The sequence below is a fragment of the Paenibacillus qinlingensis genome, from assembly GCF_013204845.1.
GTDB lineage: Bacteria > Bacillota > Bacilli > Paenibacillales > NBRC-103111 > Paenibacillus_E > Paenibacillus_E qinlingensis.
The window spans coordinates 1-57671 of record NZ_JABMKY010000033.1; the positions used below are offsets into that span (position 1 = coordinate 1).

The following is a 57671-nucleotide window of genomic DNA, read 5'->3' on the forward strand; positions in this document are numbered from 1 at the left end:
CTTTGTTCACAGGTTCATGATCAAACTCCCGATATTTCCCCAACCAGTTACGAAGGGTACCAGGATTGATATTCAACTCATCCGCGATATGCTCTAGGGATTTAGTCTGTTCTTGCACATATTTTACAGCTTCACGTTTAAAATTTTCATTATATCGTTGTCTTGATTCGCTCATGGATAGACACCTCTTAGTTCATAGTTAAGATTATTATTACTCCTACACTAAGAGACGTCCACTTTTAATTCTAAGTGCATTTTTCCATCTAATCATGATTTTTACCCGTGAAGTGTGATATTAGCTGTACTTTTTCCAGTTAATAAGGAGACCACTCGTCGCGCCAATCCCTTCAGCCACTACAACTCGCATAGATGCAGCACCTGTGGGAGATTGCTCATTGCTCCGCCCAATTCCCTTCCCAATAAAACGTACAAAAAAAGACCCAAACGAGCATGTTGAGCTCATCGGAGTCTTTCTTCAATCTTCTATGTGTGCCTCGACTAACTCGTCATGTTTAGTTTTTTATCCGTAGGAAGAAAGGCTGCAAGCAGTCCCAGCAATGGCAAGAAGGCACAAAGTCGAATCACGAAGCCGATGCTTGTCGCATCCGCCAACGTCCCGAGCACAGCTGAACCAATGCCGCCTAAGCCAAACGCTAGGCCGAAGAATAGCCCTGATACCGTACCCACTTTACCAGGCAGCAACTCTTGCGCATAGACTACGATCACAGAGAAGCCGGACAACAGAATGAATCCGATACATGCACATAGAACCGCTGACCAGAACAAACTTACAAATGGAAGCAGCAAAGAGAACGGCGCTGTTCCCAAGATAGAGAACCAGATCATATTTCGTCTGCCAAATCGGTCCGCCAAGGGGCCCCCCATAAATGTACCCACGGCCCCAGCCGCCAGCAAAGTGAAAATAATAAGCTGTGCTTTTCCTGTCGTGACACCGAAATGGTCCATCAAATAGAATGCGTAGAATCCGGTCATACTCGCCACATAAACGAACTTAGAAAAGAGGAGCATGATTAGAATTCCTAACGCGTAAGCGACAGTTTTTTTAGGCAAAGGCTTTTTCACCGAAGCCGTTTTACGAATGGCGGAACGTGCGACAAGCGCGCCTTGGTACCATTTTGCCACAAAGATCTGAACTACGATCCCCGCTGCCGCCGCAAACGTAAACCAAATAATTCCGAACTGACCTAACGGCACGAAAATAAGTGCGGTAAAAATAGGTGCCAACGCTTGACCAATGTTCCCGCCTGTTTGGAAAATCGACTGCGCCAGGCCTCTCCGAGGACCCGCAGCTAGGAAGGCGACCCTAGAAGACTCGGGATGAAGCACCGAAGACCCCAATCCAACGAGAATGACCGCCATGATCACATGCGAGAACGTTCCCGCGTAGGCCAGTACGACAATACCAAATAGCGAGAAAATCACGCCAATTGGCAGTAAATAGGGCTTCGGCCTCGCGTCTGTATACAATCCGATCAAGGGTTGGAATAAGGAAGCTGTCACATTAAGCGTGAAGGCGATCCAGCCGATCTGCGTAAAGCTTAATTGCAAGGAGTCATGCAGAATCGGGAAAATGGCGGGAATGACCGACTGAATCGCATCATTCAATAGATGGACCAAGCTGATCGAAAATAAAATGGCATAAACCGTGCGTGCTTGCGTCTGTGCTGAATTCGTAACAGTCGCTGTACCTGTTGCTGTTTGCATAAAAACCACTCCTAATCATCATATCATCTGACGTTTAAAATCATGGGAAAGGCAACAACGACTCCCGCTCCCATCTTCTTGCTACTCTTACTCCTGTTCTACTCTGATCCTACTCCTGCTGAAGAAACTTTTTGACTTGTTGAACGGTCCCCTCCAGATTCTGAAGTGTCCAATTTTCCGCAGCAGCAACATCCTTATCTCGAATCGCTTCAAACAAATTCACATGAAAAAGATGATGGTGATCATGAACCAGCTCATCCTTTACTAAATTCGTCAGCGCCTCCAATAACACCGCCGAAAATGAGCGATATAGATCGACAACGATGGTATTTTTGCTAGCGACCGCGACTGCCTGATGAAAAGCCATATCAGCAGCCAGATAAGCGTTCGTATCCCCTCGCTCCAGCGCCTGAAACCGTTCATCCAAGGCTTCACTCATTTGCGCCAAATCGGTTTCGTCACGGCGTGCTGCAGCGAGTCTAGATATTTCGAGCTCGAGCATTTTTCTGACTTCGTAGACTTCCAAAATTTCGGCACGACGCAGTCGGTGAACTAGCGGTTCCTGCATCGCTGCATCAGAATGCCCCGTTAGAAATGTGCCGAAGCCCTGCTTCTTCTCCAGCAGCCCCGCATGCACAAGAACCCTAACAGCCTCACGAATGGTGGAGCGGCCGACACCGAACTGCTCCATTAATTCCGGCTCTGTCGGAATCTTATCGCCTACTTTCAGCTCGCCATCGGAAATTTTCTTCTGCAACTGTGTCACAACATCATCCACAAGTTTGGGACGGCGGAGTGTTTGAAAAGAAACCTTCGCATTCATCTGATCATCTCCTGTTATGGCGAGTATATCATAGATGCGAACTATTTTTCTATCGAAATCTTCCATCCGCATAAAATTAGCACTCACTTATCGAGACTGCCAGAAATTTGACAATGACGTGGATGATCAGGCAAGCTATAGTTATAGCAACAAGACAAGCACGTGAAATACTAGATAACTAGAAATGCTAGTATCACGAATACCATACTCGTAACATGCCAAGGGGGCCATCCTATATGACATTGAACAAAAAACTTACATTAATCTCGACGACTGCCATGGCTTTTTCATTATTCGCTTCTCTAACACTTGTTCAACCTGCCTCCGCTGCCGTTAAAACTAGCGCTGATTTCACAGATTTGGCTGGAAGTAACGCCGCTTTGAAAACAAAAATCGATCGTATGATCGCTGATGGTATTTTCGAAGGAGTCTCAGGTACAACTTTCGGAATCTCACAAAATATGACGCGCGCTCAATTCGCTAAAGTAGCTACGAAAATTTACAATATCCCGGTTGATCTTTCGATTAACGTGTCCAGCTTCACGGATGTTCATGCAGACGACGCGGCTAACGGTTGGGCGATCCCTTATATAGAAGCAGCTAAAAAAGCTGGTCTGATTGACGGCGTGACAGCTACAACCTTCCAGCCTGGTGAATCAGTTACCGCAGCCCAGTTAGATACCGTGCTTCTTAAAGGATTAGGAAAGACCGTTGCGATGACGGGCTCACCTTGGTACACCGATGCGGTTAAGCAAGCAACTGCTCTTGGTATTCATCCAACTAGCAAAACTGGCGATCAAGCCGCGACTAGAGAAGATCTCGTACTTAGCTCGTACGGCGCTCAAGAGGCATTTAACGCTCAGAAACCACCGGTTGTAACACCGTCTAACCCAGGCAATGTTTCCGTAGTAGGGGATTACCACTTAGCTGGCGTCATTGATAGTGGTTTGACTAGCTCCGCTACAGGTACTATCACCAAAACGATTGCTGAAGATCCTACACTAAGTAAATTTGCAAAAGAAATCAAAATAAAAGTAACCTCTTCTTCTGGTGAAGAAATCGCAATTCCAGGAATTGTCCAGTCTGTTGTCGCCACAGATTCTAGCATTGCCAAAGTAGGCCTCACTTCCGACCATCGTGCCTATGTGCTAGGGAACAAACCAGGAACTACAGACGTAAGTCTTATTGTGCAAATTGGGAATGGAGAAGCCAAACAACTGCATGTCAGCGTAACTGTTGAAAGTACTTCTGTCAGTGTGAAGACATTAACAGCAGGGGAAACTTCGATTACTGAACCTATGGATGTTTCAGACATCGTGTACAAGGCAAATTTCAATGCATACACAGCCATGGATCTTACGGCTACAGATAATTATGGAAACAAATACGAGGATCTCGACATTCGCAATTATAACTTTGCTCTAGGTACTCTATTTATTACGAATGATATCCGCGGGGAAGCCGGCTCTACGGTTGGCACTGTATCGGTCGATCCAGATGGTACCGTGAAGGTAACAGGTAATGTAACATCTTTTGAACTTACTGCCGTTTCAGCATCGGGTGTCAAAGTGACAAGCTACGTTACACTAACAACATCAAGATAAGTTAAACGACGAGTGCATGAGCTCCCCGCCTGGGGAGCTTTTTTGTATGTGGAGGCACACTAGCCCATCTCTCACATATATTGCTAGTGCTCATCATTTTACAGAAAGGGGTCGGTCTCGATGTACAACGACCCAACCTTTTACACCTATCCCCCAGTTCACTATCATCAGTATCCCGTTCATCCCTACCACTACGCACCTTACTGGGCGTGGGACCGCAATTTTCCCCCTGTTAATACGAAAATGCTGTCTAACTCGGTCGTTACCTCAGAGCATCTGTTAAAGGAAGCCTCTATCGTCGTCAAAAAGCTCACAGACCCGGCAATCGCCCAGCAATTAATGACGAATGCTCAAAGCGGCAACCAAAAAGAAGTCGATCGTATTGTTAAAACATTCGGTAGTGATTCCACCATCGAAACGAGCTACTCGCCCAGTGCCATACAATTCGTTGTTGGTCCTCGTATTACCGGAAATCAATGCTGCCGAGTCACACTCATGCTCAAATGGGGCGAATAAGCCAAAGAGCAACCCATCCCGTATCAGGAGTTGGGTTGCTCTTTTTTTCAACGCACATCGACACTGCTTAGAAGCGGCCACGTCACCGCGAGCCAATAGGATACGGCAATGAGCACGCCCCAGTAGAGTGTGTAATAAACATCTAACACGGAGTAGGAAGATACATAGTAATACGTGCGTTTACGACTCAAGGAAAAACGCTTCGCTTCCATCGCCACCGCCGTCCGATGGGCACGGCGAATGCTTTGTGCCAGCAACGGAATAGCAATCATTCGCATCGTGGTATACCACGATGTCAGCGGATTCCGCTGTTTACGCTTGCCCCTAACCTTGAGCGCATAGCGAAGCGTCTGCAGCTCTTCCAGAATGACTGGCAGCATGCGCAACGCCGCCAGGAAGCTGTATGCGTACTTCGGCGCGACCTTCCATTGCTGCATCATTGCGTAGAACAACGCGACAGGCCGCGTGGTCAAGCTGAACAGCAAGCCAACGGAGGCAACTTGGACGCCGCGTAAGCCAAGATGAATCCCGCGGTAGAAGCTTTCCTCGGTAATTCGAATGATCCCGAGATGAAACCATTCGGTCTCTCCGATACCGAACATCATCATCCCTGCTGTGGAAGACACGAAAATCAACAGAAATGGCGACGCATATAGCAACAATCTCTTCGTCGGATGTCCAGATAATAGTGCTAGTGGCAACAAAGCGCCAATGCTCAGGAACAACATCATGTTGAGATTATGTGTGAAAACAACCACGATGAATAGTAATATCGATAAAACCAGCTTCACACCTGGATTAACCCGATGCAGCCACGTTTCGCGAAAGGTGAACGTTATTTGCATAGCAACGGCTCACCTCCCGGGATAGAAGAGGCCAAGGCGGGTGCGTGCGCGACTTCCGTCACCCGCCCGGCTTCGACCTGCCAGACGCGCGTCGCCCAGCGCTGGACGATCTCGTGATCGTGGGTCACCATCACGATCACAGTCCCGCTGGCGCGCAGCCGCTCCAGCTCCTCGAGCATGCGCAGCGTGCCGCGCGCATCGAGCCCGAAGGTGGGCTCATCCAGCAGCAGGATGCGTGGCCCGCGAACCATCGCGGACCCCACGCTGAGCCTGCGCTTCTGGCCCAGCGAGAGCTGGAACGGGTGCCGCTCGCGCAGCGCGAGCAGGTCGTACTCTCGAAGCAGCTGCTCAGCAGCTGCCCACTGCCCGTTCTTCGGCTGACCCTCTGGCAAGCCATAGGTCAGCTCTTCCTCCACGGAGTTCGTGACGAACTGGAACTCCGGGTTCTGGAACACAAAGCCGACCTGCTCCGCAAGGTGCTCGACTTTGTTGCCCTTCACGCCCGCGATCAGACAGCTTCCGCGGGTTGGAATGAGCCGCATGATCGCGAGGAGGAGCGAGCTTTTGCCTGCACCGTTGGCACCGACAACGGTGATCCAATCCCCTGGATAGACGCTAAAGTTATCCACAGAGGTCCTGATCTGCCCGCCGCGAACACCGACAAAATCCTGAAAGACCATAACGGGCGTCAGCGGCTCCACTTTGTTGGTCTGCTTATTCCCTTGGTCCTCTCTCCTCACATTCTCCTTGGCATAATCCTCCCACACCTCGGGATACCAAATGCCATATTCCCTCATTTGCTCTTTGTAGGCTTCAAACATGGCAAGCGGCGGCCCATCGGCCAACACCTTACCTTCCGGTGTCAGGATGATCAACCGATCAAGCAAATCCAGCATGCCGCTAATTTTGTGCTCGACGATGAGGAGCGTTTTGTCCCCGCTAATGGCTCGAATCGTGTCCCATATCTGCTTCGTGCCCTCATCATCCAACAGCGCCGTGGGCTCATCGAGAAAGATAACCTCTGGCTCAAGCGCCAGTACACTTGCAATCGCTAAGCGCTGCTTCATCCCTTGTGACAGCGTGCTAATCAACGTATGCGCATCGGGCACATACAAGCCGACCAAATCCAAATAATAACGAATGCGCGCAGGCATATCTTCCCGCGGCACTTCTTGATTTTCCAACACGAACGCGATCTCTTCGTCAATATAAGGCATACAGAACTGTGTATCCGGATCTTGAAATACATAGCCCCACCGGCTAGGCCTGCGAATCTCATCCGCCTTGAGCGGAAGCTCAATCATGTCCGGCACAATTCCGCTCAGCACCTGCAGCAGGGTCGATTTGCCACAGCCGCTAGGTCCTAGAAGCAGCACCTTCTCACCCCGCTCGATGGAAAAGGAAACCCCCTGAAAAATCAGGGGGGCGTCATCGCCGGGATATTTTAACCGTAGATTCGTAACGCTCATTCCTTCGCTCATCTCGTTACCCCAGTACGTCGTAATCTTTTTTGGAAACGGGACGAATCAGATTCAGTACGCCTGTGCGGGATAAAGCACCTGTCAAATAGTAGGCGAATACACCCGCGATCAAAGCGCTGCCCAGTAACCGTAAACCAATGAATAAGATATAATTCCAGAACGTCAGCTGATCGATATAGCCATAGTACGTATCCACAAAGATGGACATGATGGCGGAAGCGAAAGCTGCAAGAATCGTTACCCCCACATTGGTGCGACGATAGCGGAAGGCCGCGAATACTAACTCAGCCCCAAGCCCTTGCAATAATCCAAAGACGAGCGTCGACACGCCCCAATGTCCGCCATATAAGGCCTCGATCGTTGCAGCCGCTACTTCAGCCAACAGAGCAACACCTGGTTTGCGGATCACGAGGAACGCGAACGTTGCCGCCATGAACCACATGCCATAGCTCAGCTGCTCCGCATGTAAACCAAGCGGTTTCATGAGATCATAAATCGGTCCCCAAATCCGATAAATCACACCAAACACGGCTGAAATGACAATCGTGATCAAAATGTCCGTCAGCTTCAACCCTTTTTTGCTTACTTCCTTTTGCGCCATCTTCTTCTCGACTCCTTTTTCTTATTTCCTATTTGTCAATGAGATAGGCGAACACGCCAACCTTGGATACATGGTCTCTTTTGCCCTTTAAGAACAAAAAAAGCCTACCGGAATACCGGCAGGCTTGAACATTTGTGCATAAAAAAAGCACATCAGGTCTCTACGCTGGCATTATCCAGATCAGATTAACGGTCAGTGGCATAGGGCCACTATCTCAGCCTGACTTCATCAAGCACCCGTGTTGCTATTCATTTGGCTTAACTGTAGCGGATTAGCCGCTCTTTGGCAATCCTTTTTTTCCCAAAGGAGTCTTTCGAATCATTTATTTCTCGATCAAATGCTTCAAATCCTGCGTCAATCCGTTTAATTGACGGATGCTGTCTACGATATTCTGCACCCGATGCTGCTGCACTTCCGCGCTAGCCAACACTTCTTGAACGGACGCCGCAGATTCCTCGGTAATCGCTGCAACAGACGTCATCTCTTCCGCTACACGCTGCGATGAAATCTGCAATTGTTGATTCATGCGTTGCAGGTGCGTTGCCTGCTCCACCACTTCCGCTGTATTCGTGTTGATGACCTCGAACAATTGATTGACACTATCCGTCGATTTCTTCCCGGATTCTACGGCAGTAATGCCAACGGCAACCTTCTCAACCGCTGTCACAACTTTGTCCTGAATAGATCCCAGAATTTCCGAAATATCCGTTGATGCGATGTGTGCATTTTGCGCTAGCTTCCGAATTTCGTTAGCAACAACGGAGAAGCCTTTCCCGTGTTCACCTGCACGAGCAGCTTCGATTGAAGCGTTCAGCGACAATAGATTCGTCTGGTTCGCAATTTCTGCGATTGTGGAAACGATATTCCCAATCTTCACGTTCTCTTCATTCACTTCATTCATGATGTCGGAGGTCTCGGTGACGATAACGGTGATATCATTGATTTTGAGCGACAAATCTTCCATCTGGGCCTTGCCTTCATTCGTCATTCTCGCTGTATCCCGCGATCTGCTGCTCATCGTATTCGATGCCGCCGTGGTCTGTTCCACTGTCTCATTCACATTCTGAATAGCGGATGTAATATCGTTAATGCTGGAGGCTTGGGATTCAATACCGATCGTAATCTCTTGAAAAGCAGCCACAACTTCCTCCGTAATTCTACCTGTTACCGCAGCATTCTCTTGTAGGCTTCCACTTGATGTGCCCAGCACTTCTGTCGTGGAACGAACACCTAACAGTATTTCATCTGTTTTAACCCTTGCGATCTCTGATTCCTTCGCACTTCTGGCAACGTTCGTTAACATTCTTGTACCAATCTGACTTTGACCGATGAGTGTCATGATCGTGAGCAGATAAAAAGCATTAACGCCAATAGGATCCACATGTGGAGTCAGCGTCGCTATGTAAACATTCATATTAATCAGACCGAGAACACCATTCAGCACGAGCGGCTTGTAGTCCATGTATAAAGAAATGAGAGCTAAGCTTAAGTATAAAATAAATAGACCAAACAAAGATGCACTATTTGACATGAAAAAATAAGAAATAGCACTAAGTCCAATGGCAATCACATACTTCGTATACGGAATAGCAAGCTTCTTCCAGGTTAAAATCGTGCATACAATGGCAATCGGTACTCCTACCGACGAAAGGGTTACCATCATGGAGGCAGATGTATAGGCAGCCGCGACTCCAAGTGCAAGACACGCCCATAAAAGCTTAACCATTAAGCTGTTCCTTCTGTTTAATTCGTGCAGTTGATCCATCTTTCGTGACTCCCCCTAAATAGCTTTCAACAAAATCAGACTTTTCTCTACACCATTCAACAAGTCGCGCTCCAAACCCTCTATTTTACATACCAAAATCAGGATAACTTTAGAAGTTGACTTCCACCCCTAAGAAAAACTACAATTTGTAGTGTCCTTATTATTTTTTAATAATGAAACCTTGTTTAGGTGGACGATTCCACGATGCAGAAAGGGATTGAAATGATGACCATATTGCTCTATATCGGACTAGCTCTATTCATTGCAGCTATCATTGGTTATGTACTCGCAGCAAGAATTAACAAAGATAACACCTCGCGTTTGAAAAAGGCTGAAAAGCAAGCCCTGAAAAAGAAACATAAAACATGGCTCCTTCTTTCACACGCCCTGCTCATTATCGCTCTCGGCAGCGTCGGTACTTCACTTATTCAAAGCTCCGCAGGCAAGTACAGCCTAGATAAGCTTAATTTCCAAGCGAATATTCAAGTTACAACAGATAAAGACTACGGACGAGATCACAAGGATGGTACCTTGATGTACGAGATGAAAATCCCTACTTCAGGTACGCATAGCCCGCATGATTTGAAATTCGGTTTCTACAAAGAAAGACCTGGATACGAGATGCTTGTCCACAACTTGGAGCATGGAGATATCATCATTCATTATCATCCGGATGCACCCAAGGAACTGCGTGATCGACTTGACTACTTGACCCACTTCAGGACGGCTGGTGCTGGTGTTCTTGCAGTTCCGAATGTGGATGTTCCTGCTGATCAAGAGGTCGTGGTTACGGCTTGGACGAAAACAATGACTCTCGCCAAGTTCGATGAAGCTAGTGTCGGTACGTTCATTCACGACTATATTAACAAAGGTCCTGAACAAATCCCTGCTAACATACGACTCGGCGGCGGAACGATGTAATTACTTGCGAATGGTTTCACGATCTGAAACTAGTTCGGTTGGCACTAACCCCGTCATTCTTCGGAATACGCGATAAAAATAAGACGGATCATTATAGCCAATAAACTCGGCAATTTCGGTGACAGTCAGGGCGGAATGGCGCAGCATATAGACGGCTGTTTTGATTCTAGTGACGTGAACGAATTCGCTGATGGTTTGACCCGTGACTTGGCGGAAAAGAGACGCTGCATAATTCGGCGAGCGGGAGATACAGGTGCCTAGCTCGTCCTTGGTGACATGCTCGCGGTAATGATTCTGGATATAGCCTTTCATTTGCTCCACCAGAAGTGCGGTTGCCGAAGTTGTGGCTGCCTGATCCCACTCCCGCTGGAGATACACAAACAGCTCTTGCAGGTGCGCATCACATAGCGCCATGTAATAGGGCTGTTTGTCTTGCCAGCCGCGATGAATCAAACGCAGGCGATCTGCGATGATGTCGAATTTGCCCGTCTGACGGCAGGTGTAACTCGGTTGTTGCAGCAGAGGGAAGATATTTTGTGCTGCTTGTGCGTCAAATTGCAGCACAAATTTTTCATGAATTTTTGTTGGCACACTTCGCCCATAATAGGGTGTACCTCCCGGAATGAGCAGCCATTGCCCTTTGTCTAATACTTGTTTTTTCTCGTTGATCCAGTACATACAGCGGCCATAGATCACGAAAATAAGCGTCCAGTCCTGGCGGATATTCGGCTGTTCTTCGTTCCATGAGCTGCTTTTATGATAGTGGAAGCCTGATAGCTGCATAGATCCGTTACCACCTTTCAATCGTACTATATTGCATATATCATACTATAGTTCATAGAAACTCACATCAATAAGGCATATAATGAAGCCAACTAATCTCTTACATTCGAAAGGAAGTCCTTCACAATGCGTAAAACGAAAATCATTTGTACGATGGGGCCTGCATGCGATTCCGTCTCCACCCTGAAAGAATTAATTGGCGCCGGCATGAGCGTCGCGCGTTTAAATATGGCACATGGCGATTTGGATGAGCACCGCGGTCGTATCCAGCGTGTACGCCAAGCTGCGCAAGAAATGGGTGTTATTATCCCGATCCTTATGGATATCAAAGGCCCCGAGATCCGCATCGGCCAATTGAAAGATGCTTCCTATGATTTGCAAACGGGCGATCGTATCGTCTTGACGACTGAACAAATTATCGGCGACTCCAGCCGCGTATCCGTGAACTACCCAGGTTTGCCGCAGGATGTGAAGCCAGGCAATCTTGTATTGATCGACGATGGCTCCATCGAGCTGCGTGTTGAAATGATCGACGGCACAGAAGTGACTTGCAGCGTCTTGAACCCTGCCCAGCTGAAGCAGCGCAAAGGTGTTAACTTACCAGGCGTACGCACATCCTTGCCGGGTGTGACAGAGCGCGATGTCATGCACATCAAATTTGGCGTTGAGGAAAATATTTCGATCGTCGCGATGTCTTTCGTTCGTAACGGAAACGATGTTCGTGAGGTTCGCGCACTTTTGGAGCAGCATGGTGCTGGCTTAACACCGATCATCTCCAAAATTGAGAACGAAGAAGGCATGACGAACTTCGCTTCGATCTTGGAAGCTTCCGATGGCATCATGGTTGCCCGTGGTGATCTTGGGGTTGAAATCCCGACAGAAGAAGTTCCAATTGCACAAAAAGATATGATTCGCGCTTGTAACCTCGCTGGTAAGCCCGTTATCACAGCTACACAAATGCTAGATTCCATGCAGCGCAACCCGCGTCCGACTCGCGCTGAAGTGAGTGACGTGGCCAATGCCGTGCTTGACGGCAGTGACGTTGTGATGCTTTCCGGCGAGACAGCCGCTGGTAAATATCCGATTGAGTCCGTGACGATGATGGCGACGATCGCTGAGCGCGTCGAGAAAACGATGGTGCGCAGCTCCTTGGTTGATGCACAGTTAGAATCCAACAACGAGATCACTGAAGTGTTGTGCCAAGCGGTTGTATCTTCCGCGAACAAACTCCATGCTGCAGCGATTCTAACACCGACAGAAACAGGCTTCACGGCGCGGATGATCGCCAAATACCGCCCAGAAGCACCGATCATCGCGGTAACGAACAGCCAGCACGCGATCAGCCAATTGAGCATGGTGCAGGGTGTCATCCCTGTTCTTGGTGAGTTCTGCGAATCGACGGATGCGATGATTCGCTCCGCGATTAACCAAGCAGAGACGCTTGGATATGTGAAAAAAGGCGACCTCACCGTCGTATCCGCAGGTATTCCGGTTGGGAAGTCCGGTACGACCAACCTGTTGAAGGTTGAGCGAGTTTAGAGCATCGCAAAGCAGGGAGGATCGGTGGTTGGTCGCTGCCACCGCCTGCCCGTCGCCTCCATTGCACAATTAGATGGAAAACCTCCATCTAATTGTGCAATGGAGGCTGGTGTAGCGAAATAACTGGAAAAACTCCCGTTATTTTCGAGGAATACCTAGATAATCAGCGAAATTCCGAGAAATAGATGGAATTTTTCCATCTATTTGCGATTTTTAGCGGAATATCAGTGAATTAGATGTATTTTTTACAGTTAAACTTGCTGCGTATCGCAAACCATTAAGCCTCCCTTCCACCCTTGTCCTGTGGAGTGGGAGGCTTTGTTGTGTTGGGCTGGTAACAAGATGAAAATTTGTGAGAAAGCTACCTATAAAAAGGGGTACACTAGAGTAACCACTAACTACCCAGCAACGGAGGACGCACGCTCTTGATTATTCGACTTGGTTTCGTATCTACTGCAATGGCAATTTATAATAACACGCCTAGTTCAACATTCACGTACAAGCTATTCTCCGGGCGGCCGCGTGAAGAGGCCATGCAGCGCGCCATTGAAATCGGCCGCAAAAACCTCCAAGCAACACAGCGAATTCTCTATTACAATGCCGCCCACGGCATTCGATTGTTTCGACTATCGTCCGCACTGGTCCCCCTAGCGACACACCCCGATGTGCGGATTGATATTGCTGGAGAGTACGCAGACGAGTTGCGCAAGCTCGGTGACTTCGCGAAGTCACACGATATTCGGCTCAGCATGCATCCTAACCAATTCACGCTGCTTAATGGAAGCGATAAGGTGGTAGATGCAGCCATCGATGATTTGAATTATCATGCGGCCATTCTAGATGGCATGGGGCTGGACGAGGCCGCGATTATTAATATCCATGTCGGTGGAGTATACGGCGATAAGGAAGCTGCCACGCAGAAGCTTTTCGACAACGCGCCGAAGGTGCCCGAGACTGCGATGCGGCGGTTAACGTTCGAGAACGATGATAAAACATACACGTTGGAGGAAACACTTGCCGTTAGCCAGAAACTGCAGCGCCCGTGCATGCTGGATTTGCACCACGATTGGTGCAATCCCTCCGCTGTTTCACCCATCGAGCTGCTTCCCCAGATTGCCAAGACGTGGGGAGAACTGCCGATGAAGATCCACGTCTCTTCACCTAAGAGCGAGAAGGAATTTCGCTCCCACTCAGATTACATCGAGCCGGAGATGCTCACGGCTTTTCTCAAGAGCTGCAAAGAGATTGATCTTCCCCGTATCGACGTGATGATTGAAGCCAAGGTAAAGGATTTAGCTCTGTTTCAACTTGCAGAGCAGCTTGGCAAAATCCGCGGCGTAAAGCGGTTAGAGGGCGGGGTTTTGAGCTGGTGAGTTCACAAAAAAAGAACCGTTTCTGATGAACTCAGATCCGGTTCTTTTCTGTCTTATCGAGGGCCGCATTGGCCTTGTGTATATTTTTCACATGGCGCAAGGCATTAATTTCGCCGCCGATAATGATAATTAGCGCTGAGATATAAAACCAAGTCATCAGGACGATGATCCCGCCAATACTGCCATACGTCGCGCTGTAGTTGGTGAAGCTGTTGACATAAAAGGAGAATGCTAGCGACGTTCCTTGCCATCCGATGGCGGCGAATAAGGCGCCGGGCAGTACGCTTTTACACGTCAAACAAGTGTTGGGTGCGATGTAGTAAATACCGATGAATACGACAAAAATGATGACGAAGTTAATAATCCAGCGAAAATGATTCCACAGCTCAATATGGGAAGCCGCCACATGGACGTGCTCCGCCAGCCAATCCCCGATCCAGTGACCGAATACGCTGAGCAACAGCGCCGAGATGATCACGACTAACATCCCTAACGTCAGCATGATCGCTAAAAAGCGAGAGTGAATGAAGCTTTTACGAGCTGGCAAGCCGTACGCTTTGTTAACAGCCCGAACAATAGCATTCATCGCCGCGCTGGCACTCACTAAGGCCAAGATTATACCGAAGGAGAGTGTGCCGCCTCTTTTGACATTGAGCAGGTTACTGAGTGTTTCCTCGAGCCACCCTGCCACAGCACCCGGAATGTACTCCCGAATCAAGCCAACGACATCGTCGGAGGAGAACGGCAAGTAGCCAAGTAAGCTCATTACGAACAGCAGTAATGGAAAAAGGGAGAGCAGAAAATAGTAAGCGCACTGCGCAGCCAGCCCGGTGGCATCGTGTTCATTGAACTGCCCCCATAACAATTTAACGTAAGATTTAACCATACGGCTATTTTTCCTTTCATACGGCTATAATTGTGGTAAAATAGGTGGTTCAGTCTTGCAAGAAACATTGTTATGAAACAGGTGGTCACATGAATTCCATTCCTATGTATACAACGCCGTTAGGCTTTAAACCAACGATAGAACGTCCAATTCCGCATGCCCAAATGGCGCTTCTTACGAATAGCACGAAGCTCGTACCCGATGGTGATTCGGATAGCTACTTCTTCCGCGACTTAGAGGAGCACGGTATCCTGCTCAATGAAGCTCAGATCAAGGCTGTCAGACACTTCAAGGGGCCTCTACTCACGCTTGCTGGTGCAGGTTCTGGGAAAACGACGGTACTTGTGTGTCGTGTCGCCTACTTACTTCGTGTCCATCAGGTACAGCCTGCGAATCTGCTGCTTATTACGTTTTCCAAAAAAGCCGCTGAAGAAATGCGGGAACGTCTCACGACAATGCCCGGTCTTCATGCAAGCATGGCGGGTGTGATGCAGGTGCGGACGTTTCATGCTTTTTGTCTGCGAGTCCTGCGGATGAACGGGCTGCAACAGGAGATTCTAAGCGATGGCCGCTTTCAGCAAATCGTTTTCAAGCGAATCATGCTTAGTATGGGCTTGCAGGATACGTATCAGCCAGAGGTGCTTATTTCACTTCTTTCCTCCTACAGGATGCAGCTCATCGAGGTCGAAGATCTTCCTGAAGGCACCGAGGAGGAACGGGAAGTAAAGAAAATCTTCTTACAATATGAACAATGGAAAATGGAACAACAAAAGATAGATTTCGATGATATTTTGATCAAAGCGTACCAACTGCTCCTCCAGAATCCCGATATTCTCCGCTCCATGCAGCGTAAATTTACGTACATCAGCGTCGATGAGTTCCAAGATACGAATACGGTTCAGTATGAAATTATTAAAATGATTGCGGCCGTTCATCAGAATCTGATGGTTGTTGGTGACGATGACCAGACGATTTACTCGTTCAATGGGGCGAGAAATGAATTTATTTTGCAATTCCATGAAGAGTACCCCACAGCAACAACAGTCACATTGGATATCAACTATCGGTCTACGTCGAGTATTGTGGGCTTAGGCAATGCGATTATTAAACACAATGTACAGCGGAAATCGAAAACGCTCCTAGCTACAAAAGAAAGTACCCACAAACCGCATTATGTGAAACCTGCGAATAGTGATGACGAGGCCGACTGGTTAATCGACGATATACGGCTTAAAGTTGCTGAAGGTGGCAGCCAATATGGGGATTTCGCGATTTTGTATCGAACAGCGAGCAACAGTCGGGCTATTATTGAGCAACTCATTCTGCATAACCTTCCTTTTGTGGATTATGGAACCAATGATTCGTTCTACGAGCAGTGGATGGTGAAGCCGATTATTGACCATTTGCGGATTGCGCATGAGCGGAGGAATTTCGAAGCCATCGAAGGCGTCCTCCCCTCATTATATATTGGACGAGACCAAGGCATGCGTATTATTCAAGATCAAGAAGCGATTCAGGCGAAAAAGTGGCCTTTAATTCATCTGCTGGGGCTCCCACAGTTAAAGGAATTTCAGAAAGAAAAGCTGAAAGCCCGCATTCGTTTGATTAAATCCCTCGTGGACATGACGCCACTCGCAGCCATTCAGGCGATTCGCAAAGATTTCTATGATACGTTCCTTGAGACGAATAAGCGCAGCAAGCTCACACAACATCGTGAAATGCTGAAAGAAACACTGGATGAGCTGGAGTCCTCTGCCAAGCGGTTCAATACGGTTGAGCAGTTCCTTTATTTTATCCATGAAGTAGCAGAAAAACGCACAGAAATGCGGACCCAAAGCAAACAACAATTCGCGGATAAAATTTCGCTGATGACGATTCATAAATCGAAGGGACTCGAGTTCCCGGTCGTGTACCTGCTCTGTGCGATTGAAGGCAATATGCCGCATAGCTCGGCACTCGATGCAAGCCATTTGGACGATGTCAAAATGGCGGGCGTCGTTGCGCGGGATAAGACGGCTGCCGCGCTCGAGGAAGAACGGCGACTGGCCTATGTCGCCGTGACAAGAGCGAAAGGCGAGCTGCTGATCAGCTCGCCGGCGTTCTACCGCGGGAAGAAGGCGGAGCCTTCCCGCTTCTTGCTGTCCGCGTTCCCTGGCGCGGACGCAGGGGTTGTTACCAGCCGCAGCAAGCCGGCTGGCGGGTTTACGGCCGCTGGCGGAGCTGCGGCCGGGCGTTCAGTCGCGAGCGGAGCTGCGACTGGCGGGCGGGCAGCCACTGGCGGAGCCGTGGCTGGGGCTGCTGCGACCGCGACCGAGCGGGTCGCGGCGTGGTTGTGCAGCGCGACCGGCTGCAAAGCCTGGTCGCGGATCTCTTCGCCGCAGGAGGCACGACTCGCGGCGAAGGCGTGCCCGCTCTGCGGCGCGGGCATGGTCAAGGGCAGCCGCGAGATCGCGCTGGCGCGGCGGTAGCGGCTGTTGCTCCCTGCCTCATGCGACTCGAATGTTGTATGGCATACAACATTCCCCTGCTACATGAGGCTTCAAACAAAAGAATGTTGTACATCCTACAACATTCTTTTGTACTTTTGTGCGCTAGCGTGCCGCCGCTGGACCGGCCAATGTTCCTGCGCACAATTTTTGTGCGTTAGCATACCGCCACTGCCGGCTGATGCCCTTGCGCACATTTTTTGTGCGCTAGCATGCCGCGGCTGGACCGGCCAATGCCCTTGCGCACAATTTTTGTGCGCTAGCATACCTCCACTGGCCCAGCCGATGTCCCTGCGCACAATTTTTGTGCGCTAGCGTGCCGCGGCTGGACCGGCCAATGTCCCTGCGCACATTTTTTGTGCGCTAGCATGCCGCGGCTGGACCGGCCGATGCCCTTGCGCACAATTTTTGAGCGCTAGCATACCTCCACTGGCCCTGCTGATGTCCTCGCGCACAGTTACCTCCAAAACCAAAGAGCAGCCATCCCACAAGGGATGACTGCTCTTTCTTTCATCTCGACATTTCACATCGACATATTATACTAACGTTCTCAATGCCTCCAAAGCTGCCTCATAATTCGGATGGTTACTCATTTCAGTCAAATACTCCACATAGCGAACCGTATCATTCGCATCCACGATGAAAATCGCACGCTGATCCAACTGGATCTCTTTGATAAGCACGCCGTATGCTTGCCCGAATGAACGGTTTTTGTAGTCGGAAAGGGTGACGACTTTATCAATCCCAGCAGCTCCGCAGAAACGGCTTTGTGCAAAAGGCAGATCCACCGAAATCGTCAAAATAACGACATCGTCACCAAGTTTGTCGGCTTCCACATTGAAGCGGCGTGTCTGAGCGTCACATGTCCCCGTATCGACGGATGGCACAACGGAAATGAGCTTCACTTTACCCGCATAATCCGCCAGGCTCACTTCGGTCATCAAGTCCTTATTCACTTTAAAATCTGGTGCTTGATCCCCTACTTTGATTTGTGGTCCCAGTAAAGTGATAGGGTTGCCTCCAAGGGTAGCGACGCCTGTGCGTTCTTGTAAGTGTGTCTGTGTCATATGGTATTCCTCCTAAGGTATATGCGAATGGTTTGTTTTCGTATTTTTACTGCGATTTATGAGATACAGCCTAACTTATACCGCTGCAATAACAGCTTTCAATTTCTCTTTGCTCTGCAACCCAACCAGCTGATCAACCACTTGCCCATCTTTAAAAACAAGTAAGGTCGGGATGCTCATCACGTTGTACTTTGCAGCGGATTCTGGGTTATCATCGACGTTGATTTTAACGATTTTCGCATTGTCACCGAGTTCGGCCGAGAGTTCATCTAGGATTGGAGCGATCATTTTACAAGGGCCGCACCATGGCGCCCAGAAATCGACAAGGACAGTACCGGTACTTGTTTCATTTTGAAAAGTAGCATCAGATATATGATTAACGGACATTGCTCATTCCTCCTTGAAGTGCTAGTTCTTGTTCTTGTGAAGCATGCTCAGAAATAAAACGTTCGGCATCAAGCGCGGCCATACAGCCACTTCCTGCTGAAGTAATCGCTTGACGATAGATCCGATCTTGTACATCGCCACAAGCGAACACCCCTGGGATCGACGTCTGGGACGTACCTGGGATCACTTGCAAGTAGCCGAGCTCATCGGTTGGCAGCTGTCCACCTAAGAAACTCGTGTTCGGGGTATGCCCGATTGCTAGGAAAATCCCGTCAGCCTCCAGTAATTCTTCTTCACCTGTAGCGTTATTGTGGACTTTCAGTCCTGTCACACCCATCGGCCCTGCCACCACTTCAAGTGGTGTACGATTCAAGCTCCAAGCTACTTTGCTATTGCCACGAGCGTGATCCTGCATGATTTTCGAAGCTTTGAGATCATCTCTGCGATGAACCACACGTACTTCGGAAGCGAATCGAGTTAGAAACTGTGCCTCCTCCATTGCTGTGTCACCGCCGCCGATAACGATGATTTTTTTATTCCTGAAGAAAAATCCGTCACACGTTGCGCAGGTACTTACCCCTTTGCCGATATTGTCAGCTTCACCAGGTATCCCTAATTTCTTAGCTGTTGCACCTGTTGAAATAATTAGCGAGTCCGCTGTCAATTGCCCGCCATCCTCGAGGAATAAGGTAAATGGACGTTTGGAAAAGTCCACCTCGGTAACGCGCCCCGACTGAATCGTGGCCCCAAAGCGAAGCGCTTGTTTCCGCATGTTATCCATCAGCTCAGGTCCTGTAATCCCATCAGGGAAACCTGGGAAGTTATCGACTTCTGTTGTTGTGGTCAGTTGACCACCCGGCTGTATGCCCTCTATAACAAGCGGTGAGATGTTCGCTCTTGCTAAGTAGATGGCTGCGGTTAATCCCGCAGGTCCTGTTCCGATAATGATCGCTTTGTGATGCATAGGAATTCCTCCTTTTATATAACGTAGTGCTGATGTCGCGAATTCATGTTGCATACAATTTAATTTGTAACAAACCTTATGAGAGAATCATATCAATCGCCACTTGTTTTGTCAACAATTAAATTGTGTACAATGTATTAATGCGCACTACCAGGTATTAAGCTCACATTCAGCTTGCACTCATACTTCTTTCAGCTTGGTCAGGCATAATGGGTTACAGAACGAGAACGACACTAACAGCCACATCACGAGAGGACGTATATACATGAATTCAAAAAATAATCGCACATGGGTGTGGACATCATCCGCCCTTTTGGTCATCTTGATTGCTTATGCTTCGGTATTCCCACCTGTCTCTAAAAATAACGATGAGAAAGCCGTTGCCAAAGTCAACGGGGTAGAAATAAGCACGACAAAGCTCTATAACGCGTTGGTAGCAAGTGGCGGAGCGCAAACGCTAGACTCGATGATCACGGAAGAGCTTATCAGCCAAGAGAGCAAGAAAGCTGGAATCCAGATCACGGACGCCGATGTGACGAACGAGATTCAAACGATTAAAGCAACGTATGGTTCCGAGGATGAATTTAACCAAGCACTTAGCAACTACGGCATGACACTGGACGATTTAAAGAAAAACATGCAGTCTCAAGTGACACTGAAAAAGATTTTGGAGCCACAAGTCACGGTTACTGACGATGAAATCAAAAAATATTATGATGAAAATTTAGAGTCGTTAAAAGTGCCTGCGCAAGTGAAAGCTTCTCATATCTCTGTAGCGACGGAAGCTGAGGCTGAGGCTATTATCGCGAAGTTGAAAAGCGGCGGGGATTTCGCAACACTAGCGAAGGAAAGTTCCACGGATGCCGCAACGAAGGATAAAGGCGGAGATCTGGGCTATATCTCGGCCGGACAAGGAGATCCCGTGTTTGAAGCCGCGGCATTTGCTTTGGAAACTGGCGGTCTAAGCTCCGCTGTACAAACAGCAACAGGTTACGATGTGATTAAAGTAACGGATCACAAAGCTGCTTCAACTCCAACACTTGCAGACAAAACAGCTACAATTAAACAATCGTTAGTCGATCAAAAGATCTCAACACTATCCCAAACTTGGTTGGAACAAAAGAAATCCGAAGCAAAAATTGAAAATAATCTTGCTGACTTGACGAAGACAACCTAGTTTTGGCTGAGTGAGGCGTATGTAAATTCGGGCGAGCAGCGGTCGGTGCAATTGATGCCTGCCGTCGGTGGGGTGAATAGAGCGGGAAAGCGACCTGAGTCCTGTGCGGCGGATGCCCTCGGACTGAAATAACTGTAAAATAGGTAGTTAATTTGAGCCTTTTCCATCGGAAATGCGTTGTAGATGGAAAATATACAGTTATTTCAAGCTAATTTTAGCTTATTCTGAAAAATGCCCCCATTTAACTACAGAAAATCCATCTATTTCGAAAATTCAAGCTTAATCAACCGAAATAGCTGTATAAAATCCAGTTAATGCGCTCGAGAGACGGTGGATTGGCGAGTATTGGCTACTTTCGGGTGCGACGGTGGAGTGGCTAATAATTGATTACTCTCGGCTCGGCGGTGGATTGACGAGTATTTAGCTACTTTCGGGTGCGACGGTGGGGTAGCTATTAACTGGCTACTCTCTGCACGACGGTTGGTTGGCAAATATCTGCTGCTCACAAACGCCACGGCAGATTGGTACCCCTTCTCTACACAACACCAAAACCCCCTTAGCTACAAGAGCTAAGGGGGTTTTCCTATCTTTTCCTATCCTTTTACGGTGTGCGAAGCTTCATCTCGTCCAAGCTCTTGAACTGGTAGCCCTGCGCACGCGCAGCGTCAATGATTTTACCGAGCGCTTCCGTATTATCGCTGGATACGGAATGCAATAGGATGACAGCACCTGGATGCAGCTGGGCCATCACATTTTTGTAGGCATACTCCCAGCCCTTCTGATGCTTGGGTTCCCAGTCGCGATACGCCACGGACCAGAACACATTCGTGTAGTTCAATCCTTGGCTAACAGCCATTGAGCGGTCATTGAAAATGCCCCGCGGCGCGCGCAGATAGTGCATTTCCTTTTGCCCCGTCACCGCGGCGACCTCGTCTTTCACTTGGTTCAACTCTTTCTGAATGCGCTCCGCTGGAATCTGACTCATATCGGGATGGCTCCATGAATGGTTGCCGATCAGATGCCCCTCGGCGGCCATGCGCTTGAGCAGCTCTGGTTCTGTCCGAATGTAGTGGCCTGTCACAAAAAATATAGCCGGCACTTGCTTCTCTTTGAGCACATCCAGAATTCGACCTGTGTAGCCCTGTTCATACCCATTATCGAAGGTTAAGTACAATTCCTTTTGTGACTGATCGCCTGTAAACACAGCGCCGCGCTGCTTCAAGAGACCCTTGAATCCCTCTTCATCGATTGATGGCGGCCCGCCGTTGACACTCTTTTTGAAACCAAAATGATAGGTTCCATCCGCTGAGACCATGGTTATCTGCCCCGCCATAAGAGCTAGGGAAAATAGGAGAATTCGCAAGATTTTCATAGGGATGTCATGCACTCCTTGCCTTGTGTGATGAGTTGTGGCGAGTTACTGCCAACAAGAACTGTTACTAATATGCCACACCACGGCAGGAGATTATGTGTTCATTCCTCAATCTCAATCGATCACTTTTCCGAACGCTTCCACAATGTCTGACCGAAACGACAAATTAGTCAGTTTTTGAATCTCCGCATAGGACTCCTGTTTCGAGGTTTCCTTCCTATAGGAACGCGGCGTTGTCATCGCGAGATACATTTCTACAATACCAAGCATCTGCGATAGGATTGGAATTTGCGCACCTTCTAGGCGAAATGGATAACCGGTGCCATCTATTTTTTCATGATGATACAAGAATACCCTCTCTACTCCATGGAAATCCGGAATACCTTCACACAGTTCCCTGGCCATATAACAATGCTCCTGTACAACTTCGTACTCGAATTCCGATAACTTACCTTCTTTTTCAAACATATAGTCCGGCAACTTCACCCTGCTTACAAAATGCATCAGTGAAAGCAAATCAATCTCCCATTCCTGCACACTTAGACCGCCATAGGCATGTACCAGTTTCTTCAGCAACTTACTCATTTCACCAATTTCTTTGCGTGAGGTCTGCGTTTTCCGCTCTCCTACCGAGATAAAGGATTGGAGCATATTAATCACCTGCTGCTTCTGTTTCTGAAAAGCAGAAGCCTCTGCATCGCGTTTATGCTGATACATGGCAATTTGAATAATAACGCCCAGAATGATACAACCAAGTGCATAAACACCTTTCGTTGTCGCCATGATAATAGATGAAGTATCGCCAAATGACGTAAAGCTTGGGCCCAATATTTGAAAACAAATAAAGTAAACCAAGAATAAGAGCGTGCCATACATGTAAATCCTGAATTCAACCAACAAACTGAGCATAACTGGAAAAAAAATAAGCGCCACCCACATTTGTTGCAACGCTAACGGATTATATAAAGTGGTTATAACGATAACCAGAAATATTAAAGCGGGTGCAATCATCTTCGAGTACCGGTTGTGTTCGGGCATCAGGTGCTGCAAGCTATACATCGCCCATCCAAATACGGCGGCTGTTGCCGATCCCATCATATACAAGTGAGACTCTGTATTTCGACTAATCAGCCAATAACCTAAACCGCTCAATGTGCATAATGTAGCCATGCTGCCAATGATAAACATGCATAACTGATGAATGGGTTGCCTACTTAATCGCTGCATCATGTTCATAGCAAATTCTCCCTCGTCTAGTAGAGCTTATTCTCCTTAGGTTGAAACACGAAAGTCCCCTTCATCACTTCTTGAATTGTAGAAAGAATGATCTCCGGACTAGTATCTTTCATCAAATATCCGTCCACTCCCGCTTTACATGCACGATAAATATCTTCACTTTCGTCAAATGCGGTTAAAATAATAATTTTTATATTCGGTAATCTCTCCTTTAATAATCGGACACCCTCTATGATGCATTGCCCCGGCATTTTGAGATCGGTAAGAAGTAAATCAGGCACAAGGGCCAGCGATTGTGATACGGCTTCATTACCATTAGATGCCTCTCCCGCTACGCTGTACAAGCCACAACTGTCAAGTAACATGTGCAGTCCTGCCCTAATCAGCTGCCGATCATCGGCTATGACAACTTTATACATATGCCATACTCCTCTCGCGTGGAATATAAGCCGTAATCGTAGTACCTTTACCAGGTTCCGAGTGAAAGAATATCGCGCCATTCAAGGATTTGATACGACTTTCCATGCCTCCCAATCCGTAACGCCCCCCTGGATTCCCTGTAGATAACGTCATTCCTATCCCATCATCCCTAATTGTGACTGCCCACTGTACACTCGTAACCTCAATCTGCACATAAATCTGTTTGGCTTGCGCATGCTTGATGACGTTATTCGCCGCTTCTTCAACCAAATGATAAATCGCTTCCTCGATTTGCAGCTGCTCATGTGCTATCCAACCTATCTTCTCAAAAGTCGGTTTTACTTCGGTGCGCTCTGTCACTCGTTGCAGCAGCTTCTCTATCGCATGATGAAGATTAATTTTCCTTTTCTCATCCTTCAGCTCGATAATGAACTGCCTAATATCGCGGTGACTCTCTTTGACCTTCTTCTCAACCTCTATAACAAAAGGAAGTATTTGCTCACGTGTATCTGCCGGAAGGGATTGTTTCAATTGAAACAGCTGGATAGAGATAAAGAATAGCTCTTGTGCGATACCATCATGAATATTTTGCGCGATGCTATCCCGTTCTTTCGCAACGGCTGTCTCTGCTGCGTACGCCAATTCCCCTTTGACAAATTGATCAGCTTCTAATCGGATAAGAATAAAGTGAATATACAGTTTATGTAGAACAGTCAATTCGTCCTTACCCGCTTGCACAAGTAACCAGCCGTAGATAGTTCCGTGACGATCCTTAAGCGTTTCGATATAAAATGGCAACACCTCACCCGTCGGCGAAGGCACGTCCGTATACACCTTGAAAGAATACGGTCTATTTTGTATCAAATAATTCGTATAGTACGTCTGTCTCCAGCTTTGAGGTTTTTCTGAATCACTTACACTAACCAAGCACAGAATGACTTCGCGATCATCCAATACCTTCTTCAGCACACCTTCCGAATACGGGATAATGCCCTGAATCTTAGCTGAAGCCGCATAAGAACTAGATGCATAGATCATCATGAGTTTCCTATATTCTTGGCGAACAACCTTAATTCCGTAATGAGTCATACCCATACTAAGAAAGAAGATGAACACAACAAAACTATAGTTAAAATGCTTAATCATATACTCATACATGGACAATGAAACTGCACTGGAAAATAACAGGGGAACAAGCAGCGAGTACAATAGTATGATGGAATAATATGCGTTCCACGTTACAAACCTTTTGAATGTAATCAAACCAGCAAAGCTGTATACAACAACCGGGCTTGCAAGTCCCCCCGTTTGGCTAATCAAGTATAGACTAAAACATGCATCTAGTATTGCTGTTAGCACTCTTATCTTTTGAGAGTTTCTAATTTGCGCAAAACTATATATGGTTTGGAAAAGTACAGCCGTCAACACTAACTCCGGTGTAACTGTATTATTTTTGGCATACATGAAGAGCCCGATCAGCAGCAACGCCCACCTGAAAGCAAGGAATACATATAAGCCCGTTTTTCTTTTCAAAAACATGTCTAACTTCTCCTAAGCTTAATGTAATCTTAATGGTATTTTGGAAGAATGTGTTATATAATGATGGCTAATTTAGTCTTAAAGTCCTAGGGAATTAGAACCATACAACTATATCATAGATTCACATTATATAGGAGGTTAACCGCTTGACTACTATCATCATCCTCGATGATCATCCGCTTGTTCGACAAGGCATTCGTACAATCGTGTCATCCAGCCCTCTCATACATGTTCTAGGAGAAGCAGCCAGCACCAGAGAAGCACTACTTCTGTTAGAACAATTTAGCCCGGATATTATCCTTGTTGATTTAAATTTAGGGTGCGACAATGGTTTGGACGCGATCCAAGAATTCCGCCGTGCGGGACATACCTGCAAATTCATGATACTAACCTCATCCATCACACGAAGTGAACTGCAGCTAGCCCAATCCCAACAAATCGAGGGGATCTGCTTAAAAGAGGCCTTTCCAGAAGATCTCTTATACGCAATCGAGGTCGTTTCCCGTGGACGTAAATACTACGATCCAGATTTAATGGGCTCTCTGTTGGAGGATGCTTCAGCCGATCAAAATAACATACTTTCCGAGCTGACCCCCAAAGAACTTGAGGTTCTGCTTGCCCTAGGCAAAGGATATTCGAATAAAGAAATTGCCACCGCGCTATTTATCACTGAATTCACGGTTAAGAAACATGTGAGTCAAGTTTTGGCTAAGCTTAATTTATCAGATCGCACACAAGCTGCCTTATATGCCCTCTCCAAAGGTTTAGTTCAGTTTGAACTTCAGCGATAAACAAGAAAGATCCGTCGGGATACCCCGTCGGATCTTTCTTGTCACTTCCATTCAAGTGGCTTAGAAATACGATGCATAGGCAATAAGGAGATGGCCGCATATCCTTTAACATCTTGCAATTGAACCTGACCTAATGAGGGGTCTCGACTATCCTTACTCTCTCCCAGATTCCGATTGTCTCCCACAACGAACAAATGACCATTCGCCACAATCTGTTCTTCCAGATCTTCTGACTTCCCTACTGTATATAGTTCCGCTAGTTGATTACCATTAACATAGATGATCCCATTCGCAATGAGTACATGGTCACCAGCAACACCGATCACCCGTTTAATAATAGAAAATCCTAGTCGTTGTTCTTTGATAACAATGACATCGCCATATTTGGGTGTAGAAAAGAACAGCGATATTTTATTCATTAGTAAGATGTTCCCGCTCTGTAAAGAAGGGTTCATTGAATTTCCCGAAACCTTCGTAAGTCCGATCATATTATTGATTAGAATAAAGGCAAGTCCAAGGAGTAATACAAATCGGATCCATCCCCACACTTCACTATTCTTCTTCGTTGCTGGTATAGCTGATACAATTTCTTCCATGCTTCTACTCACCTCTATGACAAAATTCTGTAGTTGTTACTTGCTGTAGGTAACTTCAATCACTGTAGTAGGTGGTGGCTGTTGCCCATACACGTCGACAGTCACAGTAGACGGTTGTTGTGTTGGCACGTTTTGTACAATAGGCACTGTGGGTACAAAGGTAAGTGCCGGCGGCACATAACTCCCCACTAACTCATCCATTCCCGCCTGTGCGCTATCTACAATCGTTTGAAGCTTGCTTAAAACTTGCTCGCGGTCCTGCATGGATTGAAAATCCACTTTGGCTAGCAAACTTTGAGCGTACTGCTCTAGCACTTCCCGGCGAGAACGCTTCTGTTCCTCTGTAAAAGCATCTAAACTAGATGCCGATGCTTCAAGTCGAAGCTGCAATTCTTTCTTCAACAATGCCTTTTGCGTTTCTGTCTCGGACTTTAGGGATACATCCAAGCTTTGCATAACTTGCCCTGTTTTCTTCGCAAACCACGAAGTCATAGAGCCAACAAGATCCGTATCGGCAAAGGAAATCCCGGCTGAGGCCGTAAGGATAACCGTTAAAGAGACAATTCCAGCAACGACTTTCCGCTTCGATCCTATCTTTTTGTACCCGCGAATGCGCTTCATTGTGCAGCTCCTTCTGATTCATTAAGAGAAGCCGGAGGTCCACGAAGGTGAACCCCCAGCTACATGATTAGTTAATACTTTTAACAATGCTTTCCAAATCGCTTAAAGCTTTTGCTTCAAGTACATCCGCACGATCTGCGATTCTTCCTTGAGCTGCTGTTTGAAGCTGAGTTGTCAGCTCTGCAAGCTTAGTTTGAAGTGCACTAATTTTCGTATCAAGATTCGCTTTCACTTCTGCAGTAGCAGTAGCTTTTTCAGTAGCCAATAACGCTTCCAACGCTGCTTTTGTTTCAACGATTTTCCCCGTCAATGCTGCAACTGCTGCATCGCTCGTCGTTTTAGCGCCATCATTTAATCTATTTGTGTAGACACCTTCATGGTTTTTTACACCATTCGTGATTTCGATTGAGTCCGCGATCCCTATTGCTGCTAAGCTGCCATTCGTTACTGCGTTAGTTGTATTTACTAGAGCATCGTACTCAGCGCCAATACTGCCTGTAATACTTGCTCCTTTCGTTGTAATTTGGTTCAAGTACGTGGCGTTTTGCGTATTGATTGCATTGTTAACACCAGCTAACTCAGCTCTTCCTGTAGTCGCAATGTTCTCACGAGCTTTATTTAGTCCGCTGTCAACATTATCATCCAGAGCTTTTGCTTTCGTAGCGTAATACGAGCCGAAATCACCAGCAATAGCCAATTTAGCTGCTGTAGTAGCCGAATTGTACCAACCTTGAAGCTGTGCGCCTGCATCCGTTGCTGCAAATGCTGTTCCCATACCCGCTACTAAACCTGTTGCAATAACACCAATCGCTAATTTACTTTTCAATGCTTTCATTTCTCATCAATCTCCCTTTGGATTAGTATATTTGTTCATTGCGCTCACCTGAAAGTGAACCCATTTACTCACTCTGACTGACTAGTCACCTAGTTCCGCTGTTAGTCCTTGAATCATTTCATCCGCCCATTGCTCGATATCACTGCTCATTTGCTGAGTTGAAGCATCGATATAGGTATCGAAATCAGCCATACTAGACTTGCTAAGCGATGCCGCTGAGCGTTCTAGTTGATCTGAATAGGATTGCTGTATAGCATCAATGCTGCGTGCAAGTGTGTAACTTGCATCTTCTGTCACCTTCTCTAAATGAACACTAACACTTGCAACTAACTTCTCATTGGATTTGTCCAAGGCTTGACTAGCCTTGACCATATCTTGTTGAAGCTGACGATCAATCGTTTGCTGATTGAGTAGCGACTGTGCTTTGAACCACATCTGTAGTGGTGCACTAGCCTCTGAATACGCATAGGCTGTTCCCATAACTAGGAAAGTCGATAGGCTCAATGAGACGATTAGCACTTTACGTTTTAACGGTTTCATTGATACTGCCTGACCTCCTTCGTCGCTGCGTTTACCTGCTTACATACATATTGTATCTTCTAATCCGAAATGTGACTTCGCTCTAAAGAGTAGTTTATTACTGATACCTTTGCGGGAGTCGATGGTAGACTTTGGTACCATAGTCATTCAAATCCAACATTATATTTCGCCTCTTCCGAATTCTGTGATATCCCCCCATTCCACTTGGCTTTCATCTGAATACAATAGAATACATGATCTGTAGGGGTGGAGATTCATATTCGTAGACGCGATCCTAAACCAATCAAAGAAGATTTACTGCATGTCCTGAAGCTTTCGTCAGAGGAAGACATTTACCAAGCACAATATAACGGATTCTCATTAGCCGATATCGCGAAAGCTAACCAGGTTGATGTACAGAAGGTCATTGAACTCCAGTTAGCGGAGCTAACGGAGCAGCTACAGTTGCGACTGTTTAATGGCAGTATCACTCCTGAACAATATCTAGCCCAGCGTGCAGAGTTACCGGAAATCATTAGCAAAAGTGTGTATGCGATGTAATCGCGCGCGGCACCCCACTTGGGGTGCTTTTTTTGTCATCGAAGGCTTGTTGCTGCCCTGCTTTTATGTCACTATGAGACTACGACCTACGCTGCTTAGAAAGGAGTTCATGTGCTGTGAATTTCCATCAAATGATCCCGCTTGTTCCGCTAATTGATCATATTCAGGTGGCTTCTTCCGCCTTAGCCGTTACAAGTTTACCTAGAAAATATCAACTCATTATCGTCCGCCAAGGCCATCTCACGCTACACTTCGCCGGCCATGAACCCATCATTTGCTCGCAAGCGTATGCCTGTCATCCCGATCAAGGTGACTACACCATTCAAGTACCCAAAACGAAGATCGTCGATTACGTCATCATCACCTATACCATGCTGCCTGAGGATCACCATTGGACTTTGCAGGGACACCTCACCACCCTAAGTGAAATCAAAATCCACTATATGCTCGATGAAATTATCCGGAGAACGCAGGACCATGATCCTTTGACTATCTGGGAAGACACGACACATATCATGCGAATGAGAATGATGTTAGAGCGCATCCTATTTATATATCTGCACGAATCCGATTTGACCCATGAGAAAAAGTCAGCTTCAGAATCAATTGAGGGTACGATTTCCTATATTAACGAGCATTACATGCTTGAGCTTACTTTGCCTATGCTGGCCCGTCGTGCGGGAATGAGCGTGGGGTATTTTACGGTTTTGTTTAAAAAGATGACGGGAACAACGCTGATGAGCTACTTATATGCCTTGCGTATTGAGAAAGCTAAGATCATGTTCCTGCAGACGGATCTGTTGGCCAAAGAGATTGCGAGTCGCGTTGGATTCGTTGATTACTTCCATTTCAGCAAAGTTTTCAAGAAAAGAACCGGGTATACCCCCTCCGAATATGTCACCATTCACGCTAAAATCTAATAATAAGACATGTTCAATCTGCATATTGGACATGTTCTATATAACTATTATTCGGTATCATACTCATTGAGAATAATAATCATTGTCACGGAGGAGTACTAAAATGAAATCCCTTTTTACGCGAATTAGCCTTATCGCACTGATCAGCGTTTTTGCACTAAGCCTTGCTGCTTGTGGCAAAACGACGAATACCGAATCAGCTGCAACAACGACACCAGCAGCTGCTACCCCAACCCCTGCTGCCAAAGCGGATGGTAAGATTACTGTTCAGGATGCAGTAGGAACAGTTGAATTGCCTAAGAAGCCTGAACGTATCGTGGCTATGGAATTCGGATTCACAGACATCCTTGTTTCTCTTGGCGTACAGCCGATCGGTGTTGCGGACGATAGCTCCCCAGACCTTTTGATGGACTCCGTAAAAGCTTTGCTGAAGACTTACACGTCCGTCGGTTCACGGTACGAGCCTAACATTGAACTTATTTCATCCCTTAAACCAGATCTGATTATCGTGGATATTAATAAGCATAAAGCTGCGATTCCACAGCTTAAAGGCATTGCACCTGTCCTTGTATTGGATGACTTCCAAGCGGACTACAATCAAATGCTGAAGAACGTGGGCATTATCGCACAAGCCGTTGGTAAAGTGGAAGAAGGCAAAAAACGCTTAGCTGAGCACCAAACGAAAGTGGAAGCGATGAAGAAGAAACTTGCCGCATCGAACATTAGCGTTCTCCCTGCGGTTGTGAATCCAAAAGGCTTCTTCGCACACTCCGATCATGCGTACAGCGGTTCCTTCCTTTCTATGCTTGGGTACAATGATCCGATCAAAAATGCGACAGCTTATCCACAGATTACCCTCGAACAATTGGTTGAGGCGAATCCCAAAGTCCTATTCGTCATGCCGACTGAGAAAGTAACGATCGTGCAAGAATGGGAAAAGAATCCGCTGTGGCAGAAAATTGATGCTGTAGCTAACAAAAAAGTATTCACTGTTGAGCGACGCGACTGGTCCTTATCCCGTGGCATGATCGGGTCGGAGAAAATCCTCGACGATATCGTGAAGAATCTGGGGCAGTAGTTCGATGAACCAACCCATGAACCTTGAGAAGCAGAGCCGTAAATGGCCTCTGCTCTTCCTATTTTCTGCGAGTCTAATAGCGATACTAATTGGAATATTATCTAGTTTAAAATGGGGCCAATCCCCCGTGTCATGGCACACCTTGTACGAAGCTGTGACCTATCAAGGCAGCGATAAGGCTCACTTGTATATCCAAACGCTGCGCTTACCGCGCGCCATCATGGCTTGCATCGTCGGGATGCAGCTTGGACTTGCTGGGCTGCTCACCCAGCTCACGACCAAGAACCCGCTGGCTTCCCCTCACATTTTCGGCATCAATGCGGGAGGAGCTTTAGCGGTTGTCGTTGGGCTTGTGTTCCTGCCACATTTAGGTAACATGGGATTGATTGCATTTGCCTTTGTCGGTGCAGCGCTGGGTGCCTTGCTGGTCTGGTCGCTCGCTGGAACGGGCAGCAAACAATACGTCTATATTGCGCTCGCTGGCATCACGATCCACTTCCTCCTATCCTCGTTGACGGAAGGGGTCATTATTCTTAATCAGCATGCGACAGACAGCATGATTTTCTGGTTGGTCGGCTCTTTGAGTCAAGCCGCTTGGACCGAAGTCCGCGTGATTCTTCCTTTTTTCGTAGGAGGTATGCTGCTATTTGCGTTCATGCTCCCTTCGTTTAAATTGCTGCTTGTCGATGATGAAATTGCGACAGGGCTTGGCCAACGCATAACGTTCGTGCGCGGCATCAGTGTGCTGCTCGTCATTGTACTCGCCGGTTCCGCAGTAGCGTTATGTGGTCCTATTGGCTTCGTCTGCCTGATTGTGCCGCATATTGCGCGGGCATTAGTAGGTACGAACTTGGTCGTTCTGGGTCCATTAACGGCTTTACTTGGCGGAATTCTGCTGTTATATGCTGATTTTCTTAGCCGATTTATTGCCTTTCCGTTCGAATCACCCGTTGGGATCGTCACTTCCTTAATTGGTGCTCCGTTCTTCATTTACCTAGCGTTGAAGCAACGGAGGGCACTATGATGACCTCTAGATTGAAAATGCTGCGTATTCCCGTTATTTCATTGGTCATAGCTTTCTTGGTGATGATTGTCCTAGCGATCATCTACGCGCATGTTGGCGCGGTTGGAATCCCTTATCGCGATGTATGGGCAGCTCTGACGGATGCGAACCATCCTTCCTACTTTATCGTGCACCAATTGCGCTTGCCTCGTATTTTGGTTGCTATATTGGCTGGCTTTGGACTCGCCGTCGGCGGCGTAATTCTCCAAAGCGTCATTCGTAACCCTTTGGCGAGCCCCGATGTGATCGGGATTACCAAAGGAGCTGGTTTTATGGCCGCTGGGGTCATTTTCTTATTCCCTAAGCTGCCAAGCTATTACTTACCGATTGCCGCTTTCATTGGTGCATTCGCTGCCTTCCTCTTGCTGCTCTTGTTAAGCCGCCGGTTAACCCTGCGCCCCTCCCATCTGGCCCTGGTGGGCATTGCGATCGGGACGATCTTTCAGGCTGCCATCCAGTATCTGATTGTCCGCCATCCCAGTGACATCAATGCGGCGTTGCTTTGGCTCTCCGGCAGTCTGTGGAACCGCAGCTGGAACAACGTGTACAGCCTGTTCCCGTGGATTGCCGTGCTGTTGCCCATCGTGTGGGCGAACTTCGCCAAGCTGAACGTATTTCAGCTTGGCGACGAGATGACCGCCGCGCTCGGCGTACGGATCGGACGGCAGCGCTTCTGGCTGCTGCTGCTCGCAGTGGCGTTAGCCGGCATCTCCGTGTCGGCTGTCGGGGCGATCGGCTTCATCGGCCTGATCGCGCCCCATATTGCGCGGAGCCTCGTCGGCGGCCGGCACCAGTGGTTAATCCCGCTCGCCGCCTTGATCGGCGCGGATCTCATGCTGCTCGGCGACTTAGTCGGCCGCGTCATTATTCTCCCACGGGAGGTCCCCGTGGGGATTATGACGGCGGTCATCGGGACGCCGTACTTCATTTATTTGCTGCGCCGCGAGCGGCGGCGGCGGTAGGGAACCATAACTAACTCCTATTGCTACCTTGGATCGTTTGCGCTTCAAAAGCTCCTATGGTTTCTAACTAGCTAAGCTTGAAGAGGTAATCACTTGGATTGCCTCTTCGATTGTTGTGGACTCGGCTCGGGCGACAGAGTAACTGTGGATAAATCCCCTTCCCCGCCTTTACCTGTGTAACCTACAGGTAATTCTCATGAATTTGCTGGTTGCGATTTTAGGGAATCGGGCTAAAACCTTAGAATTAACTGTAGAAAACACATCAATCCCTTGAAAGCGTGAAATAGAGCTCAATTAGATGGAAGAAATCCAGTTATTCTTCTCTTAAGTAACTCCCAGTGCTACCTATTGTCCGATTGCGCTTCTCAACCCCCTATTGTGTCAAACTAGCTAATCTTGAAGAGTGAAGAGGCACTCGCTCGGGGTGTCTCTTCGGTTCAGGTAGATTTAGGCGACAAATTGCCATGCATTAGTCCCCTTCTCAGGCCTAACTGTAGAAACTACAGTTATTTCTCCCGATTCCATATATTTATTGAAAATAAATGGAAAACATGTAGCTAATTCGCCCCGATTCCTAAAAATCCGGTGAATACCCGGAAATTAACTGTAGGAAATACATCTAATCCCTGGAACACGCGAAACAGTGCTAATTTAGATGGACAAAATCCAGTTATTCGTGTCTGAAGCGCTGATTGGATAGGGGAGTGGGGACTTGGGGAATCGAGATTGTGTCTGAAGCGCTGATTGAATGAGGATAATTGAGACTGGATAGAGATCGGGACGTGTCTGATGTGCTGATTAAAGGAGAAGTGGAGAGTGGATGGGGTTCGGAAGCGTGTCTGATGCGGATAAATAGCGAAGTGTGCTTAGACGAGGGATCGAGCTCGATTTTTGGTTCGCTGATTGTTTGAAGGGATAGTGAGTTTATATTCGTGCTTATATAATTTCCCCATCACAAAAAAGGATGCCAACCATTAACACGGTTGGCATCCTTTTTTAATGCTAGATCATGCCACGCAGGCGATCCGCAATGACTCGCATCATGCTGCGCAGTACATCGATGTTCTGGAAGCAGAAGCTCAGCACGAGGTCACGGTGCAGCTGGAGCAGCACGGCGGGGTCCTTCGCTGTGCAATCCGCTGATCGAGGGCCGCTGTCGATGATGGCCATTTCGCCGAAGAATGCGCCTTCGCCCAGCAGCGCGTACTCCTCGCTGCCGCGGTGGACGCGGATGCTACCCTCGATGATGCCATACATCGTATCTCCGAAGTCTCCTGCGCGGCAGATCGCTTCACCCGGCTCATAGGCAACCTCCTCGACCATTTGGGCTAACCAAATGAAGTCATTCGGGCCCAGATGGGCAAACAGGTCGATCTTTTGCAAGACGAGGATCCGGCGTAGTATCGCTTCATCCCTCGTCAATTCTGTCGCAGCCTGTGGCTCCTGCACAGCCGCTGCTGCAGCCTCCACCTGAGCAAGAGCAGCCTCTTCGTCCCCATCTCGACCTTGATCTCGTCCTTGCTCTTGACCATGATCTTGATCTCGACCTTCCACCAGAGCTTGCCCCTGATCGTCCGCCATCTCTTCTCCCTGCACCGCAGAAGCCTGCCCTTTCCCCTGACCACGCTCCAACTCGGAGCGCAATCTGCGTGAAAGCAGCTTCATCATTTCAACAGCAATGCTCGTCTGATCAAACATCATATCGTAGAACACAGATGAGTCCAGTCGCCACAGCACCATGTTCTCTTCCGCTTTAATCGTTGCTGTCCGCGCACTGTTCGTCAGAATGGCCATCTCACCGAAGCAATCGCCGAGATTCAGCTCTCCGAGGAGCTGCTTGTTGCGATATACACCAGCTCTGCCTTCATCTATCAGCATAAGGGAATCGCCTGGATCGCCCTCTCTAATGATCGTATTGCCTTGTTCGACGGCCAATTTATGCAGTCGCTTCGCGATAACAGATAAGTCTCGGCTCGTGAGACCTTGGAATAACGAAACACGACGAAGCAACTGTACCCGATGCATGAGATCTGCGAGTTCAACGTTCACCACTGTATCCGACTTCCGAAGTGTGTGGTACTGGATCGTTTGAGTCAACCATTCATCGCCTTGCTCAGCCAGCCAGCTCAAATGCAGATTCAGCTCAACCTTGCTTGCAGCTACCTTAGACAGCTTACGGGAGCCTGCCATGAATTTGGCCATCTCCGTACGCAGAGTCCCTTGAAGCGTCTGATCAATGACCTCTTCGGCATTGGCCTGCTGACGCGAGTCCCCTTCCGACCAATCCAGGTACACGGCCTGCATGGTTTGCCCATCTTTGAGAAGCGCTAGCAATAGAAATACACGCCGAGTAATGGCCGTTCGAATTTCGCCGATCATCTTCTCTATTTCTGTATAATCATCTACGCCAACAACGCAGGCACCATGCTCAGCGAACCGTGCATAAAGCGTAAGTTCTTGGAAAATATAAGCCTCTACTTTGCGGCTATCCGGTTGAGGCAATTGCTTATTCATGCGCTGCAATGACTCTAAAATACGGTCACGCAAGGCGTACGGCGCCTTCTCATAACAAGCGAACAACATGTCCATCGCACGTTGGGTTGCAATCCTTTCAAACACCGCAGGCAAATACAAACTAATTTCCTGTTGCTCCAAATATGGTGCCAATTGTGGCAGCACATCATCTTCGTCGTATGCCGCGAGCGCGTCTATCGCGTAGCGCCGGGTTTTGCTATCTTTTAACATACCAATAATCGGTACAAGTAAAGGAGGCACGTGCAGGATAGCTGCCGACTCCAATGCCCGAATTCGAACCAACGGAGAGTTATCCTGCAAAAGGGAGATCAGCGGCTTGTAGAAGTTTTTCACACGGATTTGTCCAAATAACGCGGCCATCGCGATCCGTTCCTCTTCATGTCCGCTTTCCATCATGTTTTTCAGCTTCCCAACTGCTCGGAACATGCCTTCAATACTATAGTATTTGACTAATCCAGCAATCGTTGCCGCTTGAACTTCGACAGAAGGATCCTCCAAATACACAGTAATCTCATCGACATAATCTTCTTTCGCATAAGCAGAGAGGGCGATAATGGCTTTAGCTCTGACTTGTACATGCTCAGATGCAATCAGTTCCTGCAGAACAGGTTCAAAACCTTCTGGCACCTTCATCTCCACATACGCCAAGGCCTCTAAGCGAACTTCCGGTATGGCGTGACGCAGTAAACCGTCCAAATGCGGCGTTAAATCAAATGAGCTTGTCTCTTTCAAAAGACCGAACGCGTACAACGCTTGCTGCTTGTCCGAACCGTTCAATGCATCAATCAAGATTTGCCGAGTTGCGGAATCCATAAGGTTAAGCTCTACCTTTTGCAGGTCGTCGCCGCCTGTTTTGAGATTGGATAGGAGCGTCGTCAAGTACGCTTTCTTGACCTTAATGCCCGCAATAATCCCCACAACGAGCAAAACTAACACGATATAACTCAGCTTCTCAGGGGCTACGAATCGTGTAACGAGGAGAAGGCAAATAGCGGCAAGTCCTTTGGCGCCATTACGGACAATCCCGTCCAAGAAACCCTTCGCTTTATTCCGCCATTCCGGAGGAACGGGGAACATCACTAATTGGCTGACCGAGGAGTAGATCGTGTCACCGACGACTTTATCGCTTCCTTTGACTACAACCGCCATTGCAAGGATCGGCAATACCAGAATCCCAAGACTTCCCGCGAAGAGCGCAATTGGAAAAATTAATAGCGCCGTCATCACACCGAATCGCGTAATCACACGGCCTGACACGAACAATTGCACACAGAGGGCAATCAGCCCTGAGAAGCCGTAGAAGCTTCCCATAAAGCCGGCTAATGCTTCATTTTGTAAGGTACCACGCAGGATGACTTTGAACTGATAATCAATGAGGGTTAGCGAAACGACAAGCGCAGCAGCTAAGATTGCGACATATTTGAGATGCGGCACACTCGCGAATAGGCCACCTTTTTGCTGGGGAGATGCTGACTTCGATGAGGCTTTGCGTGCCTGCGCTGGCTTCGATTCACCCTGATCTTTGGTCATGCGCAAGATGACAAACACAGCGACAAGGCCGAATAATTGCAAACCGGCATACACATAGATTAAATTCGCCGTTCCGACAAGTGGTACAAGGACTTTCAGGCCAAAACCGCTCAAGATCCCGCCCATAATGCCCCCGCTGCCCACGAGTCCGATCATCTGCTTCGCTTTCCGTTGGTCCATGACCGATGTTGCGAACTGCCAGAAGCAGACGATCATTAAGAAATTGAACACGTCGTATCCGATATAAATGACAGGAAACACCCAGCGCAGCTCGAGCCCTACACCGAATCTAGATATCAGAACGAAAGTCGAAATCAATGGAATCATCAGCTTGAGGAGAGTTTCTAAGCGCACCTTCGGAGAGAAACGTTGGAACACGATACCTGCCGTAATCATGACGAGTGCCTGCGGCAAGTACATCAGGGATAAATAGGAATTGTCGAACCGACTCAAGAAGAGCGTATCCGCCGCCGTTCGTCCGATGGTTGATGCTGATACCACGAAGAACAAATAGGCAAATAACAGAAATACTTTGCTGTATTCCTTCTTATCCTCTGTTATTTTATCTAAAAAAGAACGATACTTTTTACTAATAGGGCTACTCACAAGACACCTCATTCTACAATTAAACGATCATGACTCTCCCCTAAAATTGTACCAGAAGTCCTAGGAAAAAATAACTATATTTTCAACGAAATAACGTAGGAAAACACAAAAAAAGACAACATCCGCGGATGTGTCTTCTTGAAGATGACATTTTATATTCTAAAATTGTCGCCTCTCCAGCTGCGAATGGCTTTCTTGATCGCAACCGGAGTCATCCGCTCCGCTGCTGCCTTCTTACAAAGCGCAGGAAACTCTTCATCCGATGCAAAGCGCAAAGCCGTAATCTGTGCCATCGTCAACTTCTTATCTAGCAACTTCTGTGTCAATACAAAGTGCCGAAGGTTCTCTTCTGCCCGAATCGCCCGATCCTGCGCCTTAATCGGGTAGGAACGGATAAGCATAAAGATCACAACCACAATAACAGCTATGAGAACAAAGATGACTGCTGGCAGCACCTGATCATTGGCCTGTAAAGCACTAACAAGCTGCATAATGGATAGAACCACTAAGCCTAATGCCAGCAATGTAAACACATAGTGAAATAACGGATGCATACGTCGATGATTGACATAATTCTGAACCTTCATCTACTTATTTCCCCACAATCTGAGTAATCTCACTCTCTAGTAATAGATAACGGTGCACACTTCGCATGATTGGCACTTTCGTCAAATTGTTTTTGTCCACATATTGTTTCATCTGATCTTTGGACAAACCTAAGATTTTACCCGCTTCCATTACCGTGAGTACCGCTTCATTGCTAGTCGCGTTGAAGGTTGTCTTCACCTTTTGATTCCAGTCTTCAAATGATTGCATGTTTTCGCACCCTTCTCAATCCGATCCTTCTATTATAGCACGAAAACACCCACTTCACCCAATTACCTTCATCTGCCACCTAGGACTCTTCTTCGCTCATGAGAGCTAGCAGTGCTTTCGGCAACGCAAATTTCTGATTGCTTATCATGATTTGATTCAAGGCATCTTCGGCGATATCCGCCTGCTCTTCCTTAATTACGCTGATCTCCGCATGCAGCCGCTCCATTTGTGAATCGAGTGCCGCCGCTGAGGCTGCTGCTTGCTTTAACTCTTCTAAGAGACGAGCGGGTACAGCTTGGTTGCCTTCATTAAATTTATAAAATATTTTATGCTCCAGGCTCGCCCAACAGTCCATCGCAATCGTACGAATTTGCACTTCCATACAGACGCGCTCTTCGCGGTCCGACATATGTACAGGCACTTCAATGAGCAAATGTAAGCTTTGGTAGCCATTCGGCTTCGGATTTTGGATATAGTCTTTTTCGCTCAAAATATGAAGGTCATTCTGATTTCTCAGCATCTTGGAAATGACATAAATATCCGACACGAACGAGCATGTAATTCGCAGACCAGCAATGTCTTTCACGCTGCCCTTAATGCCTTCGAAAGAAAGTTCTCCGCCTTTTCTCATCAGCTTTTGAAAAATACCTTCCGGCGATTTCAACCGAGACTTCGTATGTTCAATCGGGTTATATTCATGCAGCATCTCGAATTCTTGAACGAGGATATCAATCCTGGTTTCCATTTCATCCAGCGCAAACTTATAAGTCATCATAAAGCGTGTAATTTCGTGCTTAAACTTTTTCAAATCATTCATCGAAAACTGATTCGTAATCATATTCATACAGAATTCCATCCTTAAATTATCGTTATTTTTCCCATTCCTTGCTAGTTTAAATCATGGAGATCGCTCTACGCAAATGCAGCGATGAGAAAAGACACCTCTAGGGTGTCTTTCGTGTCCGTTGTATGTATATTAGTTCATTTTGTATGTATTGATCACGTCTTGTAAGTCTTGGGCAATGCTTGCGAGCATCTGGGAAGATGACGTAACTTCCTGTGAGGAAGCCAGCTGCTCTTCAGTCGCCCCAGCCACACTTTGCGACAACTCCGAGGTGATCTTCGCTACGTGCTCCATGTTGGTGACCGTTGCGGCGACTTGTTGCGAGCTTGCCGCCATTTGCTGGGCAGCGGCTGCTGTTTCCTGAATCTTGAAAGCCACTTCGTCGGCGGAGCGAACAATGGCTTGAAAGCTTTGCTCTGTGCGATCGACGGATCGCAGCCCTTTATGTACTTCGGCAAGTCCCGCATCCATCGCTTTGACCGCCTCTTGCGTATCCTGCTGTATGCTGGTGACCACACCTCGAATCGCGCCAACCGACTCCCCCGTTTGCGTAGCTAGCTTACGAACCTCTTCGGCCACTACAGCGAAACCTTTCCCTGCTTCGCCAGCACGCGCAGCTTCAATCGCTGCATTCAAAGCGAGGAGGTTCGTTTGCGTCGCAATCTCGCCGATCATCTGCGATACTTTACCAATGTTTTGAGAGTGCTCAGCCAACTGGTGAATCGTGTGATTCGCCTTTGTAATCGCACTGCTTAAAGCGTTCATACTCATCGTTACATGTTGAACATCCGCTTGACCGTTGCGTGCTTGCTCGGATGCGTTAATCGACAGATCGGACACGTCCGACGTCGTTTCAGCAATGCGCTGCACGCCAACTGCGATTTCATCCATGGCGCGGGTACACTCCAACGCATTAATGCGCTGTGCTTCCGCTTCTGCCGCGATCGTTTGAATGTCCACAGCAACATGCTGGGAGGCTTCGCTATTTTGCTCCGAGCTCGCGTACAGCTGCTCAGAAGAGGAGGCCACAGCGCTGGATGATTCCTGCATACGGGCCATGACTTCGCGCATTTGACGCATCATGCCATTTACCGCTTGAACGAGGACGCCAATTTCGTCTTTATTCGTAAAATGCAGCTCCGAAGCCGTCAGATCCCCTTCTGCCATACGATCCAGCACATGAGATGCGGCAATAACCGGTCTCGTAATGTTGCGGACAATCACCCATGTAATCGCAACGGATAGCAATACGGCGAGGATCAATAGGCTAATACCGCTTACGATACTACTGCGATACGCCGCTGCATTCTTTTCCACACTATCATCTGCGCCTTGTTGGTTGAAGGCCACCATTTTACGACATATCGTTTGTACAAAATTATAGCTTTGTGTTAGCTCGTCATAGAGCCTAATTAATTCAATCTCGTCAGTTGCTTTACTGTACTTGAGGTAGTTGGTTTTTAGATTGCCCCATTGTTCTAGAATCATGTTGTAATTTTTCTCATCTTCTTCATTAGCTAACGAGTTGCCATAGCTGTCTATCGCCTTGTCACCTTTGATGATCGTCGCTTGAATATCACGCGTTAACTCTAGCTTCACTGAAGCGTCCTTCTGACTATGGACACCTACCAGATCCTTGGCAATATGTTCCGTCAAGTAGCTGAATTCCTGAATCAGCTGAGATCCAACCATCCAGTTCTGAGCAATCTCCGTCATATCCTGCTTCATATTTTTCATTCTTACCATATCGGTAAGACCCAAAATACCCATAAACAGTAGTACGACTGCAAAGGAACCAATCAATTTTTGCTTCAAATTCATTTTCACCTGTGTACGTCTCATCCACTCTTCTAATCTAGCTGTCGCTTGCATTTAAATCCTCCGATAATTCAATTTATGAGATTTCTCTCTCTCTTATCCCAAGCCTATCTTATCGGAAAAATGTAAGGAGAATTCAATAGAAACTATTAACTGAGTATGAGTTTAGCTAACATTTTCCAATTATTGTAACAAAATAGTCAAAGAACTGGGGGTCACTTCTCCAACCTCCTAGCCATACCACCCCACTGAAACACTCTTTTCCGGTCCCTCTCAATCTGATCGTGAGAGAAGACAAGATATCTCTTCTTTTTTCCGAAGGTTGTACATAGAAATGGGAAGAGACACCCTCGAAAGGATGTGCGTCCCACTATGGTGATGCAACACTTGCTACCTAATCAAATGGAGCTCTTCCTGCAATATGGACTAGCTATTTTTTGGACAGTCACCTATATCCTCATTATTATCCAAGGGTTCAAGGACCGCGCCTGCGGTATGCCACTTCCAGCCATTTGTGCGAATATCACGTGGGAGTTTCTCTTCGCCTTCGTGATGCCTTTCCACCCGCTGCAGATGATTGTTTCGCTCGTCTGGCTTCTTCTGGACTGTGTCATCTTGTTCCAAGCTGTCTACTTTGCCAAACCCGAATATCCACCACGTCTGCTCTTGCCTGCCATCTTTTCCTTGCTTGTCATCGCCTTGCTGCTCCATGTCGGCATGATCGTTGAATTTCATGATCAAGAGGGAAAATACACAGCCTTTGGCATCAATCTGATGATGTCGCTCCTGTTCATCCAGCTGCCTTTTAAACAAGGGCTCAAAGGCCAGACTATCTACATCGCCTATTACAAAATGATTGGCACCCTGTGCGCATCCGTGCTCTGCTACTCGCTGTATCCGGACTCCATCTTATTATTGCTGCTGTGTGTGCTTACCACCGTAGCGGACATTGTATACATCGTGATGATTCATCGCGCTTTGCACATGACGAGAGGGTCCAATGTCCAACTGGTACCTACCCTCCGCGCCTAGCAAAAAAAGAGGATCCCCAAAGAGGATCCCCCTTCCCCCTTCCCCCTTATGGCCTCCCTCGAAAGGGAACGAGGATGTCCTATTTGCGGATAAATAGGAGAAATCATCATCGAAGGGAACTACAATGCTCTATTTTGCCGAAAAACTCGATACATACCGAAAATCAGCTGATTAGCGGATCTACGTTCCCCTTGGATTCGATATCGAGCGATTCCCAGCAAAATAAGGCATCTAGGTTCCCTTGTGCAATTTATTCATGGAGACGGTGGTCATTCTGTACGCTACAAAAAAGAGAAAGCTGTCCTATAGTAGAAGAATCTACTTATGGGACAGCCTCTTTTCTTTTTATCTCGCTACGCCAAAATCGGCAGCTTCACATGGCTCGGATATGCCTCCGAGTGGTAAATCTTCTGCGTCACCACAACCGGCTGCGGATCCTCATACGGATTCAAGCCGGTGTTCGTGTTCGGGAACGCGATCATCTTACTGGATGAAGTCACCGTAAATCGTAAGCGATGTCCGACCGGGAAGGTGTGTGCGATATTTTGCATAAAAATATCGTACTTCTCGACCTGCCCTGGCGTCAGCAGCTCAGGAGCATCCAAGCCGCCACGGTACTTCGCGCGCACGATGTAGTTCGAGAGCTTGATGGAGTTCCCCTTCGGGTCCACATCGCTTAAGGTCACAACCCAATCCGTGTCCACGCCGCTGCTCGACGCGTACAGCTCACAAGACAGCTCGCCCGCCACGGTTACGGGCTCAGCCAACACCTCGCTCGTGTACACGAGGATGTCGCTGCGCAGCTCATGCTTGCGCATGTTCTCCGGCTCGCGCTCGCCGCTGTCGGCCACCGGCTCTTCCGGGTTGTACACGTACGCATCCGAATCCGCCTGCTGCGCCTGCGCACCCAGCGTAAGCACGCCATCGCCAAGGCTCGAGTTGGCTCGTCCGCCGCTGCCCAAGAACCACTTCGTCGCCGTCGTCTCGCTCGGCGTCCAATCATCAGAGGTCCGCCACTCATTCGTGCCGACCACGTAATAGCTAGCCCGTGGCTCCTTCTCGATGCCATTGGCAATGCCTTTCAAAAACCGATCAAACCAGCGCAGCACATTCACATCGTAGTTATACACCACGGCAGCATTGCCGAAGCTCGTGTCCAGCAGATCACGGGCACGATTTGGGCCGTGTTCCCAGGGTCCGAGCCAAATTTTGCGGTTAGGTACATCGTGCTTAGTGAGCATTCGCCATGTCTCCGATACGCCCGCACTGTCACCATCATACCAGCCAGAAATCACGAACATCGGCGCTTTCACATGCTCTCCGCGCTCGCTATATGTGCAATTCCGCCAGAAATCATCATAGTCGGGATGCTCGCTCCAAATATCCCACGGACCCGATGCTTTGCCGATCATCTGCTGTGGAATCTCGCGAATCGGCCGCGCATCGACAGCCTTCTCAGGGCTGACTGTCCGCCCCCCAAAGATGTCAAAATCCGTCCGCGTCCCCACCGACTGCGCCAACGTCCAGCACAACAAAGGCCACGAACACACGGTGCCGCCCTTGCGCACCGTATCAACAAACGGCGAACCGACGTTCACTTCGTTCACGACGGCCTTCAAGTTCGGGTGTCCGCTAGTCGCTGCGGCTGTGACTACATAGCCAAGGTACGAAGCGCCCCACATGCCAACATTGCCGTCGGACCAGTTCTGCGCCACGATCCAATCGATCGTATCCGCGCTATCGTCGCGCTCATAGAAGAAAGGCACGAGCTCCCCTTCGGAATCGGCGCGCCCACGAACGTCCTGATTCACAACGGCGTAGCCTTTGTTAGCCCATCTTTTAAAAAATGTCTTCCGCATATTGCGGTCATAACACGTGCGAATTAGAATGGTCGGCAGCTTAGCACCTGGCGCCACCCCCTCCGGCAGATACACATCCGTCGCCAAACGAACGCCATCACGCATCGGCACCAAGTCCGTTCCGAGATCATTAACCCCATACCGTGCAGCGGACAAAGAAGAGTCTGCATATTCCACAAGCGGTGTCACAGCCTCATATCCTTCTACAACCAGCACTTCCATGCCATATCGGTTCGGTGCTACGAAAGCCACGATACTTCCATCCACCGTCACGATATCGAGCGCGGTATCCTTACGCAATGCCCATACTTGCGAAGTCACCTCACTGCCAGCAACTTCCCCTGTGTACTGGATATGCTTCTGATACAGCTCTCCATTCCCCAGCGTAACGGCATCGCCCTGCCACTCCGCACCCGCATAATGGGACTGATTCACACTAATTTTGTGCAAAGGCAGGATGTAGCCCGCTGTCTCCGACAGCGCATTCTCCTGCATCTGTGTCCGCCGACGTGCATCCACTTTGCCATGCATAATGGCACTGTCCGTAAAACGAATCGTCCCCTCATATACGCCAGCCGCATACAGCTTATAACTGCTCGTCCATCGCTCTCTCGTCATCTCCGCCATCTCCTATCCGCACACCGCTTCAAACACGCGCAGCCAGTTTCCGCCCATCATTTTGCGAACATCCTCATCGGAATAACCTCTTGCCACCAGACCACGAGTAAAATTAATGAAATAGCTATATTTCTCCAGCCCTTTCACCGTTTCCGTCGAGGGTCCATCCCCTTTGGCAAACCCAATGCGAGGCGCAATATGCTCTTTAAAATAAACCAAGGACCACGCCACATCGCTCATCGGCCAGTCCGTCCCGATCCCGACATGGTCCACGCCGACCAGTCGGACGAGATAATCCATATGATCGAGAACATGCTCGATCGTCGTATCATTCGGATCGCTGTGGACGAACCACGGCATCGCGAACACGCCAATGACGCCACCCGTAGCGGCAATGGCTTGGAATTCTTCATCGCTTTTACAGCGCTTATGATTGTAAATCGCTTCAACACCCGTGTGCGACGCAATCACTGGCGCTGTCGAAAGCCGACACGCGTCCAGCGTTGTTTGTTTGCCGCAATGACTCGTATCGACAATGATGCCTAGCTCATTCATTTTGCTAATAAAACGCGTACCGAACTTGCTCACGCCGCCGTTGGCTTCTTCCATACAGCCGGAAGCAATATAATTCTGATTGTTATAGGTAAGCTGCAGCACTCTCAGCCCAAAATTGTACATCGCCTCGAGCAGCTCGAGATTTTTGCCGAGACCATCGGTTTCCTGTGCAGTTACGATTCCCGCCTTCAGGCCGCTAGCCTTCGCCTCGCGAATCTGCTCCGCCGTCACTGCCTTCACGAGCCAGTCGTTCGCATCAAATTGACGCTGGATATCGCCCATGCTGATCAGAATCTTATCCACACTGGAAACATCCAACTGACGATTGCCCGCTGTGATACCCGAACGGTACCACTCTTCCTTAAACTCAGAGATCTCACCGCGAGCTGCCATGTCGTGAATGATTTTGCTCGGCATCGCGCTGTATGTCCATGCATCCTCTTTGAAAGGCTCACACGCCTCCCGGATTCTCTCAGACACTGCCTCTGGAATCGCCTTAGGGGATAGCGGCCCCTGAAACAAAAGATCGATAATAATCGAGCTCTCATGCAGCTTCCGTGCGCGTTCCTCTTGCTCTGGTGTAAGGTTAAATGGATATAGTCCTTCTATCGAATTCATCGATGCTCACTCCTAGAAGTCAATGTGGGTTCCTTTGTGCGTACGAATCGCTTCCTTGTAGATGTGGTGCGCTGCTGCGAGATCCTCGCAGGCGAGTCCTAATGATTTGAACAGGGTGATGGACGCGGCAGAGCGTCTTCCTTCTTTGGCACCCACTAATAGCTCACCAATTTCAGCTAAAATGTGATCTTCACTGATGGCTCCCTCCTGCAGAGGAATCAGGTAGTCACCCGCCTCGTTCACAGCGGACTCCGTGCGGTCTACGAACAGCTCAGCCCGGCGCACCAGCTCGGAATCGAGCTCGCGGTCTTTGGCTCGGCAGGCGCCAACAGCATTCACATGCGCGCCTTCCTTGATCCAGGCACCCTGCACGATCGGCGTCGTCGACGCCGTCACCGTGCAGATAACATCTGCATCCTTGACTGCCGCCTGAGCGGAGGATGCAGTTTCGATGTGGACGGCCGGGTAGCGGCTTGCCGTCTCGGCTCTTAATCGTTCGGCATGGGCCGGGTTCGGCCCCCATACCTGGATCTTCGTGATCGGGCGCACGAACAGCATCGCCTCGATGTGCGTGCGGGCTTGCTCGCCCGTGCCGATCACAGCAAGGGTCGCGGCCCCGGGCTTCGCCAGCAACTTCGTTGCTGCTGCGCTGACCGCTGCAGTGCGGATGGCGGTGATGCGGGTGCCATCCACAATCGCCTCCAATTGACCATTGGTCGAATTGAATAGTGAGACAAAGCCTTGATGCGAAGGGAAGCCTTTTCCGTGATTACCTGGATACACGGTGATCACTTTGGCGCCAACCTTCTCATCTCTTTTTAAATATGTCGGCATCAGCCCCATCACATTGCCGCCATCCAGCGGAACAACGGAACGTAATGCTTGTACAGCATGTCCATTCACCAAATCGGCGAGGACCGCTTCCATGATACCGATGCAAGCTGGCATCGTAAGCAGCTCTTGTACTTCGGTTGACTTGATCACTAGCATGGGACATCACCTGCTTATATGTAATTCTTTTTATTATAGCAAAGTCCGAGGCCATGGGGGAAACTTGAAGAGCGCGCTGGTGATGGTGCAGATGGCGTTGTTGGTGCTACAGGTGGTGGCGCCGATGATCGGCTAACGTTGGTGTTGGTTCTCTGGTGGTGCTGCTCTGTCTACGCTTACTACTCTTGCTACTCTTACTGCCCTTACTGCCCTTACTACTCTTACTGCCCTTACTACCCTTACTTACCCTTACTGCCCTTACTACTCCCACTACTCCCACTACTCCCACTACTCCCACTACTCCCACTACTCCCACTACTCTCACTACCCTTACTACTCTCACTACACTTGCTACCCTCTCTACTCTTACTGCCCTTTTTACCTTGCTACTTTTGCTACCATCGCTGTCCCCTGCTCACTATACTAACTGGAAAATATCCATCTATTTACGAAGAATTCCTTCGAAAATTCGATCTAACTGGAAAATATGTAGTTAAAATTAGCTATTCTTGTTCATTTTGACTATCTGCATAGTATTAACTGTATATTTTCCATCTGTTGTGCATTACAACGAAAAAAACTGAAATATAACTGCATAAAATCCATTTATTTGCACCAGATGCAGCATATCCCCTACAGTTACGGCTTTTCCAGACATCAATCCGTTCATCCGACTCCGTAGAATAACACGAGGGATTACTCCCTCAGACTCCCCATCAAACCGTGCATGCGGATTTCCCGCAACGGCCTTTCTTCGTCAGTTCCTCGACTGTGAGCCGCACGCAAAAAAGCACCCCTAAGGGTGCTTTTTAATCCTACTATCTGTGCTAGCCAGCACTAACCCTCCGGTACTTGAGGAAGCTGCCGATACGCCACACGCAAATGTACAAATACGCCATGACCATCGTCAGCACAGCGAATTCCGACGGATCCAAACCTTTGAAATACTGGGATAATATTAATCGGACCGCGATAACAGCAATGATTACATATTTGAAATTAGGGTTAGGATTTGAGTAGACCAAACCATCCTCCCGCTTCTCATACCTCGTATGGTAGAGCATAATACTGCCTAGCGCCACACCGAGCACGCCTGCGCACAGCAACTCCCATATAGCTGGTATATGAAAAGGATGATCTGGTATATGTGTCAGCGAGTTGATACTAAGCCCGAACACAATAAGAAGCAGGAACACGGGAATCAGCATGCCTCTTCCTTTATTCCGAATCGGCTTCGCTTTCCCTCGCGTTCTTAGCCAAATGACCAAAATAATCACGACAGCGCCGATTCCATATCCGATAAGTGTTTCAGCGTTCATTTCGTAGTGCCCCTTTCGACGACAAGTTCTACAAAAATTATACGGTCACTCGTAAGGATTTACCTCCGTCTTGAGACCGAAACAACGTAACTGCATGCAAGAATTGAAAAAAGCACCCCGCAGGGTGCCTGTTTGAATAACTCTATATGTAGCTTATCCCGATTAGGATTGGAACATTTGCTTCACTAATTCTTTATTGCGCTTCTTAAAGGCTTGATTATGCGAAGAGACCATCCCGAACTTCTCTGCTGTAGGCTGGATGTATTGTTTCGCTTTATTCACCGCATTCGCCGCGTCTTGGAAGGCTCCCGCAATCAGATGCACTTTGCCTGGATGATTAAGAATGTCCCCTGCTGCATATAGACCTGGCACAGAGGATTCACTGTTCGCATTACCCGCGATATAGTAATTCTCCGCTCTTGCGATCTCGATTTCACTGTTCTCTAGCAAGGTCGTGTCACGATCATAGCCATGGTTAATAATCACTTCGTCTACCAACACAGATGAAACTTCTTCCGTTTCATGATTCGTCAGTTCAACGCGTTCAATAGATGCGTCCTCGCCAGCAGCAAATAACTTCGTAATGGACGTATTTAAGTGGCAGATCACGGAGCTGTTCTGCAACTGCTTCACCTGGGCTTCATGGCCGGTTAGCTGCTCTTTACGATAGCTGAGAATGACCTGCTTGGCGACAGGCTCCAATTCATTGGCCCAGTCCACAGCCGAGTTGCCGCCACCAGAAATGACGACAGTCTTGTTCTTGAAGCGCTCCAGCGACTTCACCGTGTAGTTCAAATTCGAAACTTCGTAGCGCTCTGCGCCTTCGATCTCCAGCTTTTTCGGGTTAAGGATACCAGAGCCGACCGCGACGATCACAGTTTTGGAATAGTGCAACTGACCTGATGTTGTGCGCAGGACGAAGATATCGTCTTCGTTTTTTGCGATAGCTTCGACTTTCTCATTCAACACCACTTCAGGGCTAAACGTAAGTCCTTGCTCGACAAGCTGATTGATTAGCTTTGCTCCTGGCGTCGGCGTGACGCCGCCTACGTCCCAGATCATTTTTTCGGGGTATACATGTATTTTGCCGCCGAGATGCGGTTGAAATTCAATGATTTTGGTCTTCATTTCACGAAGTCCACTATAGAAAGCCGAGTACAGACCCGCTGGTCCCCCGCCAATAACCGTTACATCAAACAATTCGTTCTGTTCCATGCTCATTTCACTCCTTAACTCACCAATTGCGATTGAGAATCATTATTAATGAATGATACTGCGTTTTGATGATTTAATCAACTGAAAAAATGCTGAACGCTGCTGGAACATAGCACTTCTACCTTTCTTTCCTGCTGCCGAGAGCATCAACTTGATCCCGAAGCCGACATATCCAATGCGATCGGTCGATCAGCGCACAGGATTTCTGCTAGCTAACGGAACGCGGAACTGCTATTTTGATTATGATCTCAAAAGGCGATATCTCTGAGGCTTAGTGGAACGTCATTCCCTTCCCGCGGAGAAATCGCCAATTTGCCCAAAATAGTGGTATGACGTTCCCCAGTGCCCCGTGCGGCGTTGGCTTCGCTAAGCAGGAATTCTTTTGTATACCCAGACTGAATAGCTTGGGGGAATAACTGTATTTCCTACATTTATTTCCGTGTAAAACTAGCCTTTCGGGAGTTTAACTGGATTATCTACATCTAATTTTGCTCGAAATATCCCATTTGCCGAAATTGGTCAGAAATAACGGGAGGAAATCCAGTTAGTTTGCAAAATGACGTGATTTCGCTTGAATTAGCTGCAGAAAATCCAGGTATTCGCTTGGCCAGGATGCCCTGTGGCTACCGCTGATGTTTGTGCCTGCACCAGCGCTAGGAGCGAAGCCTTACACATAACTCACGCTGATAACAATAAATAAGGGTAAGCTTGGGCGTTCCTCTCTTCCTACACAGGGATTCGCACACGAAACGTGCTGCCCACCCCCACCTGACTCTCCACCTCGATCGTTCCTTGTGCGGCATCCACAAGGTTCTTCGCGATGGCGAGTCCAAGCCCATGACCGCCAACCTGCCGGGTTCGAGCCTTATCCTGCCGGTAAAACCGATCAAACACACGCGGAAGCGCCTCAGGCGCGATCCCTATTCCGTTATCCCTTACGTCGAGCATGAGAAAGCGAGCTCCTTTTTCCACCTTATCCACAAGAATGATGTGCACGTCTCCGCCATCCAGCGTATATTTAATTGCATTATCAATAAGAATTACCAGCAATTGCGTCAATTTGCCCCGATCCCACTCCACGTTCAGCAGGTCGGGCACATGCAGCTGCAGCGCCAAGCCTTTAGCCTGCGCTGCGGGCAACAGCTTCGATACTGCGCTTTCGGCAGCTGCTTTCACTTGAAAAACAGAACGCTCCAACGCGAAGTCGTCAGCATCCGAACGTGCCAGCTGCAACAGCTCGCTGGTCAGCCTCGTGATGGCGTTGACCTCGTCTTTCATCCCCTTCAGCACCTTAGTCGTGAAGGGATTACTTTCATCCGCATCGAGCTGCAGCGCCTCGATCGAGGTGAGCATGACGCTGAGCGGGGTTCGCAGCTCATGCGAAGCATCGGCAACGAACTCGCGTTGCCGCTCGTACGCCTTCGCAATCGGAATGATCGCTCTACGCGCCATACGATGACTGAACCACAGCGCGAGCACAAAGAAAAGCAGCGCCATGCCTAGCATCAGGATGAGCAATAAGCGAAAAAGCTGATGCTGAAAAGTAACCTCCTTCCCCACATAAAGGGTGCCGATCAACTGTCCGTTCTTCTTGAGTTCCCGATTGGTCACTAGAAACCGGGCATCCTCCCCGTTGATCGGTCGACCTTGGACATCCACCGAGGGTTGATCGAACGTCTGCAAGGTCGTTTGCTGCGTCCGTTCTCCCTTGAACTGCCCTTTCGCAATTAAGGCTAACATCTGCTCCCGCAATTCCGGCTGCGTCTCATCACCTAACTGCACATTCCCTGTATCGGAAATGAGGTAATAGAACGACTGATCCGCGCTGATCGAAAAAGCATCCTCCACAGCGCGCGGTGGTTGGCGCTTCGGGTTGGTGTCCCCATCCACCCATTTCTGCAAAACCTGCAGCTCACTATTCGTCAACTCCGTCAGATGTGACCGTTGATCGCTCCAAATGAACACATATAGCAAGGCATACACAATCACAACGAATAACCCGAGAAAAATCATCAGCACGCCGCTATATTGCAGCGTAAGTTTATTGCGCGTCTGGTCAAATAAATTTCCTTCAGACAGGCGCTTATTCAGCCAGCTCTTGTTACGCTTCAATTTTATACCCTACGCCTCTCACGCTCTGAATGAGCTCCCGTGCATCGGAAGACTCCAGCTTCTTACGAATTAGTTTGATGATTGCGTCGATCGATTTTAAATTTACGTCAGCATCTAAGCCCCATACTTTATCTAAAATAACCTCACGCGTAAGCGTCCGCCCCTTGTTCTGCAACAGCAGGTCCAAAATCTGAAACTCACGCGGAGATAACTGGATCTCTTGACCGCCCTGCCGAACCATTTGATTCGTCCGCTGTAATTCCAGCTCTCCCATTCGCACAATGTCATCCTGCAAAGGCGCATAGCTTCTGCGCATCAGGGCCCGCAAACGTGCCAACAGCTCGTCCATTTCAAATGGTTTCACAAGATAATCATCCGCTCCCGCATCCAGACCTTCGACCCGATCTCGCAGCCCGTCTTTGGCCGTGAGCATAAGAATAGCTCCTCGATATCCAGCCTGGCGCAGCCTAGCGCAAGTGTCTCGACCATCGCCATCAGGCATCATCCAATCGAGAATGATCACATCATAGCTGGAGGCTGCTGCATAGTCGAAGGCATCGTTCCCCGTTTGCACCCAATCGACGCTGCATCCGGTCTTTTTTTTCAACATATACGTCGTAAGCTCGCCTAATTTCACATCATCTTCCGCTAATAAAAGCTTCATCTATCCGCCCCCACTTCTCGTTCGCTCTACTACAATTAAGTATAATCTATCGCCTTCGGGCTTTCACCGTAATTTCACCAAGTGGGGTTAACATAGGTCTCATGGAACAACAAATCTACGAAAACGAAGGGAAGATCCCCATGAAAACCCAAACGAAAATCATCCTAGCAAGCGCATTATCCGTTGTATTAGCAAGCAGTGGAGCCATTGCTTTAAGCGCGGGCAGCCAAGTATTCGCTGCAACCGATTCGCCGGCAACGGCAACATCTGCTCCGCAGGATAAGCCAGCAAAGCCGAAGCCAAGACAAGGAGAAGCTGGCAAGCCAGGTGGCCCTCGCGTTAATGGTCAGAATCCGCCTCCACCTAACCATGATGGTATCGACTGTCCTGAACAAGGGCGAGGAGAAGGCGCACCGCCAAACTCCCCTGCCGGCTCTCCCCCAGCAAATGGTGAAACAACCAACGGAGTTACGAATCCTTCTACCTATTCCGTCACGATTTCTGGTGGACTCACAACCGACCCTCATGACAAAGGACGACCCGTTGTGCTAATTGCTGCCGCTCTCGGCGTTCCTACTGAAGTGTTCCGAGAAGCTTTTAGCGGAGTGACGCCATCTGGGTTAGACAGCCAACCGAGTCATGAGCTCGCGCAACGAAACAAAGCCGCTTTGATGAAGGTACTTGGGCCTTATGGCATCACTAATGAGCGTCTGGATGAGGTATCTAATTTCTACCGCTACAACGGGAATCGTACAGCAACTTGGCAAAAGACCTCCGCAACCGCAACAGCCATCGTCACTGATGGTGTGGTAACTGGCGTTACGATCACGAATCCGGGAGCTGGTTATTCCTCCACACCGACAGTTACCATTACTGGACCTACTGGCACCGTGACAGGCAAAGCCGTGGTGACGTATACGCAAGATTTTAAGACGAATGGCAGCATCACCTCGATTACCCTCAATTAAATTCGAAGGAGCTTGTCACAGTTCATCTGTGGCGAGCTCTTTTTTACGTTAAAAGTTTCCACAACTGGAACCATTCAATCTCCGGACTGCCTTGTTTCCAAATGAAGAATGGTAGTATGATAAGGAGATCCTTAAATTAACCAGAGGTAAATTAAAACATGAAGATCAAAGATTGGGACATTAATTTAAAAATCCGCCTCGGCGGAGAAACCGCTTTTAACGTTATCTTTTGGGCATTCTTTCCGTTCTTATCCATCTATTTCGCCAATTCGTTCGGTAAAGGTTGGACAGGCATTCTTCTCGTCTTGTCGCAGGCGCTTTCCGTATTCGGTAATTTGCTCGGCGGCTACAGCGCAGATCGCTTCGGGCGCAAACGAATGATGGTGATCGCCGCTTTGGGACAAGCACTCGGCTACGGCGTCTTCGCACTAGGCGCTTCTCCGTGGTTGGCAATGCCGGTATTAAGCTTCATTGGCTTCAGCTTCGCTAGCTTTTGCGGCTCCTTGTATTGGCCAGCCAGCCAAGCTATGGTAGCGGATGTCGTGGATGAGGAGCATCGCTCGAGCGTGTTCGCCATCTTCTATACAGCCGCGAATATGGCTGTCGTTGTTGGACCTTTGCTCGGCTCCCTCCTCTACAAGGACAACCCGTATATCGTGCTGGCCGCGGCTGCTGTAGTTTGCGTATTACTCGCGCTCATGATGTCACGGCGCTTACACGAAACGCTGCCGAAGCAGCTTGCGGATCGACATCGCTCACAAGCTGACACCCCTTGGTACCATGCCATCGCGGTGCAGCTGCGCGACTACAAAATCATTGCCACGGACCGCGTATTCCTGCTGTTCGTCATCGCTGGCGTGCTGCTTTCGCAGACCTTCATGCAGCTGGATTTGCTTTTTCCCGTCTTCTTGGAAGAAACGATGCCACTCACGACGATCTTCTCCTACAATGACTGGGATCTCCAGCTCACGGGTAAGCAACTGTTCGGCTTGATCGTCTCCGAGAATGGTCTATTCGTCGCCATTTTTACCGTCATCGTGACCAAGTGGATGCTGATGTATCGCGATCGCTATGTGTTCATCGGCGGCTCGCTTTTCTATGCGCTGGGCATGGTGATGTTCTGCCAGATGTCTACCTTCTGGGGATTAACCATCGCGATAGCCGTCTTCACGCTTGCCGAGCTCATGTCCGCAGGACCTCAGCAAGCCTTCGTGTCCAGATTGGCGCCGGATCATATCCGCGGCCAATATTTTGCTGCCTCTAGCTTGCGTTATACGCTCGGGCGCACGATAGCCCCCCTGTCCATCCCGATCAGTTCGTGGATCGGCTTTACCTGGACGTTCATCTTGTTGGCGGCACTAGCGGTTCTTTCCGCTGCGATCTACAACATGATGTTTAATCAGTATGATAAGCAGACTGCGCTGCAGTAGGCGAATGAAAAAAAGCACCCGTAAGGGTGCTTTTTTCATTATTTGCATGATTACGTTACCTGTTATCGGCGAGTGAGAACTACCTGTTAGGCTTACCTCAGTAAATAACTGGAAAATATGTAGTTGATTTCGACGATTTCTTCTTCATATTCACTTTAACTGGAAAATATGCAGGTAATTTCGCGATAAATCCGCTTTTCGGCCGGCATGGGATGATTTAGATGGAGAAAATCCAGTTATTCATCTAGATTTGCAAGAAAGCCAGAAATTAGATGGAGGAAATCCATCTAATCCAGTCTCACTACTCACATGCTACGCCATCCCCGTCCCCATCCAGCTTCGCGCTGTAGCCTGGCTCGCCTTTCTTAATCTTATAAGCACCGGCTGCGTTGGCTTCCTTACAAGAGTTGTACGACACGGATGCTTTCGGCTGCGACGTCGTCACGGGTTTCGCAGTTGTCGTTGACTTCGGCGATGCCGTGGCGCCACCCTTCACTACACCCTCATGATACCCATCCTCTTGCGCATAATTTTCTACGCTCCAGATGTTCAATGCTTTCTGCTGTGCCTTCTTCTGAATTTCACGGAACTGATCCACATATTTCACGTTCGGCGGGTAAATATACGCAACTCTGGCATAGCCATTTTCGAGCAGGAGCTCGTTAAACATTTTATCCCCAATGTAAAGGTAACACAGCAATCGGCCATATTTATCCCGCTCCGACACATCCAATTCCAGCTGAACGTCTTGGCCTGTAAGCATCGTTTTGGCATAGTTGGAGGCATCCAGCGCAAAAGGTTGAACAGGTTTCTCAGGATCCACACTTTCTGGTGTATCTACAAGAAGCAGGCGGATCGTTTCTTCTTTATCTTTACCGCCGTCAGTAAAAGCAACCTTCATAGTGTCGCCATCAACGACCCGAACCACTTTAGCCGGAATACGAGTATCCGTCGCCGACTTGGTTGTTCCCTTGACTGTTGCTTTGTCTGTTGCTTTGACTGTTGCCTTGGCAGACGCAGCTGCGGAAGGTGTTGCTTTCTCCACACCCACTTCTGATGAGGAGCAGGCCGTCGCCACGATCATAAGCAGCATCAAGAGGCTTGCACGGACCATTTGTTTTTTACTATAAAAATTGAGAAGTGCGTTTACCATTGTGTTGTAACCTCCCTATGATGACTATTCTATTGGTCTACGATCTCGTATGTATTCTTCCTATTATATCAGATCTCACAGTACACGCTCTGGTCAATTGAGAAAAACTTCTATCACAGATGTCAAAGCGAGTTAGAAAACTCAAATCATCCGTGAGCATTGCCATTCCTTGTACGAATAGCATTAGAGACAGAAAAAGCACCCCTGCGGGTGCTTTTTTCCACATGACTACGGCGTTCCGCCTCGAAACGAAAGCGCCAAATCCAACACATGCTCCGTTTCATTATAGGAGCCAATATCCATCTTCCGATTGCCATCAAAGTCAGCGAGCATAGCCCTTCGTTCCTTACCTTGCGCCCAAGGGCCAAATTCGTTATCCAGTGGCTGAAAATGGTTCTCTCCCTCGTTCTGGAATACTCGCCAAATGCCCGTCTCGGCGGTGTAGGCAATTAAGTCGCTGCGTCCGTCGCCATTCGTATCCCCGACTAGCAGCTGGTCGCTATTCCCAAAGGAAACCCCACCTGCCGTCTGCGGTTCAGCGAACATCCCTTGCCCTTGATGATACATAATAGATACGCGTCTATCCTTATGCGAGACACACAGGATATCATCGTCGTCTTCCTTGTCTTGCATTTGAGCCGTGAAAATTTCTGCATCCTCGGGCAGCTTCGTATTTAACTCTGTATACGTCAGTTGCTGATTCTGCAGATTAACTTGCACAAGCCCCTTATCTCCTCTGGCGATTAAGCCCATGCCACGATTAGATCGGAGCGCGCGAACAGATGAAAGTCCGGGCGGCAACGCACCGATTGCACGGACTGGCAAGAACTGTCGCTTGTCTGCTATGCCGACCCTCACATTTCCTGTTTCAGTATTATACGCAAGCAGATCCTGCTTACCATCCCCATTCACATCGACAAGCAGGAGTGACTCATTGGGTGTAAATGTTTCTCTCAACCATACTTGTGAAGCTTCCTGCTGGCGATTTCTCGGCATATCGTAATTCCCGGGAATAACCAGAATACGATGCATCTGGCGTACAACGACATCCGCATGCCCGCGGCCTGTGACATCGCCAAGCATGACATTTTGCAGTTTTGTTCTAGGTGGCAGCATCACACGATGCGCTGGGGTGAAAGGAACGATATCATGCAGTGACACCCAGCGATAGTCCAGCTTTTTGAAGCCAGTAATCAATTTATGCAGGTAGGAGCCGGAATCCCCCTCTTTATATTGATAGACGGGAATACCATCCTTCTCTACTGGATTTCCGTCTGCCATCGTAACAGGTTCAAGGTTCGAGAACTCCAAAAACGGATGGAAGTAAAAAGAGGCTAACCCATCATCTTTCGCCGCCTTCTCCAACATCTGGTCGACCGATTTGGCATCGCTAATATAACGATAAGGTGCAGGGATATAGACGGATCCCAAACTATCTTGTCCATACGTATTGATCGTGTCATAGGTATTCATATCATCACGAGCGTTTTTGGCGTAGAGATCCGGTTGATACATAAGGCCGACGAAGGATCG

50 protein-coding genes and 1 riboswitch (1 of these 51 running past the window's edge) are annotated in these 57671 nt (G+C 48.3%); of the genes, 16 read left to right on the plus strand and 34 right to left on the minus strand.

Annotated features, from left to right (window positions below):
* The 3 genes from HQN88_RS38725 to HQN88_RS33995 form a co-directional block, all read right to left on the minus strand.
* On the minus strand, positions 1-175 hold a 175-nt coding region (locus tag HQN88_RS38725), incomplete at its 3' end, for a transposase (protein ID WP_173120631.1).
* A 323-nt stretch (positions 176-498) separates the two neighbouring features.
* Positions 499-1725 (minus strand): MFS transporter, encoded by a 1227-nt coding sequence (locus HQN88_RS33990; RefSeq protein ID WP_173120633.1) that lies wholly within the window; start codon positions 1723-1725, stop codon positions 499-501.
* 109 nt (positions 1726-1834) lie between these two features.
* Positions 1835-2548 (minus strand): FadR/GntR family transcriptional regulator, encoded by a 714-nt coding sequence (locus HQN88_RS33995; RefSeq protein WP_173120635.1) that lies wholly within the window; start codon positions 2546-2548, stop codon positions 1835-1837.
* Positions 2549-2784: 236 nt separating this feature from the next.
* Between HQN88_RS33995 and HQN88_RS34000 the strand changes: the two genes are divergently transcribed.
* Together HQN88_RS34000 and HQN88_RS34005 are read left to right on the plus strand one after the other, a co-directional pair.
* Entirely contained in the window at positions 2785-4152 is a 1368-nt protein-coding gene (locus tag HQN88_RS34000; RefSeq protein WP_173120637.1) for an S-layer homology domain-containing protein, read from the plus strand.
* 120 nt (positions 4153-4272) lie between these two features.
* Entirely contained in the window at positions 4273-4668 is a 396-nt protein-coding gene (locus HQN88_RS34005) for a YuzC family spore coat inner layer protein (RefSeq protein WP_173120639.1), read from the plus strand.
* Between the two features lie 47 nt (positions 4669-4715).
* Here HQN88_RS34005 and HQN88_RS34010 read toward each other — a convergent pair whose 3' ends face one another.
* The 4 genes from HQN88_RS34010 to HQN88_RS34025 all read right to left on the minus strand — a co-directional run bounded on the left by HQN88_RS34010 (position 4716) and on the right by HQN88_RS34025 (position 9360).
* A complete protein-coding gene (locus HQN88_RS34010; RefSeq protein ID WP_173120641.1) occupies positions 4716-5513 on the minus strand; it encodes an energy-coupling factor transporter transmembrane component T family protein in 798 nt (265 codons plus the stop codon).
* The gene (locus HQN88_RS34015) at positions 5504-6994 is read right to left on the minus strand and encodes an ABC transporter ATP-binding protein (RefSeq protein ID WP_173120643.1); all 1491 of its coding nucleotides are present in this window, start codon (positions 6992-6994) and stop codon (positions 5504-5506) included. The genes HQN88_RS34010 and HQN88_RS34015 overlap by 10 nt, the downstream gene beginning before the upstream one ends.
* A 4-nt stretch (positions 6995-6998) precedes the next feature.
* Positions 6999-7595 (minus strand): ECF transporter S component, encoded by a 597-nt coding sequence (locus HQN88_RS34020; protein WP_173120644.1) that lies wholly within the window; start codon positions 7593-7595, stop codon positions 6999-7001.
* A gap of 140 nt (positions 7596-7735) precedes the next feature.
* Positions 7736-7845: riboswitch (TPP riboswitch) on the minus strand.
* Positions 7846-7917: 72 nt separating this feature from the next.
* Positions 7918-9360: a methyl-accepting chemotaxis protein gene (locus tag HQN88_RS34025; RefSeq protein WP_173120646.1), complete on the minus strand. Its 1443-nt coding sequence runs from the start codon at positions 9358-9360 to the stop codon at positions 7918-7920.
* 204 nt (positions 9361-9564) lie between these two features.
* Here HQN88_RS34025 and HQN88_RS34030 point away from each other — a divergent pair, with 204 nt between their 5' ends.
* Complete coding sequence (locus tag HQN88_RS34030; RefSeq protein WP_173120647.1) at positions 9565-10281, plus strand: DUF3105 domain-containing protein; 717 nt, start codon at positions 9565-9567, stop codon at positions 10279-10281.
* On the opposite strand, the gene HQN88_RS34035 is transcribed toward HQN88_RS34030, so the two are convergent.
* A complete protein-coding gene (locus HQN88_RS34035; protein ID WP_173120649.1) occupies positions 10282-11064 on the minus strand; it encodes an AraC family transcriptional regulator in 783 nt (260 codons plus the stop codon).
* Positions 11065-11190: 126 nt separating this feature from the next.
* Between HQN88_RS34035 and pyk the strand changes: the two genes are divergently transcribed.
* Positions 11191-12603: a pyruvate kinase gene (gene pyk, locus HQN88_RS34040; protein ID WP_173120651.1), complete on the plus strand. Its 1413-nt coding sequence runs from the start codon at positions 11191-11193 to the stop codon at positions 12601-12603.
* Between the two features lie 425 nt (positions 12604-13028).
* Entirely contained in the window at positions 13029-13976 is a 948-nt protein-coding gene (uvsE, locus tag HQN88_RS34045) for a UV DNA damage repair endonuclease UvsE (protein WP_173120653.1), read from the plus strand.
* A 31-nt stretch (positions 13977-14007) separates the two neighbouring features.
* On the opposite strand, the gene HQN88_RS34050 is transcribed toward uvsE, so the two are convergent.
* On the minus strand, positions 14008-14862 hold the full coding sequence (locus HQN88_RS34050; protein ID WP_173120654.1) for a YihY/virulence factor BrkB family protein: 855 nt from the start codon (positions 14860-14862) through the stop codon (positions 14008-14010).
* Between the two features lie 89 nt (positions 14863-14951).
* On the opposite strand from HQN88_RS34050, the gene HQN88_RS34055 reads away from it, so the two are divergent.
* Positions 14952-17330 carry a UvrD-helicase domain-containing protein gene (locus HQN88_RS34055; RefSeq protein ID WP_173120655.1) on the plus strand — a complete coding sequence of 793 codons (2379 nt, stop codon included), beginning with the start codon at positions 14952-14954 and terminating at the stop codon, positions 17328-17330.
* Positions 17331-17884: 554 nt separating this feature from the next.
* On the opposite strand, the gene tpx is transcribed toward HQN88_RS34055, so the two are convergent.
* The 3 genes from tpx to trxB all read right to left on the minus strand — a co-directional run bounded on the left by tpx (position 17885) and on the right by trxB (position 19766).
* A complete protein-coding gene (gene tpx, locus HQN88_RS34060) occupies positions 17885-18415 on the minus strand; it encodes a thiol peroxidase (protein WP_173120656.1) in 531 nt (176 codons plus the stop codon).
* A 75-nt stretch (positions 18416-18490) separates the two neighbouring features.
* Entirely contained in the window at positions 18491-18802 is a 312-nt protein-coding gene (trxA, locus tag HQN88_RS34065) for a thioredoxin (RefSeq protein ID WP_173120657.1), read from the minus strand.
* The gene (gene trxB, locus HQN88_RS34070) at positions 18792-19766 is read right to left on the minus strand and encodes a thioredoxin-disulfide reductase (RefSeq protein WP_173120658.1); all 975 of its coding nucleotides are present in this window, start codon (positions 19764-19766) and stop codon (positions 18792-18794) included. Before trxB ends, trxA begins: the two co-directional genes overlap by 11 nt.
* A gap of 265 nt (positions 19767-20031) precedes the next feature.
* Here trxB and HQN88_RS34075 point away from each other — a divergent pair, with 265 nt between their 5' ends.
* The gene (locus tag HQN88_RS34075; RefSeq protein WP_173120659.1) at positions 20032-20943 is read left to right on the plus strand and encodes a peptidylprolyl isomerase; all 912 of its coding nucleotides are present in this window, start codon (positions 20032-20034) and stop codon (positions 20941-20943) included.
* A gap of 601 nt (positions 20944-21544) precedes the next feature.
* On the opposite strand, the gene pdaA is transcribed toward HQN88_RS34075, so the two are convergent.
* The 4 genes from pdaA to HQN88_RS34095 form a co-directional block, all read right to left on the minus strand.
* On the minus strand, positions 21545-22315 hold the full coding sequence (pdaA, locus tag HQN88_RS34080; protein WP_173120661.1) for a delta-lactam-biosynthetic de-N-acetylase: 771 nt from the start codon (positions 22313-22315) through the stop codon (positions 21545-21547).
* Positions 22316-22429: 114 nt separating this feature from the next.
* Entirely contained in the window at positions 22430-23551 is a 1122-nt protein-coding gene (locus HQN88_RS34085) for an HD-GYP domain-containing protein (RefSeq protein WP_173120663.1), read from the minus strand.
* Positions 23552-23568: 17 nt separating this feature from the next.
* Complete coding sequence (locus tag HQN88_RS34090) at positions 23569-23970, minus strand: response regulator (protein WP_173120665.1); 402 nt, start codon at positions 23968-23970, stop codon at positions 23569-23571.
* Complete coding sequence (locus tag HQN88_RS34095) at positions 23963-25510, minus strand: sensor histidine kinase (RefSeq protein WP_173120667.1); 1548 nt, start codon at positions 25508-25510, stop codon at positions 23963-23965. The genes HQN88_RS34090 and HQN88_RS34095 overlap by 8 nt, the downstream gene beginning before the upstream one ends.
* Positions 25511-25656: 146 nt before the next feature.
* Here HQN88_RS34095 and HQN88_RS34100 point away from each other — a divergent pair, with 146 nt between their 5' ends.
* On the plus strand, positions 25657-26301 hold the full coding sequence (locus tag HQN88_RS34100; protein ID WP_216855918.1) for a LuxR C-terminal-related transcriptional regulator: 645 nt from the start codon (positions 25657-25659) through the stop codon (positions 26299-26301).
* Positions 26302-26342: 41 nt separating this feature from the next.
* On the opposite strand, the gene lepB is transcribed toward HQN88_RS34100, so the two are convergent.
* From lepB to HQN88_RS34120, 4 genes are all read right to left on the minus strand, one after another.
* Positions 26343-26897, minus strand: a complete 555-nt coding sequence (lepB, locus tag HQN88_RS34105; RefSeq protein WP_173120669.1) for a signal peptidase I — start codon at positions 26895-26897, stop codon at positions 26343-26345.
* 36 nt (positions 26898-26933) lie between these two features.
* Positions 26934-27518, minus strand: a complete 585-nt coding sequence (locus HQN88_RS34110; RefSeq protein WP_173120671.1) for a hypothetical protein — start codon at positions 27516-27518, stop codon at positions 26934-26936.
* A 67-nt stretch (positions 27519-27585) separates the two neighbouring features.
* Positions 27586-28353, minus strand: coding sequence for a hypothetical protein (locus HQN88_RS34115; RefSeq protein WP_173120673.1), 768 nt, complete (start codon positions 28351-28353; stop codon positions 27586-27588).
* An 81-nt stretch (positions 28354-28434) separates the two neighbouring features.
* Positions 28435-28893 carry a hypothetical protein gene (locus HQN88_RS34120; RefSeq protein ID WP_173120675.1) on the minus strand — a complete coding sequence of 153 codons (459 nt, stop codon included), beginning with the start codon at positions 28891-28893 and terminating at the stop codon, positions 28435-28437.
* A gap of 246 nt (positions 28894-29139) precedes the next feature.
* On the opposite strand from HQN88_RS34120, the gene HQN88_RS34125 reads away from it, so the two are divergent.
* From HQN88_RS34125 to HQN88_RS34145, 5 genes are all read left to right on the plus strand, one after another.
* On the plus strand, positions 29140-29433 hold the full coding sequence (locus tag HQN88_RS34125; protein WP_173120677.1) for a hypothetical protein: 294 nt from the start codon (positions 29140-29142) through the stop codon (positions 29431-29433).
* Between the two features lie 116 nt (positions 29434-29549).
* Complete coding sequence (locus HQN88_RS34130; RefSeq protein WP_274318799.1) at positions 29550-30353, plus strand: helix-turn-helix transcriptional regulator; 804 nt, start codon at positions 29550-29552, stop codon at positions 30351-30353.
* Between the two features lie 103 nt (positions 30354-30456).
* Positions 30457-31431, plus strand: coding sequence for an ABC transporter substrate-binding protein (locus tag HQN88_RS34135; RefSeq protein ID WP_173120679.1), 975 nt, complete (start codon positions 30457-30459; stop codon positions 31429-31431).
* Positions 31432-31435: 4 nt separating this feature from the next.
* Positions 31436-32455 carry a FecCD family ABC transporter permease gene (locus tag HQN88_RS34140; RefSeq protein WP_173120681.1) on the plus strand — a complete coding sequence of 340 codons (1020 nt, stop codon included), beginning with the start codon at positions 31436-31438 and terminating at the stop codon, positions 32453-32455.
* Complete coding sequence (locus tag HQN88_RS34145; protein WP_173120683.1) at positions 32452-33456, plus strand: FecCD family ABC transporter permease; 1005 nt, start codon at positions 32452-32454, stop codon at positions 33454-33456. Before HQN88_RS34140 ends, HQN88_RS34145 begins: the two co-directional genes overlap by 4 nt.
* A gap of 1002 nt (positions 33457-34458) precedes the next feature.
* On the opposite strand, the gene HQN88_RS34150 is transcribed toward HQN88_RS34145, so the two are convergent.
* From HQN88_RS34150 to HQN88_RS34170, 5 genes are all read right to left on the minus strand, one after another.
* Positions 34459-38127, minus strand: a complete 3669-nt coding sequence (locus HQN88_RS34150; protein ID WP_173120685.1) for an Npt1/Npt2 family nucleotide transporter — start codon at positions 38125-38127, stop codon at positions 34459-34461.
* Between the two features lie 152 nt (positions 38128-38279).
* Positions 38280-38714 carry a DUF6526 family protein gene (locus tag HQN88_RS34155; RefSeq protein WP_173120687.1) on the minus strand — a complete coding sequence of 145 codons (435 nt, stop codon included), beginning with the start codon at positions 38712-38714 and terminating at the stop codon, positions 38280-38282.
* Positions 38715-38718: 4 nt separating this feature from the next.
* Positions 38719-38943 (minus strand): hypothetical protein, encoded by a 225-nt coding sequence (locus tag HQN88_RS34160; protein ID WP_056611059.1) that lies wholly within the window; start codon positions 38941-38943, stop codon positions 38719-38721.
* A 79-nt stretch (positions 38944-39022) separates the two neighbouring features.
* Positions 39023-39781, minus strand: coding sequence for a GTP pyrophosphokinase (locus HQN88_RS34165; protein WP_173120755.1), 759 nt, complete (start codon positions 39779-39781; stop codon positions 39023-39025).
* Between the two features lie 138 nt (positions 39782-39919).
* Positions 39920-41659, minus strand: a complete 1740-nt coding sequence (locus HQN88_RS34170; RefSeq protein WP_173120689.1) for a methyl-accepting chemotaxis protein — start codon at positions 41657-41659, stop codon at positions 39920-39922.
* A 318-nt stretch (positions 41660-41977) separates the two neighbouring features.
* Between HQN88_RS34170 and HQN88_RS34175 the strand changes: the two genes are divergently transcribed.
* Positions 41978-42637, plus strand: a complete 660-nt coding sequence (locus tag HQN88_RS34175) for a transmembrane-type terpene cyclase (protein WP_173120691.1) — start codon at positions 41978-41980, stop codon at positions 42635-42637.
* 353 nt (positions 42638-42990) lie between these two features.
* Here HQN88_RS34175 and HQN88_RS34180 read toward each other — a convergent pair whose 3' ends face one another.
* The 7 genes from HQN88_RS34180 to HQN88_RS34210 all read right to left on the minus strand — a co-directional run bounded on the left by HQN88_RS34180 (position 42991) and on the right by HQN88_RS34210 (position 52587).
* Positions 42991-45114, minus strand: coding sequence for a CocE/NonD family hydrolase (locus HQN88_RS34180; protein WP_173120693.1), 2124 nt, complete (start codon positions 45112-45114; stop codon positions 42991-42993).
* A 12-nt stretch (positions 45115-45126) separates the two neighbouring features.
* Entirely contained in the window at positions 45127-46287 is a 1161-nt protein-coding gene (locus tag HQN88_RS34185; protein ID WP_173120695.1) for a dipeptidase, read from the minus strand.
* Between the two features lie 12 nt (positions 46288-46299).
* On the minus strand, positions 46300-47277 hold the full coding sequence (locus HQN88_RS34190) for an ornithine cyclodeaminase family protein (RefSeq protein ID WP_173120697.1): 978 nt from the start codon (positions 47275-47277) through the stop codon (positions 46300-46302).
* A gap of 827 nt (positions 47278-48104) precedes the next feature.
* Positions 48105-48596, minus strand: coding sequence for a CcdC protein domain-containing protein (locus HQN88_RS34195; RefSeq protein WP_173120699.1), 492 nt, complete (start codon positions 48594-48596; stop codon positions 48105-48107).
* Between the two features lie 162 nt (positions 48597-48758).
* Positions 48759-49811 (minus strand): NAD(P)/FAD-dependent oxidoreductase, encoded by a 1053-nt coding sequence (locus HQN88_RS34200; RefSeq protein ID WP_173120701.1) that lies wholly within the window; start codon positions 49809-49811, stop codon positions 48759-48761.
* A gap of 726 nt (positions 49812-50537) precedes the next feature.
* Positions 50538-51923 carry a sensor histidine kinase gene (locus HQN88_RS34205; protein ID WP_173120703.1) on the minus strand — a complete coding sequence of 462 codons (1386 nt, stop codon included), beginning with the start codon at positions 51921-51923 and terminating at the stop codon, positions 50538-50540.
* Positions 51913-52587 carry a response regulator transcription factor gene (locus HQN88_RS34210; RefSeq protein WP_173120705.1) on the minus strand — a complete coding sequence of 225 codons (675 nt, stop codon included), beginning with the start codon at positions 52585-52587 and terminating at the stop codon, positions 51913-51915. The genes HQN88_RS34205 and HQN88_RS34210 overlap by 11 nt, the downstream gene beginning before the upstream one ends.
* A gap of 140 nt (positions 52588-52727) precedes the next feature.
* Between HQN88_RS34210 and HQN88_RS34215 the strand changes: the two genes are divergently transcribed.
* Both HQN88_RS34215 and HQN88_RS34220 read left to right on the plus strand, forming a co-directional pair.
* Positions 52728-53555, plus strand: a complete 828-nt coding sequence (locus HQN88_RS34215) for a hypothetical protein (RefSeq protein ID WP_173120707.1) — start codon at positions 52728-52730, stop codon at positions 53553-53555.
* Positions 53556-53713: 158 nt separating this feature from the next.
* On the plus strand, positions 53714-54985 hold the full coding sequence (locus HQN88_RS34220; protein ID WP_173120709.1) for an MDR family MFS transporter: 1272 nt from the start codon (positions 53714-53716) through the stop codon (positions 54983-54985).
* 301 nt (positions 54986-55286) lie between these two features.
* On the opposite strand, the gene HQN88_RS34225 is transcribed toward HQN88_RS34220, so the two are convergent.
* Together HQN88_RS34225 and HQN88_RS34230 are read right to left on the minus strand one after the other, a co-directional pair.
* A complete protein-coding gene (locus tag HQN88_RS34225) occupies positions 55287-56138 on the minus strand; it encodes a thermonuclease family protein (protein ID WP_173120711.1) in 852 nt (283 codons plus the stop codon).
* A 228-nt stretch (positions 56139-56366) separates the two neighbouring features.
* Positions 56367-57671: the 3' portion of a DUF2334 domain-containing protein gene (locus HQN88_RS34230; protein ID WP_173120713.1), read on the minus strand. The gene runs 615 nt beyond the window's last position; 1305 of the gene's 1920 nt are visible here — the last part of the coding sequence; its start codon lies off the right edge, out of view; its stop codon occupies positions 56367-56369.

Excerpts from the sequence above, each read along its gene's own strand:
- HQN88_RS34190 (WP_173120697.1), bottom strand. The coding sequence starts at position 47,277 with ATGCTAGTGATCAAGTCAACCGAAGTACAAGAGCTGCTTACGATGCCA.
- HQN88_RS34200 (WP_173120701.1), bottom strand. The coding sequence starts at position 49,811 with ATGGAACAGAACGAATTGTTTGATGTAACGGTTATTGGCGGGGGACCA.
- HQN88_RS34115 (WP_173120673.1), bottom strand. The coding sequence starts at position 28,353 with ATGAAAGCATTGAAAAGTAAATTAGCGATTGGTGTTATTGCAACAGGT.
- HQN88_RS34155 (WP_173120687.1), bottom strand. The coding sequence starts at position 38,714 with ATGAAGGTTCAGAATTATGTCAATCATCGACGTATGCATCCGTTATTT.
- HQN88_RS34195 (WP_173120699.1), bottom strand. The coding sequence starts at position 48,596 with ATGAACGCTGAAACACTTATCGGATATGGAATCGGCGCTGTCGTGATT.
- HQN88_RS34005 (WP_173120639.1), top strand. The coding sequence starts at position 4,273 with ATGTACAACGACCCAACCTTTTACACCTATCCCCCAGTTCACTATCAT.
- HQN88_RS34185 (WP_173120695.1), bottom strand. The coding sequence starts at position 46,287 with ATGAATTCGATAGAAGGACTATATCCATTTAACCTTACACCAGAGCAA.
- HQN88_RS34025 (WP_173120646.1), bottom strand. The coding sequence starts at position 9,360 with ATGGATCAACTGCACGAATTAAACAGAAGGAACAGCTTAATGGTTAAG.
- HQN88_RS34095 (WP_173120667.1), bottom strand. The coding sequence starts at position 25,510 with ATGTTTTTGAAAAGAAAAACGGGCTTATATGTATTCCTTGCTTTCAGG.
- HQN88_RS34210 (WP_173120705.1), bottom strand. The coding sequence starts at position 52,587 with ATGAAGCTTTTATTAGCGGAAGATGATGTGAAATTAGGCGAGCTTACG.
- HQN88_RS34145 (WP_173120683.1), top strand. The coding sequence starts at position 32,452 with ATGATGACCTCTAGATTGAAAATGCTGCGTATTCCCGTTATTTCATTG.
- lepB (WP_173120669.1), bottom strand. The coding sequence starts at position 26,897 with ATGGAAGAAATTGTATCAGCTATACCAGCAACGAAGAAGAATAGTGAA.
- HQN88_RS34215 (WP_173120707.1), top strand. The coding sequence starts at position 52,728 with ATGAAAACCCAAACGAAAATCATCCTAGCAAGCGCATTATCCGTTGTA.
- HQN88_RS34010 (WP_173120641.1), bottom strand. The coding sequence starts at position 5,513 with ATGCAAATAACGTTCACCTTTCGCGAAACGTGGCTGCATCGGGTTAAT.
- HQN88_RS34180 (WP_173120693.1), bottom strand. The coding sequence starts at position 45,114 with ATGACGAGAGAGCGATGGACGAGCAGTTATAAGCTGTATGCGGCTGGC.
- HQN88_RS34075 (WP_173120659.1), top strand. The coding sequence starts at position 20,032 with ATGAATTCAAAAAATAATCGCACATGGGTGTGGACATCATCCGCCCTT.
- HQN88_RS34050 (WP_173120654.1), bottom strand. The coding sequence starts at position 14,862 with ATGGTTAAATCTTACGTTAAATTGTTATGGGGGCAGTTCAATGAACAC.
- HQN88_RS34110 (WP_173120671.1), bottom strand. The coding sequence starts at position 27,518 with ATGAAGCGCATTCGCGGGTACAAAAAGATAGGATCGAAGCGGAAAGTC.
- HQN88_RS34030 (WP_173120647.1), top strand. The coding sequence starts at position 9,565 with ATGCAGAAAGGGATTGAAATGATGACCATATTGCTCTATATCGGACTA.
- HQN88_RS34170 (WP_173120689.1), bottom strand. The coding sequence starts at position 41,659 with ATGCAAGCGACAGCTAGATTAGAAGAGTGGATGAGACGTACACAGGTG.
- pyk (WP_173120651.1), top strand. The coding sequence starts at position 11,191 with ATGCGTAAAACGAAAATCATTTGTACGATGGGGCCTGCATGCGATTCC.
- HQN88_RS34090 (WP_173120665.1), bottom strand. The coding sequence starts at position 23,970 with ATGTATAAAGTTGTCATAGCCGATGATCGGCAGCTGATTAGGGCAGGA.
- HQN88_RS34020 (WP_173120644.1), bottom strand. The coding sequence starts at position 7,595 with ATGGCGCAAAAGGAAGTAAGCAAAAAAGGGTTGAAGCTGACGGACATT.
- HQN88_RS33995 (WP_173120635.1), bottom strand. The coding sequence starts at position 2,548 with ATGAATGCGAAGGTTTCTTTTCAAACACTCCGCCGTCCCAAACTTGTG.
- HQN88_RS34135 (WP_173120679.1), top strand. The coding sequence starts at position 30,457 with ATGAAATCCCTTTTTACGCGAATTAGCCTTATCGCACTGATCAGCGTT.
- HQN88_RS34165 (WP_173120755.1), bottom strand. The coding sequence starts at position 39,781 with ATGATTACGAATCAGTTTTCGATGAATGATTTGAAAAAGTTTAAGCAC.
- pdaA (WP_173120661.1), bottom strand. The coding sequence starts at position 22,315 with ATGAAAATCTTGCGAATTCTCCTATTTTCCCTAGCTCTTATGGCGGGG.
- HQN88_RS34225 (WP_173120711.1), bottom strand. The coding sequence starts at position 56,138 with ATGGTAAACGCACTTCTCAATTTTTATAGTAAAAAACAAATGGTCCGT.
- HQN88_RS34140 (WP_173120681.1), top strand. The coding sequence starts at position 31,436 with ATGAACCAACCCATGAACCTTGAGAAGCAGAGCCGTAAATGGCCTCTG.
- HQN88_RS34000 (WP_173120637.1), top strand. The coding sequence starts at position 2,785 with ATGACATTGAACAAAAAACTTACATTAATCTCGACGACTGCCATGGCT.
- HQN88_RS34120 (WP_173120675.1), bottom strand. The coding sequence starts at position 28,893 with ATGAAACCGTTAAAACGTAAAGTGCTAATCGTCTCATTGAGCCTATCG.
- HQN88_RS34175 (WP_173120691.1), top strand. The coding sequence starts at position 41,978 with ATGGTGATGCAACACTTGCTACCTAATCAAATGGAGCTCTTCCTGCAA.
- HQN88_RS34085 (WP_173120663.1), bottom strand. The coding sequence starts at position 23,551 with ATGAACATGATGCAGCGATTAAGTAGGCAACCCATTCATCAGTTATGC.
- tpx (WP_173120656.1), bottom strand. The coding sequence starts at position 18,415 with ATGACACAGACACACTTACAAGAACGCACAGGCGTCGCTACCCTTGGA.
- HQN88_RS34035 (WP_173120649.1), bottom strand. The coding sequence starts at position 11,064 with ATGCAGCTATCAGGCTTCCACTATCATAAAAGCAGCTCATGGAACGAA.
- HQN88_RS34160 (WP_056611059.1), bottom strand. The coding sequence starts at position 38,943 with ATGCAATCATTTGAAGACTGGAATCAAAAGGTGAAGACAACCTTCAAC.
- HQN88_RS34220 (WP_173120709.1), top strand. The coding sequence starts at position 53,714 with ATGAAGATCAAAGATTGGGACATTAATTTAAAAATCCGCCTCGGCGGA.
- trxB (WP_173120658.1), bottom strand. The coding sequence starts at position 19,766 with ATGCATCACAAAGCGATCATTATCGGAACAGGACCTGCGGGATTAACC.
- HQN88_RS34015 (WP_173120643.1), bottom strand. The coding sequence starts at position 6,994 with ATGAGCGAAGGAATGAGCGTTACGAATCTACGGTTAAAATATCCCGGC.
- HQN88_RS33990 (WP_173120633.1), bottom strand. The coding sequence starts at position 1,725 with ATGCAAACAGCAACAGGTACAGCGACTGTTACGAATTCAGCACAGACG.
- HQN88_RS34055 (WP_173120655.1), top strand. The coding sequence starts at position 14,952 with ATGAATTCCATTCCTATGTATACAACGCCGTTAGGCTTTAAACCAACG.
- trxA (WP_173120657.1), bottom strand. The coding sequence starts at position 18,802 with ATGTCCGTTAATCATATATCTGATGCTACTTTTCAAAATGAAACAAGT.